The organism is Streptomyces mangrovi (assembly GCF_900114215.1).
GTDB classification, from domain to species: Bacteria; Actinomycetota; Actinomycetes; order Streptomycetales; family Streptomycetaceae; genus Streptomyces; species Streptomyces barkulensis.
Genome location: NZ_FOSG01000013.1, coordinates 1 through 57,671, shown reverse-complemented (window position 1 = coordinate 57,671; position 57,671 = coordinate 1). Strand labels below are relative to the sequence as shown.

The 57,671-nt window shown below is 72.8% G+C and carries 53 protein-coding genes (1 of these 53 running past the window's edge); 47 read left to right on the top strand and 6 right to left on the bottom strand.

Features of this window, described 5'->3' with window-relative positions:
• Both BM237_RS18495 and BM237_RS18490 read right to left on the bottom strand, forming a co-directional pair.
• Positions 1 to 1,204, bottom strand: partial view of an AbeC-like domain-containing protein gene (locus tag BM237_RS18495; RefSeq protein ID WP_093850813.1) — the 5' portion only. It extends 464 nt beyond the left edge of the window; the window shows 1,204 of its 1,668 coding nt (coding positions 1-1,204); its start codon is at positions 1,202 to 1,204; its stop codon lies off the left edge, out of view.
• A 137-nt stretch (positions 1,205 to 1,341) separates the two neighbouring features.
• Positions 1,342 to 3,564, bottom strand: a complete 2,223-nt coding sequence (locus tag BM237_RS18490; protein WP_093850812.1) for an elongation factor G-like protein EF-G2 — start codon at positions 3,562 to 3,564, stop codon at positions 1,342 to 1,344.
• A gap of 316 nt (positions 3,565 to 3,880) precedes the next feature.
• On the opposite strand from BM237_RS18490, the gene pgsA reads away from it, so the two are divergent.
• The 15 genes from pgsA (at position 3,881) to BM237_RS18415 (ending at position 19,806) form a co-directional block, all read left to right on the top strand.
• Entirely contained in the window at positions 3,881 to 4,612 is a 732-nt protein-coding gene (gene pgsA, locus BM237_RS18485) for a phosphatidylinositol phosphate synthase (RefSeq protein WP_093850811.1), read from the top strand.
• Positions 4,609 to 5,577: a phosphatidylinositol mannoside acyltransferase gene (locus BM237_RS18480; RefSeq protein ID WP_093850810.1), complete on the top strand. Its 969-nt coding sequence runs from the start codon at positions 4,609 to 4,611 to the stop codon at positions 5,575 to 5,577. The genes pgsA and BM237_RS18480 overlap by 4 nt, the downstream gene beginning before the upstream one ends.
• Entirely contained in the window at positions 5,574 to 6,746 is a 1,173-nt protein-coding gene (locus BM237_RS18475; RefSeq protein WP_093850901.1) for a glycosyltransferase family 4 protein, read from the top strand. Before BM237_RS18480 ends, BM237_RS18475 begins: the two co-directional genes overlap by 4 nt.
• A 21-nt stretch (positions 6,747 to 6,767) precedes the next feature.
• Positions 6,768 to 7,328 (top strand): LemA family protein, encoded by a 561-nt coding sequence (locus BM237_RS18470; protein ID WP_093850809.1) that lies wholly within the window; start codon positions 6,768 to 6,770, stop codon positions 7,326 to 7,328.
• 276 nt (positions 7,329 to 7,604) lie between these two features.
• Positions 7,605 to 8,534 (top strand): pyridoxal 5'-phosphate synthase lyase subunit PdxS, encoded by a 930-nt coding sequence (gene pdxS, locus BM237_RS18465; protein WP_093850808.1) that lies wholly within the window; start codon positions 7,605 to 7,607, stop codon positions 8,532 to 8,534.
• 143 nt (positions 8,535 to 8,677) lie between these two features.
• Positions 8,678 to 9,271 carry a pyridoxal 5'-phosphate synthase glutaminase subunit PdxT gene (pdxT, locus tag BM237_RS18460; protein WP_093850807.1) on the top strand — a complete coding sequence of 198 codons (594 nt, stop codon included), beginning with the start codon at positions 8,678 to 8,680 and terminating at the stop codon, positions 9,269 to 9,271.
• 69 nt (positions 9,272 to 9,340) lie between these two features.
• Positions 9,341 to 10,093 carry a YebC/PmpR family DNA-binding transcriptional regulator gene (locus tag BM237_RS18455; RefSeq protein WP_093850806.1) on the top strand — a complete coding sequence of 251 codons (753 nt, stop codon included), beginning with the start codon at positions 9,341 to 9,343 and terminating at the stop codon, positions 10,091 to 10,093.
• A gap of 149 nt (positions 10,094 to 10,242) precedes the next feature.
• Positions 10,243 to 10,857, top strand: coding sequence for a crossover junction endodeoxyribonuclease RuvC (gene ruvC / locus BM237_RS18450; RefSeq protein ID WP_093850805.1), 615 nt, complete (start codon positions 10,243 to 10,245; stop codon positions 10,855 to 10,857).
• On the top strand, positions 10,854 to 11,489 hold the full coding sequence (gene ruvA, locus BM237_RS18445; RefSeq protein WP_093850804.1) for a Holliday junction branch migration protein RuvA: 636 nt from the start codon (positions 10,854 to 10,856) through the stop codon (positions 11,487 to 11,489). Before ruvC ends, ruvA begins: the two co-directional genes overlap by 4 nt.
• A 202-nt stretch (positions 11,490 to 11,691) precedes the next feature.
• A complete protein-coding gene (gene ruvB, locus BM237_RS18440) occupies positions 11,692 to 12,780 on the top strand; it encodes a Holliday junction branch migration DNA helicase RuvB (protein ID WP_093850803.1) in 1,089 nt (362 codons plus the stop codon).
• Between the two features lie 163 nt (positions 12,781 to 12,943).
• Positions 12,944 to 13,381, top strand: coding sequence for a preprotein translocase subunit YajC (gene yajC / locus BM237_RS18435; RefSeq protein ID WP_093850802.1), 438 nt, complete (start codon positions 12,944 to 12,946; stop codon positions 13,379 to 13,381).
• A gap of 115 nt (positions 13,382 to 13,496) precedes the next feature.
• Complete coding sequence (secD, locus tag BM237_RS18430; protein ID WP_093850801.1) at positions 13,497 to 15,326, top strand: protein translocase subunit SecD; 1,830 nt, start codon at positions 13,497 to 13,499, stop codon at positions 15,324 to 15,326.
• A gap of 1 nt (position 15,327) precedes the next feature.
• Positions 15,328 to 16,449: a protein translocase subunit SecF gene (secF, locus tag BM237_RS18425; protein ID WP_093850800.1), complete on the top strand. Its 1,122-nt coding sequence runs from the start codon at positions 15,328 to 15,330 to the stop codon at positions 16,447 to 16,449.
• Between the two features lie 4 nt (positions 16,450 to 16,453).
• Complete coding sequence (locus BM237_RS18420; protein ID WP_093850799.1) at positions 16,454 to 17,014, top strand: adenine phosphoribosyltransferase; 561 nt, start codon at positions 16,454 to 16,456, stop codon at positions 17,012 to 17,014.
• A 287-nt stretch (positions 17,015 to 17,301) separates the two neighbouring features.
• Positions 17,302 to 19,806, top strand: coding sequence for a RelA/SpoT family protein (locus BM237_RS18415; protein ID WP_093850900.1), 2,505 nt, complete (start codon positions 17,302 to 17,304; stop codon positions 19,804 to 19,806).
• Positions 19,807 to 19,883: 77 nt separating this feature from the next.
• Here BM237_RS18415 and BM237_RS18410 read toward each other — a convergent pair whose 3' ends face one another.
• Together BM237_RS18410 and BM237_RS18405 are read right to left on the bottom strand one after the other, a co-directional pair.
• The gene (locus BM237_RS18410) at positions 19,884 to 21,113 is read right to left on the bottom strand and encodes a DUF349 domain-containing protein (protein WP_093850798.1); all 1,230 of its coding nucleotides are present in this window, start codon (positions 21,111 to 21,113) and stop codon (positions 19,884 to 19,886) included.
• A 263-nt stretch (positions 21,114 to 21,376) separates the two neighbouring features.
• On the bottom strand, positions 21,377 to 22,240 hold the full coding sequence (locus BM237_RS18405; RefSeq protein WP_093850797.1) for a peptidylprolyl isomerase: 864 nt from the start codon (positions 22,238 to 22,240) through the stop codon (positions 21,377 to 21,379).
• Positions 22,241 to 22,434: 194 nt separating this feature from the next.
• On the opposite strand from BM237_RS18405, the gene BM237_RS18400 reads away from it, so the two are divergent.
• The 4 genes from BM237_RS18400 to BM237_RS18385 all read left to right on the top strand — a co-directional run bounded on the left by BM237_RS18400 (position 22,435) and on the right by BM237_RS18385 (position 26,661).
• A complete protein-coding gene (locus BM237_RS18400) occupies positions 22,435 to 23,157 on the top strand; it encodes an MBL fold metallo-hydrolase (protein WP_093850796.1) in 723 nt (240 codons plus the stop codon).
• A gap of 13 nt (positions 23,158 to 23,170) precedes the next feature.
• Entirely contained in the window at positions 23,171 to 24,430 is a 1,260-nt protein-coding gene (hisS, locus tag BM237_RS18395) for a histidine--tRNA ligase (RefSeq protein ID WP_093850795.1), read from the top strand.
• Between the two features lie 58 nt (positions 24,431 to 24,488).
• Positions 24,489 to 25,151: a vitamin K epoxide reductase family protein gene (locus tag BM237_RS18390; RefSeq protein ID WP_093850794.1), complete on the top strand. Its 663-nt coding sequence runs from the start codon at positions 24,489 to 24,491 to the stop codon at positions 25,149 to 25,151.
• A gap of 127 nt (positions 25,152 to 25,278) precedes the next feature.
• A complete protein-coding gene (locus tag BM237_RS18385) occupies positions 25,279 to 26,661 on the top strand; it encodes a replication-associated recombination protein A (protein ID WP_093850793.1) in 1,383 nt (460 codons plus the stop codon).
• Between the two features lie 41 nt (positions 26,662 to 26,702).
• Here BM237_RS18385 and BM237_RS18380 read toward each other — a convergent pair whose 3' ends face one another.
• On the bottom strand, positions 26,703 to 27,440 hold the full coding sequence (locus tag BM237_RS18380) for a DUF2470 domain-containing protein (RefSeq protein ID WP_245793734.1): 738 nt from the start codon (positions 27,438 to 27,440) through the stop codon (positions 26,703 to 26,705).
• Between the two features lie 214 nt (positions 27,441 to 27,654).
• Here BM237_RS18380 and rpsD point away from each other — a divergent pair, with 214 nt between their 5' ends.
• From rpsD to nusB, 15 genes are all read left to right on the top strand, one after another.
• Entirely contained in the window at positions 27,655 to 28,266 is a 612-nt protein-coding gene (gene rpsD, locus BM237_RS18375; protein WP_245793732.1) for a 30S ribosomal protein S4, read from the top strand.
• Between the two features lie 279 nt (positions 28,267 to 28,545).
• Positions 28,546 to 28,983, top strand: coding sequence for a DUF948 domain-containing protein (locus BM237_RS18370; protein ID WP_093850790.1), 438 nt, complete (start codon positions 28,546 to 28,548; stop codon positions 28,981 to 28,983).
• A gap of 7 nt (positions 28,984 to 28,990) precedes the next feature.
• Positions 28,991 to 29,332, top strand: coding sequence for a DUF6167 family protein (locus tag BM237_RS18365; protein ID WP_093850789.1), 342 nt, complete (start codon positions 28,991 to 28,993; stop codon positions 29,330 to 29,332).
• Positions 29,332 to 31,995: an alanine--tRNA ligase gene (gene alaS / locus BM237_RS18360; RefSeq protein ID WP_093850788.1), complete on the top strand. Its 2,664-nt coding sequence runs from the start codon at positions 29,332 to 29,334 to the stop codon at positions 31,993 to 31,995. The genes BM237_RS18365 and alaS overlap by 1 nt, the downstream gene beginning before the upstream one ends.
• Entirely contained in the window at positions 31,995 to 32,462 is a 468-nt protein-coding gene (gene ruvX / locus BM237_RS18355) for a Holliday junction resolvase RuvX (protein ID WP_093850787.1), read from the top strand. The genes alaS and ruvX overlap by 1 nt, the downstream gene beginning before the upstream one ends.
• A 127-nt stretch (positions 32,463 to 32,589) precedes the next feature.
• A complete protein-coding gene (gene mltG, locus BM237_RS18350) occupies positions 32,590 to 34,413 on the top strand; it encodes an endolytic transglycosylase MltG (protein WP_093850786.1) in 1,824 nt (607 codons plus the stop codon).
• Positions 34,410 to 35,255 (top strand): shikimate dehydrogenase, encoded by an 846-nt coding sequence (locus BM237_RS18345; protein WP_093850785.1) that lies wholly within the window; start codon positions 34,410 to 34,412, stop codon positions 35,253 to 35,255. Before mltG ends, BM237_RS18345 begins: the two co-directional genes overlap by 4 nt.
• A gap of 125 nt (positions 35,256 to 35,380) precedes the next feature.
• Entirely contained in the window at positions 35,381 to 36,565 is a 1,185-nt protein-coding gene (aroC, locus tag BM237_RS18340; RefSeq protein ID WP_093850784.1) for a chorismate synthase, read from the top strand.
• The gene (locus tag BM237_RS18335; RefSeq protein ID WP_093850783.1) at positions 36,562 to 37,104 is read left to right on the top strand and encodes a shikimate kinase; all 543 of its coding nucleotides are present in this window, start codon (positions 36,562 to 36,564) and stop codon (positions 37,102 to 37,104) included. Before aroC ends, BM237_RS18335 begins: the two co-directional genes overlap by 4 nt.
• Positions 37,101 to 38,195 (top strand): 3-dehydroquinate synthase, encoded by a 1,095-nt coding sequence (aroB, locus tag BM237_RS18330; protein WP_093850782.1) that lies wholly within the window; start codon positions 37,101 to 37,103, stop codon positions 38,193 to 38,195. Before BM237_RS18335 ends, aroB begins: the two co-directional genes overlap by 4 nt.
• Complete coding sequence (gene aroQ / locus BM237_RS18325; protein ID WP_093850781.1) at positions 38,192 to 38,647, top strand: type II 3-dehydroquinate dehydratase; 456 nt, start codon at positions 38,192 to 38,194, stop codon at positions 38,645 to 38,647. Before aroB ends, aroQ begins: the two co-directional genes overlap by 4 nt.
• A 168-nt stretch (positions 38,648 to 38,815) precedes the next feature.
• Complete coding sequence (locus BM237_RS18320; RefSeq protein ID WP_093850780.1) at positions 38,816 to 39,757, top strand: AAA family ATPase; 942 nt, start codon at positions 38,816 to 38,818, stop codon at positions 39,755 to 39,757.
• A gap of 104 nt (positions 39,758 to 39,861) precedes the next feature.
• Entirely contained in the window at positions 39,862 to 40,980 is a 1,119-nt protein-coding gene (locus tag BM237_RS18315) for a M24 family metallopeptidase (protein WP_093850779.1), read from the top strand.
• Between the two features lie 57 nt (positions 40,981 to 41,037).
• On the top strand, positions 41,038 to 41,604 hold the full coding sequence (efp, locus tag BM237_RS18310; RefSeq protein ID WP_093850778.1) for an elongation factor P: 567 nt from the start codon (positions 41,038 to 41,040) through the stop codon (positions 41,602 to 41,604).
• A 2-nt stretch (positions 41,605 to 41,606) separates the two neighbouring features.
• Positions 41,607 to 42,035: a transcription antitermination factor NusB gene (nusB, locus tag BM237_RS18305; protein ID WP_093850777.1), complete on the top strand. Its 429-nt coding sequence runs from the start codon at positions 41,607 to 41,609 to the stop codon at positions 42,033 to 42,035.
• 201 nt (positions 42,036 to 42,236) lie between these two features.
• Here nusB and bldD read toward each other — a convergent pair whose 3' ends face one another.
• On the bottom strand, positions 42,237 to 42,737 hold the full coding sequence (gene bldD, locus BM237_RS18300; RefSeq protein ID WP_093850776.1) for a transcriptional regulator BldD: 501 nt from the start codon (positions 42,735 to 42,737) through the stop codon (positions 42,237 to 42,239).
• Positions 42,738 to 43,024: 287 nt separating this feature from the next.
• On the opposite strand from bldD, the gene pyrR reads away from it, so the two are divergent.
• The 13 genes from pyrR to metK form a co-directional block, all read left to right on the top strand.
• Positions 43,025 to 43,618 (top strand): bifunctional pyr operon transcriptional regulator/uracil phosphoribosyltransferase PyrR, encoded by a 594-nt coding sequence (gene pyrR, locus BM237_RS18295; protein WP_093850775.1) that lies wholly within the window; start codon positions 43,025 to 43,027, stop codon positions 43,616 to 43,618.
• Positions 43,619 to 43,753: 135 nt separating this feature from the next.
• On the top strand, positions 43,754 to 44,812 hold the full coding sequence (locus tag BM237_RS18290; RefSeq protein ID WP_093850774.1) for an aspartate carbamoyltransferase catalytic subunit: 1,059 nt from the start codon (positions 43,754 to 43,756) through the stop codon (positions 44,810 to 44,812).
• A 5-nt stretch (positions 44,813 to 44,817) separates the two neighbouring features.
• Entirely contained in the window at positions 44,818 to 46,104 is a 1,287-nt protein-coding gene (locus BM237_RS18285; protein WP_093850773.1) for a dihydroorotase, read from the top strand.
• Positions 46,101 to 46,763, top strand: coding sequence for a PH-like domain-containing protein (locus BM237_RS18280; protein ID WP_093850772.1), 663 nt, complete (start codon positions 46,101 to 46,103; stop codon positions 46,761 to 46,763). The genes BM237_RS18285 and BM237_RS18280 overlap by 4 nt, the downstream gene beginning before the upstream one ends.
• Positions 46,760 to 47,902 (top strand): glutamine-hydrolyzing carbamoyl-phosphate synthase small subunit, encoded by a 1,143-nt coding sequence (gene carA / locus BM237_RS18275; protein WP_093850771.1) that lies wholly within the window; start codon positions 46,760 to 46,762, stop codon positions 47,900 to 47,902. Before BM237_RS18280 ends, carA begins: the two co-directional genes overlap by 4 nt.
• Entirely contained in the window at positions 47,895 to 51,215 is a 3,321-nt protein-coding gene (gene carB / locus BM237_RS18270) for a carbamoyl-phosphate synthase large subunit (protein WP_093850770.1), read from the top strand. The genes carA and carB overlap by 8 nt, the downstream gene beginning before the upstream one ends.
• Positions 51,216 to 51,346: 131 nt before the next feature.
• Positions 51,347 to 52,474 (top strand): quinone-dependent dihydroorotate dehydrogenase, encoded by a 1,128-nt coding sequence (locus BM237_RS18265; protein ID WP_093850769.1) that lies wholly within the window; start codon positions 51,347 to 51,349, stop codon positions 52,472 to 52,474.
• Positions 52,471 to 53,370 (top strand): orotidine-5'-phosphate decarboxylase, encoded by a 900-nt coding sequence (gene pyrF, locus BM237_RS18260; RefSeq protein WP_093850768.1) that lies wholly within the window; start codon positions 52,471 to 52,473, stop codon positions 53,368 to 53,370. Before BM237_RS18265 ends, pyrF begins: the two co-directional genes overlap by 4 nt.
• 303 nt (positions 53,371 to 53,673) lie before the next feature.
• Complete coding sequence (locus BM237_RS18255) at positions 53,674 to 53,997, top strand: integration host factor (protein WP_093656674.1); 324 nt, start codon at positions 53,674 to 53,676, stop codon at positions 53,995 to 53,997.
• A 38-nt stretch (positions 53,998 to 54,035) separates the two neighbouring features.
• Positions 54,036 to 54,593 carry a guanylate kinase gene (gene gmk, locus BM237_RS18250; RefSeq protein ID WP_093850767.1) on the top strand — a complete coding sequence of 186 codons (558 nt, stop codon included), beginning with the start codon at positions 54,036 to 54,038 and terminating at the stop codon, positions 54,591 to 54,593.
• A gap of 131 nt (positions 54,594 to 54,724) precedes the next feature.
• Positions 54,725 to 54,997: a DNA-directed RNA polymerase subunit omega gene (gene rpoZ, locus BM237_RS18245; protein WP_093850766.1), complete on the top strand. Its 273-nt coding sequence runs from the start codon at positions 54,725 to 54,727 to the stop codon at positions 54,995 to 54,997.
• 190 nt (positions 54,998 to 55,187) lie between these two features.
• Positions 55,188 to 56,411 (top strand): bifunctional phosphopantothenoylcysteine decarboxylase/phosphopantothenate--cysteine ligase CoaBC, encoded by a 1,224-nt coding sequence (coaBC, locus tag BM237_RS18240; RefSeq protein ID WP_093850765.1) that lies wholly within the window; start codon positions 55,188 to 55,190, stop codon positions 56,409 to 56,411.
• A gap of 237 nt (positions 56,412 to 56,648) precedes the next feature.
• The coding region (gene metK / locus BM237_RS18235) for a methionine adenosyltransferase (RefSeq protein ID WP_093850764.1) at positions 56,649 to 57,671 on the top strand (1,023 nt) is incomplete at its 3' end.

Sequence of the window (57,671 nt, the reverse complement as noted above, 5' to 3'; positions counted from 1 at the left end):
GGTGCAGCACGGTGACGCTGATCAGCAGGTTGAGCACGAGCTGGCCGTCCCACAGCACGAACTGGACGCCGAGGTAGTGGCGGTTTCCGCTGCCGAACTGCTGCTCGTTGCAGATCCGCTGGACCTCGAACTCCTTGACGCTGTACGCCTCGACGTTCTGGCCGTCGGGCCGGGAGACACCCGAGGCGCCCTCCCCGACCGGGACGACCACCCAGTGCCGTACGGAGGGCTTGGGGAAACCGCCGGTGTGCAGCGGGGTGCGCTCCAGCATCCGCAGCTGGTCGTGGATCGCGCGCGCCACGTCCCAGCTGCGGAAGGGGTTGATCTCGGTTCCGGGGGAGGCCGGCACCAGCTCCTCGGCCAGCTGCCAGCTGCCCCAGCGGGGGCCCATGCCGAGTATCCCCTTGGGACCGGCGTAGAAGACCACGTTGCTGCGCTGCTCGGCCGCCAGCTTGGCCAGATTCAGCCTTATGCTCTCCGCGCCCGCGTCGCCGGGGGCGTGCGGCACCGCCTCGGGGATCTTGGCGCCGATGCCGCCGCCCGACAGCAGGCCCTCCCAGCGGGAGCGCAGGTCCTTGGCGTAGCGCTCGCAGATCTGCTTGGCCAGCAGCCAGCCCACGACCGGGGCGACCAGCATCACGCGCAGGTAGATCGCCCAGAAACCGGTGAACGGCAGCCTCAGCACGAAGACCCCCACCAGCACGCCGAGCGCGACGAGTACGCCCATGCCCAGCGCACCGGCCCGGCGGTCCTGCGCGCCCGCCAGCGTCCGGCGCAGCTGGAAGCCCCCGAGCCAGAGCAGGACACCGGGCAGGAAGAGCACCCCGAAGAGCACCATCACCGCCGTCAGCCGGGCGTCGCGCTCCCGGCGGATGCGGTTGGCCGCCAGGCAGTGCTCGACCACGACCTGCGGCTCGCAGCCGAAGGACTGGATCATCGCCTTGCGCGCACCGCCGAGCATCCGCGACTGGACCGCGCGGGAGAAGGCCTCGCCCAGGTTCGGCTCGAACAGCGAGAAGCGGGGCGCGGAGACCTTGGCGGCGTCGTTCGCCGCGAGCAGGTCCGTCACCGGGCCGTCGCGGTAGGCGGCCGAGGCCAGCGCCTGGGTGGGGGCGGTCTGCCCGCCGCCCGCGCCGGTCAAGGGGACCTGCGCGCCGGGACTGAAGTCGTACGCGCCGCCCTCGACGTCATCGAAGCCCGCCAATGGTGCCCCCACTCCGCTCGCGCCGTCCGACGTCAGGCTCGTACCGACCGTTCCCAACCACGGCCCGCCGCACACCTGTTGGTGCCCGTCCGTGCCGCGCCCGACGCCGCGGCGTTCAGCGTACCGTCACCGGGGGGTCACGCCACGCGGCTTTCGGCCTCCCCGCGGATCCGCTCTGCCACCTGGCGCGGCACCGGTTCGTGCCGGAGGAAGGAGCGGGAGAAGCGGCCCGTGCCGTGCGAGAGGGAGCGCAGGTCCACCGCGTAGCGGCCGATCTCCGACTGGGGGACCTCCGCGCGCACCAGGGTGCTGCCGCCGGGGACCTGTTCGGTGCCCACCACCCGGCCGCGCCGCCCCGACAGATCGCTCATCACCGCGCCCACGTACTCGTCGGCGACCGTCACCCGCACCTCGTCGACCGGCTCCAGCAGATGGATCCGCGCGCCGGCGGCGGCCTCGCGCAGGGCCAGGGCGCCCGCCGTCTGGAAGGCGGCGTCGGAGGAGTCCACCGAGTGCGCCTTGCCGTCGACGAGGGTGACGCGTACGTCCACCAGCGGGTGACCGGTGGCCACCCCGCGCGCGGCCTGGGCCCGCACGCCCTTCTCCACCGAAGGGATGAACTGGCGCGGCACCGCGCCTCCCACCACCTCGTCGGCGAACTCGACGCCCGAGCCGGCCGGCAGCGGCTCCACGGTGATCTCGCAGACGGCGTACTGGCCGTGGCCGCCGGACTGCTTGACGTGCCGGCCGCGCGCGGCGGCCCGCTCGGCGAAGGTCTCGCGCAGGGCGACCCGGTGGGCCACGGCGTCGACCCGGACGCCGTAGCGGGTGCGCAGCCGCTCCAGCGCCACGTCCCGGTGGGCCTCGCCCATGCACCACAGCACCAGCTGACGGGTGTCGGGGTTCTGCTCCAGGCGCAGGGTGGGATCCTCGGCGGTCAGCCGGGCCAGCCCCTGGGAGAGCCTGTCCTCGTCGCTCCTGGCGTGCGCCTCGACGGCCACCGGCAGTAGCGGGTCGGGCATCACCCACGGCTCCATCACCAGCGGGTCGCCCCTGTCCGACAGGGTGTCGCCGGTCTCGGCGCGGGAGAGTTTGGCGACACAGGCCAGATCGCCCGCCACGGCCTTCGGCAGATGGCGCTGCTGTCCGCCGAAGGGGCTGGTCAGGGCGCCGACGCGTTCGTCCGCGTCATGGGGCTGCCCGGTGGGGGCGCCCTCGCGGTCGGTCAGGCCGTGGCCGCACACGTGCACGGGTACGTCCGGGCGCAGGGTGCCGGAGAAGACCCGCACCAGGGACATCCGCCCGACGTAGGGGTCGGAGGAGGTCCTGATCACCTCGGCGGCCAGCGGGCCGTCGGGGTCGCACTCCAGCGGGGGCCGGGGCCGGCCGTCGGGGGCGGTGACCGGGGGGACCTCGCGTTCCCCGGGGGTGGGGAAGCCGCGGGTGACCAGCTCCAGCAGCTCCACCGTGCCCAGGCCCTGCCGGGCTCCCTCCGCGGCGGGGGCCGCGGCCAGGACGGGGTGGAACACCCCGCGGGCGACGGCCTTCTCCAGGTCCCGCACCAGCGTCTCCACCTCGACGTCCGCTCCGCCGAGGTAGCGGTCCATCAGGGTCTCGTCCTCGCTCTCGGCGATGATGCCCTCGATCAGCCGGGCGCGGGCGCCGGCGATCAGCGGGAGGTGCTCGGGATCCGGGTCGCGCTCGGCGCGCTCGCCGACGGAGTAGTCGCAGATCCGCTGCGACAGCAGCCCGACCAGCCCGGCGACCGGCGCGTGCCCGTCGGGCCGCCCTTCCGGCGGATCCCCGTGCAGGGGCAGGTACAGCGGGAGCACGGCGTCGGGGTCGTCGCCGCCGAAGACTCGCCGGCAGACGTCGGTCATCTCCTCGAAGTCGGCGCGCGGGGCCTCCAGGTGGGTGACGACGATGGCGCGCGGCATCCCGACCCCGGCGCACTCCTCCCACACCAGCCGGGTCGCCCCGTCCACGCCGTCGGCGGCCGAGACGACGAAGAGGGCCGCGTCCGCCGCCCGCAGACCGGCCCGCAGCTCCCCGGTGAAGTCGGCGTAGCCGGGGGTGTCCAGGAGATTGACCTTGACGCCGTCCCACTCCACGGGGACCAGGGAGAGCTGGACCGAGCGCTGTTGCCGGTGCTCGATCCCGTCGTGGTCGGAGACGGTGGTGCCGTCCTCGACCCTGCCCGCCCGGAGCAGCGCGCCCGAGGTCTGGGCGAGCGCCTCGACCAGTGTCGTCTTCCCCGCGCCGCTGTGGCCGACCAGCACCACGTTCCGTATGGAGCCGGGCCGGTCGGCCACCGGCGCCCTTCCCGCGGCTCCGGTGTGCGTACTCGTCCTGTCGCCCATGTCCTCCGCCTCCCGGTCCGCGCGGCTGGGTCGGATGGTCGTGTGCCGGATCGCACCACAGGTGCTCCTTCGAGCTTTCCACCGCTACCGGAGTCCGTCCATACGTGGCATTCGCCGCCATCGGGAGTACTCGGGATAAACATGATCTCCACCGAAGAAACCTGACCATGGGGGCGGAAGCGGAGCCTTCGCCCACCCTCGCGCGGCCGCGGTCGCGGGCGCCGTGACGCACCGGCGGCGCTCCGGGGGCGGCTGGCTACGATGGGCGCGCCGACGGCCCCCCGGCCGCCGGCCCACCTCGACCTCCGGGAAGGCCATGCTGAACAAGTACGCGCGTGCGTTCTTCACGCGTGTTCTCACACCGTTCGCCGCTCTGCTCCTCCGGCTGGGGGTCAGCCCCGACACGGTCACGCTCATCGGCACCGGTGGAGTCATGGCGGGGGCGCTGGCCTTCTTCCCCCGCGGCGAGTTCTTCTGGGGCACCGTCGTCATCACCCTGTTCGTCTTCTCCGACCTGGTCGACGGCACCATGGCGCGGCAGTCGGGCCGCTCCAGCCGCTGGGGCGCCTTTCTCGACTCCACCCTCGACCGCGTCGCCGACGCGGCCGTCTTCGGCGGCATCGCGCTGTGGTACGCGGGCGGGGGCGGCGACCCGGTGCTGTGCGCGGTGGCCATCTTCTGTCTGGCCAGTGGCCAGGTCGTGTCGTACACCAAGGCACGCGGCGAGAGCATCGGCCTGCCGGTGAACGTCAACGGCCTGGTCGAGCGCGCCGAGCGGCTGGTGATCACCCTGGTGTGCGCCGGGCTCGCCGGCTTCGAGACCACTTTCGGCGTCCCCTACATCGGGATCCTGCTGCCCGTCGCCCTGTGGGTGGTGGCCGTGGGCAGCCTGGTGACGATCCTGCAGCGGATGGTGACGGTCCGGCGGGAGGCCGCCGAGGCCGACGCCGGCCGGGCCGGGGGAGGCGCCGCCTCCGCCGGGAGGAAGGCCGCGGGGCCGGGGCGCGACGGGGCCGCCGCGACCGAGCAGGGAGGCGGCGGCTCATGAGGGAACGGATGACCGACACCCTGTACGGGCTGGGCTGGGGCGCGGTCAAGCGCCTCCCCGAACCCGCGGCCGCGGCCCTGGGCCGCACCATCGCCGACGCCGCCTGGCGGCGCCGGGGCCAGGGGGTGCTGCGCCTGGAGGCCAACTACGCCCGGGTGGTCCCCGGTGCGGGCCCCGAGCGGCTGGCCGAGCTGTCCCGGGCGGGCATGCGCTCGTACCTGCGCTACTGGATGGAGTCCTTCCGGCTGCCGGTGTGGGACGCGGCGCGCATCCGCGGCGGGGTCGAGGTCACCGACCTGCACCGGCTCACCGACACGCTCGGCTCCGGCCGCGGCGTGATCCTGGCGCTGCCGCACATGGGCAACTGGGACCTGGCCGGCGCCTACCTCACCACCGGCCTGGGCATCCCGTTCACCACCGTCGCCGAGCGTCTCAGGCCCGAAACCCTGTACGACCGCTTCGTCGCCTACCGCGAGGGCCTGGGCATGGAGGTGCTGCCGCACACCGGCGGCGCGGCCTTCGGCACCCTGGCCCGGCGGCTGCGCGCGGGCGGGCTGGTGGCACTGGTGGCCGACCGGGACCTGTCCTCCTCCGGAGTCGAGGTCGACTTCTTCGGGGAGCCCGCCCGGATGCCCGCCGGCCCCGCCATGCTGGCGATGCAGACCGGGGCCGTACTGCTGCCGGCGTACCTGTGGTTCGACGAGACGCCCGTGATGAAGGGACGCGTCCTGCCGCCGGTCCAGGCGCCCGCCGAAGGCACCCGCAAGGAGAAGGCCGCCGCCATGACCCAGGCGGTGGCGGACGGCTTCGCGGCGGGCATCGCCGAGCACCCCGAGGACTGGCACATGCTGCAGAGACTGTGGTCGGCGGATCTCGCACCGCGGACCGGGACGGAGACCGGAGCCGGGACGGAACCGGGGCCCGCCGGCCCCGGTCCGGCCGGCGGGGAGGCGGGGAAGCGGTGAGGATCGGCATCGTCTGCCCCTACTCCTGGGACGTCCCCGGTGGCGTCCAGTTCCACATCCGGGACCTGGCCCAGCACCTCACCGGCCTCGGGCACGAGGTGTCCGTCCTCGCCCCGGCCGAGGAGGAGACCCCTCTGCCGCCGTACGTCGTGCCGGCCGGGCGGGCCGTCCCCGTCCCGTACAACGGCTCGGTCGCCCGGCTGAACTTCGGCTTCCTGTCGGCTGCGAGGGTGCGCCGCTGGGTGCACGAGGGCGCCTTCGACGTGCTGCACATCCACGAGCCCGCCACGCCCTCGCTCTCCCTGCTCGCCTGCTGGGCGGCGCAGGGGCCGATCGTGGCCACCTTCCACACCTCCAACCCGCGCTCACGGGCGATGATCGCCGCCTATCCGATCCTGCAGCCCGCGCTGGAGAAGATCAGCGCGCGGATCGCAGTCAGCGAGTACGCCCGCCGCACCCTGGTCGAGCACCTGGGCGGGGACGCGGTCGTCATCCCCAACGGCGTGGACGTGGGTTTCTTCGCGGACGCCGAGCCCAAGGCCGAGTGGCAGGGCCGCGACGGCGGGAACACCATCGGCTTCATCGGGCGCATCGACGAGCCCCGCAAGGGCCTGCCGGTGCTGATGAGAGCGCTGCCGCGCATCATCGCCGAGCGCCCCGGCACCCGCCTGCTGGTGGCCGGGCGCGGCGACGAGGAGGAGGCCGTCGCCGGCCTGCCGCGTGAGCTGCGCGACCGCGTGGAGTTCCTGGGCATGGTCAGCGACGAGGACAAGGCGCGGCTGCTGCGCAGTGTGGACCTGTACATCGCCCCCAACACCGGCGGCGAGTCCTTCGGCATCATCCTGGTGGAGGCGATGTCGGCCGGGGCCCCGGTGCTCGCCAGCGATCTGGACGCCTTCGCCCAGGTGCTGGACGGGGGAGAGGCCGGCGAGCTGTACGCCAACGAGGACGCCGGCGCGCTGGCCGCCACCGCGGTGCGCCTGCTGGGCGACCCGCGCCGCCGCGCGGCGCTGCGCGAGCGCGGCGGCCGCCATGTACGCCGCTTCGACTGGTCCACCGTCGGAGCGGACGTCCTGTCCGTCTACGAGACCGTCACCGACGGCGCCGCCTCGGTCGCGCCGGACGAGCGGGTGGGGCTGCGGGCCCGGCTGGGCCTGGCCCGCGACTGAACCGAGGGGAACCTTCCGACCGTGACCACCACGATCGTCTGGATCGCGGCGGCGCTGCTGCTCGTCGCCGTCTACCTGAGCTGGACCGCCGGACGCCTGGACCGGCTGCACGCCCGGATCGACGCGGCCCGCGCCGCCCTGGACGCGCAGTTGCTGCGGCGTGCCTCCGTCGCGCAGGAACTGGCCACCGCGGGGGTGCTGGACCCGGCCGCCTCCATCGTCCTGTACCAGGCCGCCCACGACGCCCGGCAGGCCGAGGAGGAGCAGCGGGAGGTCGCCGAGAGCGAGCTCAGCCAGGCCCTGCGCGCGGTGTTCGCCGATGGCGCGCAACTGGAGGCGGTACGGGCGGCGCCCGGGGGCGAGGCGACCGCCGAGGAGCTGGCCGCCGCGGTGCGCCGGGTGCCGATGGCGCGGCGTTTCCACAACGACGCGGTGCGGGCCGCCCGCGCGCTGCGCCGCCATCGCAAGGTGCGCTGGTTCCGGTTGGCCGGGCACGCCCCCTTTCCGCTGGCCTTCGAGATGGACGACGAGCCGCCGGCGGTTCTGGCGGACCGGACGGGCTCGCTGGGGGAAGGCCACTGACTTCCGATTGGCCCTTTCACGGGGGCCGGTTGTCCCGTTTCATCGGGTCCTGTAGCAGGGATCACCGTGAACTGGACCGGGCGGCGGGACCGCCGGGGAATCGAACTGGCCTACGATGGGTTCACCGTACGGCTGCCGCGCCCGTTCGCGCCGGCAGTCCGGGCCGTTCTACGGCCGGTGCCGTCCGCCGCCGTTCATCGTCCCGGCCGGTCCCGGCCCGTCCGGCCCGTCCGGCCCGTCCCAACCACTGTCACCGTCGCCGAGTGAGGTCACACCTTGTCCACCACGCCTTCCAGCACGCCCGAGACCGCCTCCGCACCGACCCCCGAGACCGGCACCGCGCGCGTCAAGCGCGGCATGGCCGAGCAGCTCAAGGGCGGGGTGATCATGGACGTGGTCACGCCGGAGCAGGCGAAGATCGCCGAGGACGCCGGCGCCGTCGCGGTCATGGCCCTGGAGAGGGTGCCCGCCGACATCCGCAAGGACGGCGGCGTGGCCCGCATGTCCGACCCGGACATGATCGAGGGGATCATCGACGCCGTCTCCATCCCGGTGATGGCCAAGTCCCGCATCGGCCACTTCGTCGAGGCCCAGGTGCTCCAGGCGCTCGGCGTGGACTACATCGACGAGTCCGAGGTCCTCACCCCGGCCGACGAGGTCAACCACAGCGACAAGTGGGCCTTCACCACGCCCTTCGTCTGCGGTGCCACCAACCTGGGCGAGGCCCTGCGCCGGATCGCCGAGGGCGCGGCCATGATCCGCTCCAAGGGCGAGGCCGGCACCGGCAACGTCGTCGAGGCCGTCCGCCACCTGCGCCAGATCAAGAACGAGATCGCCCGTCTGCGCGGCTACGACAACAACGAGCTGTACGCCGCCGCCAAGGAGCTGCGCGCCCCCTACGAGCTGGTCCGCGAGGTCGCCGAGCTGGGCAAGCTGCCGGTCGTGCTGTTCTCCGCCGGCGGTGTGGCCACCCCGGCCGACGCCGCGCTGATGCGCCAGCTCGGTGCCGAGGGCGTCTTCGTCGGCTCGGGCATCTTCAAGTCCGGCGACCCGGTCAAGCGCGCCGCCGCCATCGTGAAGGCCACCACCTTCTACGACGACCCCAAGGTCGTCGCGGACGCCTCCCGCGGTCTGGGAGAGGCCATGGTCGGCATCAACTGCGACACCCTGACCGAGGCCGAGAGGTTCGCCGGCCGCGGCTGGTGACCCGCGGGGCGCACCACGCCCCCTCAGCGCGCCCACCGCGCCGGGCGGCCCGCGGACCGCGGACCGCGGGCCGCCCCCGGCCGTCCCGCCCCGCCCGTCCGTGTCCCACGCCATTTCCGTACGTCCCCGAAGAGGTGCGCCCCGTGACCACCCCCGCCATCGGAGTCCTCGCCCTCCAGGGCGACGTCCGCGAACACCTCGCCGCGCTGGAGGCGGCCGGCGCCGCGGCCCGTACCGTCCGCCGCCCTCAGGAGCTGGCCGGGGTCGACGGCCTGGTGATCCCCGGCGGCGAGTCCACCACCATCTCCAAGCTGGCCACCGCCTTCGGTCTGATGGAGCCGCTGCGCGAGCGGGTCCGCTCGGGCATGCCGGCCTACGGGTCCTGTGCGGGCATGATCATGCTCGCCGACAAGATCCTCGACCCCCGGTCCGGCCAGGAGACGGTCGGCGGGATCGACATGATCGTGCGCCGCAACGCCTTCGGGCGGCAGAACGAGTCATTCGAGGCGTCCGTCGACGTCGCAGGGGTCGAGGGCGGACCGGTGGAGGGCGTCTTCATCCGCGCGCCCTGGGTGGAGTCCACCGGCGCGGACGTGGAGGTGCTGGCGGTCTTCGACGGCCACCCCGTCGCCGTGCGGCAGGGCTCCCTGCTGGCCACCGCCTTCCACCCCGAACTCACCGGGGACCACCGCGTGCACCGGTTCTTCACCGCGATGGTGCGCTCGGCAGCACGGTGATCCGCCGGTGTCACCGGCTGTAGTATCGGCCCGTTGATTCCCCTGTTGGCGACATGAAGGAGCGAGGCTGTGTCCGGCCACTCCAAGTGGGCAACCACCAAGCACAAGAAGGCCGTGATCGATGCCAAGCGCGGCAAGCTCTTCGCCAAGCTGATCAAGAACATCGAGGTCGCGGCCCGGATGGGCGGCGCCGACCCCGACGGCAACCCCACCCTCTACGACGCCATCCAGAAGGCGAAGAAGAGCTCCGTCCCCAACAACAACATCGACCGTGCGGTCAAGCGGGGCGCGGGCCTGGAGGCGGGCGGCGCCGACTACCAGACGATCATGTACGAGGGCTACGGCCCCAACGGCGTCGCGGTCCTGATCGAGTGCCTCACCGACAACCGCAACCGCGCGGCCTCCGACGTGCGCGTCGCCATGACCCGCAATGGCGGCTCCATGGCCGACCCCGGATCGGTGTCGTACCTGTTCAACCGCAAGGGCGTCGTGATCGTCCCCAAGGGCGACCTGACCGAGGACGACGTGCTGGCCGCCGTTCTGGAGGCGGGCGCCGAGGAGGTCAACGACCTCGGCGAGTCCTTCGAGGTCATCAGCGAGGCGAGTGATCTGGTCGAGGTGCGCACCGCGCTGCAGAAGGCGGGCATCGACTACGACTCGGCGGACGCGAACTTCGTCCCCACCATGCAGGTGGAGCTGGACGAGGAGGGCGCCCGCAAGATCTTCAAGCTGATCGACGCGCTGGAGGACAGCGACGACGTGCAGAACGTCTTCGCCAACTTCGACGTGTCCGACGACGTCATGGCCAAGGTCGAGGCCTGACCTCCCGGGTGCCCGGTCCGGGGCCGGACCGAGTCCGGCGCGGGGCCCGGCGTCGGCCCTCTTCCGTGTCGCCCTCCGGCGTTGTCGGTGGCAGCCGATAGCCTGCGGGAACAGGTGATCGAACGACCAGTGGACGGAAGGGGGCCGCAGTGCGCGTGCTCGGCGTGGACCCGGGGCTGACCCGCTGCGGCATCGGCGTGGTGGAGGGGACGGCCGGCCGGCCGCTGCGGATGGGCGGGGTCGGCGTCGTGCGGACCCCCGCCGACGCGGAGGTGCCCGACCGGCTGGTGCTCGTCGAGCGCGGCATAGAGGAGTGGCTGGAGGAGCACCGTCCCGACGTCGTCGCCGTGGAGCGCGTGTTCAGCCAGCACAACGTCCGCACCGTGATGGGCACCGCGCAGGCCAGCGCGGTCGCCATGCTCTGCGCGGCCCGGCGCGGCCTCCCGGTCGCCCTGCACACCCCCAGCGAGGTCAAGGCCGCCGTCACCGGCACCGGCCGGGCGGACAAGGCTCAGGTCGGCGCGATGGTCACCAGACTGCTGCGGCTGGACGCCCCGCCCAGGCCCGCCGACGCCGCCGACGCACTGGCACTGGCCATCTGCCACATCTGGCGCGCGCCCGCCCAGGACCGGCTCCAGCAGGCCAGACTTCAGCAGGCCCGGCACCAGCAGGCCGGGCACCAGCAGATCCACCGCCGGCAGGCCCGCGCCGCCCGGGCCGCGTCCGCCCGGCCGACCCAGCGCACTCCGGAGGACAGCCGATGATCGCCTTCGTGTCCGGACCGGTCGCCGCCCTCTCCCCGGACATCGCCGTGATCGAGGTCGGCGGGGTGGGCATGGCCCTCCACTGCACCCCCGCCACCCTCGCCGACCTGCGAGTCGGCGAGCACACCAGGCTGGCCACCTCGCTGGTGGTCCGTGAGGACTCCCTGACGCTCTACGGCTTCGCCGACGACGACGAGCGGCAGGTCTTCGAACTGCTCCAGACCGCCAGCGGCGTCGGCCCGCGGCTGGCCCAGGCCATGCTCGCCGTCCACAGCCCCGACGCGCTGCGGCTGGCGGTCTCCACCGGGGACGAGAAGGCACTCACCGCCGTGCCGGGCATCGGGAAGAAGGGTGCGCAGAAGCTGCTGCTGGAGCTGAAGGACAGGCTCGGCGAGCCGCTGGGCTCCGGGGCCGCCGCGGCCGGGCGGGGCCCCGGTCCCGCCGCGGGCGAGCCCGGCTGGCGGGAGCAGCTGCACGCCGCCCTGGTGGGCCTGGGCTACGCCCCCCGCGAGGCCGAGGACGCGGTCACCGCCGTCACCCCGCAGGCCGAGGCGGTGCTGGCCGAGGGCGGCCGGCCGCCGGTGCCCCAGCTCCTCCGCGCCGCCCTGCAGACCCTCAACCGCGCACGCTGAGACGCCGGGTCCGTACCGCCGCGGCGGTACGGACCCGGCGACGGACCGACGAGAGACCGACGATGACGCCGCACTCCCCGCCCCGCCCCCGTAGCACGGACCGGATCCCCGCTTCGTCCGCCGCCGCGAACACCACCTCGGCCACCACCCCTGCCACCACCCTGACCACCGCCTGGGCAGCCGGCAGCCAGGGGAGGCCGTCATGACCCGGGACGACCACCCCGGCCACGCCGACGAAAGCGCCGAGCGCCTGGTCGGAGCCACCGCCGACGGCGAGGACACCGCCGTCGAGGCCGCACTGCGCCCCAAGGACCTGGCGGAGTTCGTCGGGCAGTCCAAGGTGCGCGAGCAGCTCGACCTGGTGCTGCGCGCCGCCCGCGCCCGCGGCGGCACCGCCGACCACGTGCTGCTCTCCGGCGCCCCCGGCCTGGGCAAGACCACCCTGTCCATGATCATCGCGGCGGAGATGGGCGCTCCCATCCGCATCACCTCCGGCCCGGCCATCCAGCACGCCGGGGACCTGGCCGCGATCCTGTCCTCCCTCACGGAAGGAGAGGTCCTCTTCCTCGACGAGATCCACCGCATGTCGCGGCCCGCCGAGGAGATGCTCTACATGGCGATGGAGGACTTCCGCGTCGACGTCATCGTCGGCAAGGGCCCCGGCGCCACCGCCATCCCCCTGGAACTGCCGCCCTTCACCCTGGTCGGCGCCACCACACGGGCCGGTCTGCTGCCGCCGCCGCTGCGCGACCGCTTCGGCTTCACCGCCCACATGGAGTTCTACGAGCCGGCCGAGCTGGAGCAGGTCATCCACCGCTCCGCCCGGCTGCTGGACGTGGAGATAGACGCCGAGGGCGCCGCCGAGATCGCCGGCCGCTCCCGGGGCACCCCCCGTATCGCCAACCGGCTGCTGCGCCGGGTGCGCGACTACGCCCAGGTCAGGGCCGACGGCCTGATCACCAGGGAGATCGCCGGCCAGGCCCTGGCGGTCTACGAGGTGGACGACCGCGGCCTGGACCGACTGGACCGGGGGGTGCTGGACGCCCTGCTCAGGCTGTTCGGCGGCGGCCCGGTCGGTCTGTCCACGCTGGCCGTCGCGGTGGGGGAGGAGCGCGAGACGGTGGAGGAGGTCGCCGAGCCGTTCCTCGTCCGGGAGGGGCTGCTGGCCCGCACCCCCCGGGGCCGGATCGCCACTCCCGCCGCGTGGGAGCACATGGGGCTCACCCCGCCCCGGCAGCCGCCGGCGTCAGCTCCGGGAGGGCCCGGCCAACCCGGTCTCTTCGGATCGTGACGGCGTGCGAACTCGCCCTTCGCGGAACCTCAGTGCGATGCTTGACGTTGTTCCCCAGGCGCGGGCTCGCTTAGACTCCGCCGATGCCCTCCGTCCCGGAGGGCACGACCACCCCCGAATACCAGGCCGCTTCCCAGCGGTCGTGTGAAGGAAACCTTCCGCCGTGGATATTGGACTTCTCCTCCCCTTCATCATCCTCATCGGGGCCATGCTCCTGATGACGCGCTCGGCCAAGAAGAAGCAGCAGCAGGCCGCACAGATGCGCGACCGGATGGAGCCAGGCACCGGCATCCGTACGATCGGTGGCATGTACGCGTTGGTGAAGGAGGTCCACTCCGACACGGTCCTCCTGGAGGTCGCGCCGGGCGTGCACGCGGTCTACGCCAAGAACGCCGTCGGCGCCGTGCTGGAGGCCGACGAGTACGAGCGCATCGTCAACGGCGAGGACCACGACGCGGACGCCCCCGTCGTCCCGGACGACGCCTCCTCGCTGGTCTCCGACGGCGGCGTGGACAAGACCGACCTGAGCAAGACGGACTCCTCCGCCGACGACGCGGAGACCGGGGACGCCAAGCGGAAGGGCGACACCGACTCCAAGTGAGTCGCCCCGCCGCGGGCCCCGACGGGCCCGGCGGCACCGCATGTCCTTACGACCACTTCGCGCGCCGCGCGGCGACCATTCGAGCGCGGGCGGTTGGACAGGGAGACACGAGAAGGTGGCAGCACCGAAGAAAGGTCGCAGATCACCGGGCAACCAGGGACGGCCGTGGCGTTCCCTGGCGCTCATCCTGGTGGCGATGGTGGCGCTCACCGGAGGCATGTTCCTCTCCGGGCACACCACGCCCCGCCTGGGCATCGACCTCGCCGGCGGCACGAGCATCACGCTCACGGCCAAGGCCCAGCCCGGCAAGGAGGAGGCGATCAACGAGACCAACATGAACACCGCCGTCTCCATCATCGAGCGGCGGGTCAACGGTCTGGGCGTCGCCGAGGCCGAGGTGCGGACGCAGGGTGCCGAGAACATCGTCATCAACATCCCGCGCGGCACCGACGAGAAGCAGGCCCGCGAGCAGGTCGGCACCACCGCCCAGCTCGCGTTCCGCCCAGTCCTGACCGTCGCGTCCGGGGCCCCGCCCCAGCCGGACCCCTCGGCGAGCCCGTCCGGAGCCGCCGGTGACAAGGACGAGAAGGCGGAAGACACCGAGAAGGGCGAGAAGGCCGAGGAGGCGACGGACGGCGAGAAGTCCGGCGACTCCTCCGCGACCCCCTCGCCCGAGGCCTCCACCCAGGGCCGGGCCGTCACCGAGGACCTGCTGGCCGACGGTTCCCAGTCGCCCACCCCCTCGGCCTCCGCGCCCGGGGAGGAGAAGGCCGACGAGTCCGCCGCCCCCGAGCCCTCGCAGCCGGCCCCGGCACCCGACGCCGGCATCCCGGCCGACCTGCAGAAGAAGCTCGACGCGCTGGACTGCGCCACCGACGAGGGCCGCTCCGAGGCCAGCCGGGCCGCCGCCCAGGCGGAGAACTCCGAGTCCGTCGCCTCCTGCGACGAGAGCGGGCTGTACAAGTACGGGCTCGGCCCCGTCGCCGTCCCCGGCACCGACGTCACCGACGCCGCCGCCCTCTTCGACGACCAGCGCGCCCAGGGCTGGATCGTCACCATGGAGTTCGACTCCGACGGCGCCGAGAAGTTCGCCGACATCACCGAGGAGCTCTCCACCCAGGCCGAGCCGCGCAACCAGTTCGCGATCGTGCTGGACGGCGAGGTCGTCTCCGCCCCCCGCGTCTCCGAGCGGCTCGGCGGCGGCAGCGCCGAGATCTCCGGCAGCTTCAACCAGCAGTCCGCCGAGGAACTGGCCAACATCCTCTCCTACGGCGCCCTGCCGCTCTCCTTCGAGGAGAGCAACGTGACCACCATCTCGCCCACGCTCGGCTCCGAGCAGCTCAAGGCGGGCCTGATCGCCGGAGCCATCGGCCTGGCGCTGGTCGTCGTCTACCTGGTCTTCTACTACCGGGTGCTGGCGCTGGTGGCGATCTCCAGCCTGGTGGCCGCGGCCATCCTCACCTACGTCGTCATGACCCTGCTCGGCCCGGCCATCGGCTTCGCGCTGAGCCTGCCGGCGATCTGCGGCGCCATCGTGGCCATCGGCATCACCACGGACTCCTTCATCGTCTACTTCGAGAGGGTCCGCGACGAGATCCGCGAGGGCCGGTCCGTCCGGGCCGCCTTCGAGCGGGCCTGGCCCAGCGCCCGCCGGACCATCCTGGTCTCCGACGTGGTCTCGATCATCGCCGCGATCGTGCTGTTCATCGTCTCGATCGGCTCCGTCCAGGGCTTCGCCTTCGTGCTCGGCCTGACGACGGCGCTGGACCTGGCCATCGTCTTCCTGCTCACCAAGCCGATGATGACGATCATGGCCGGCCGGAAGTTCTTCACCAGCGGCCACCCGTGGTCCGGGCTCGACCCGAAGCGGCTCGGAGTCACCCCGCCGCTGTACCGGGGCCGCCGCGCCGCGGTCGCCGCCCCCGCCGAACCGAAGGAGGCCTGAGATGTCGCGATTCGGTAATCTCGGCGGCAAGCTGTACCGCGGCGAGGCCAGCTACGACTTCGTCGGACGGCGGAAGCTCTGGTACGGCGTCACGCTGCTGCTGATGCTGATCTCCCTGGTGGGCCTGGGGGCCCGCGGCCTGTACATGGGCATCGAGTTCCAGGGCGGCGCCGTCTTCACCACCCCGCCCACCCAGATGTCGATCGAGGACGCACGCGAGACCGCCCAGGAGGTCTCCGGGACCGAGCCCCGCATTCAGGAGCTGGGCAGCGGCGCGCTGCGCATCCAGGTCACCGGGCTGGACAACGAGCAGTCGGAGAAGACTCGCGCGGCCCTCGCCGAGGAGCTCGGTCTCGAGACCCAGGAGCTGGACACCGAGCTGGTCGGCCCCAGCTGGGGCGACCAGATGAGCAGCAAGGCGATCCAGGGCCTGATCGTCTTCCTGATCCTGGTCAGCGTCTACCTGGCCATCGCCTTCGAGTGGCGGATGGCGGTGGGCGCCATGGGCGCCCTGCTGCACGACCTGGTCGTCACCATCGGCGTCTACGCCATCGTCGGCTTCGAGGTGACCCCGGGCACGGTGGTCGGCGTCCTGACGATCCTCAGCTACTCGCTGTACGACACGGTGGTGGTCTTCGACAAGGTCAAGGAGAAGACCCGGGGCCTGCTCAAGCAGAACCGCCACACCTTCGGCGAGCTGGCCAACCTCGGCATCAACGCCACCGTGGTCCGCTCCGTCAACACCTCGGTGGTCGCCCTGCTGCCGGTGGCCGGACTGCTGTTCATCGGCACCGGCCTGCTCGGCGGCGGCATGCTCAAGGACATCTCGCTGTCGCTGTTCATCGGCCTCACCGCCGGTACGTTCTCCTCCATCTTCATCGCCACCCCGATCGTGGTGGACCTCAAGCTCCGCTCGCCGGAGATCAAGGCCCACGACCGGCGGACGCTGGCCAAGCGGGCCAAGGGCGGCGACGGGGCCGAGGACGCCGAGGAGACGGGCGAGAGCGCGGGGACCGGCGCGCGTCCGTCCGCGGAGCCCACCGCCGCGGCGGCCGGATCCGTCGGCGGGCCCCGCTCGCCGGAGGCCGGCAGCCGCGGGCGTCCCTCCGGAAGGCGGCGGTGACCCGATGATCCCCGTCACGGCCGACTTCGAGGGGCTGCGCGGCCTGCTGCTCAGCAGGATCCGCGACGTGCCCGACTACCCCAAGCCAGGAGTCCTGTTCAAGGACATCACCCCGCTCCTGGCCGATCCCGAGGCCTTCACCGCCCTCACCGACGCGCTGGCCGGCCTCGCCCGGGAGCGCGGCGCCACCAAGGTGGTGGGCCTGGAGGCGCGGGGCTTCATCCTGGCCGCCCCGGCGGCGGTACGGGCGGGCCTCGGCTTCATCCCCGTGCGCAAGGCGGGCAAGCTGCCCGGCGCCACCCTGTCGCAGGCGTACGAGCTGGAGTACGGCAGCGCCGAGATCGAGATCCACGCCGAGGACCTCAGCCCCGAGGACCGGGTGCTGGTGATCGACGACGTGCTGGCCACCGGCGGCACCGCCGAGGCGTCGCTGCGCCTGATCCGCCGCTCCGGGGCGCGGGTCGCCGGGGTCGCGGTCCTGATGGAGCTGGGCTTCCTGCCCGGCCGGACCAGGTTGGAGGCCGCGCTGGAGGGCGCTCCACTGGATGTGGTGATCACCGTCTGAGAGCAGCCGGTGCCTCCGCGGCACCGACTTCGCGGAGGGGACGGCCCGGAGCGCTCCGGGCCGTCCCCTCCGTCGCGTCCGGCCCTCCGTCTGTGACACCCTCGAAGACACCTGACACCTGACACCTGACACCTGACACCTGACACCTGACACCCGACGCCGCCCCGCACCGGCGCCCGGCTCGTTCCGGGGCCGGGGTGGATACCATGGCAGTCCGGCCTGTTCCCGGCCGGAACCGCCCTCCGCACGCCGTGGCCGGCGAGGAGGGGCCCACCGAGGAGTTGCCCTTGCCAGACGAGGCCAAGCCGCTCACCGCAGCGCAGCAGCAGGACGCCGGCAGGCCGGCGAAGCCCTCCGCTGCGGGCGCCACCGCGGCCGGGAAGCGCGGCGGCACTCCGAAACCGTCGCAGGCCACCGCTTCGCCGGTGGGCGGGAAGCGCGACGACGCGGCCTCCCGGGACAAGGTCTCGGCCACCCGCGCCGTCTCCGGCGTCTCCGGCCGCTCGGGCTCCTCCAACCGCGTCCGCGCCCGCCTGGCCCGCCTGGGCGTCCAGCGTTCCAGCCCCTACAACCCCGTGCTGGAGCCGCTGCTGCGGATCGTCCGGGGCAACGACCCCAAGGCCGACACCGCCACGCTGCGGCAGATCGAGCGCGCCTACCAGGTCGCCGAGCGGTGGCACCGCGGGCAGAAGCGCAAGAGCGGCGACCCGTACATCACCCACCCGCTGGCCGTCACCACCATCCTCGCCGAGCTGGGCATGGACCCGGCCACCCTGATGGCGGGGCTGCTGCACGACACGGTCGAGGACACCGAGTACGGTCTGGACACCCTGCGCCGCGACTTCGGCGACCAGGTGGCCCTGCTGGTGGACGGCGTCACCAAGCTGGACAAGGTCAAGTTCGGTGAGGCGGCCCAGGCCGAGACGGTCCGCAAGATGGTCGTCGCCATGGCCAAGGACCCGCGGGTGCTGGTCATCAAGCTCGCCGACCGCCTGCACAACATGCGCACCATGCGCTACCTCAAGCGGGAGAAGCAGGAACAGAAGGCCCGCGAGACGCTGGAGATCTACGCCCCGCTCGCTCACCGCCTGGGCATGAACACCATCAAGTGGGAGCTGGAGGACCTCGCCTTCGCGATCCTCTACCCCAAGATGTACGACGAGATCGTCCGCCTGGTCGCCGAGCGCGCCCCCAAACGCGACGAGTATCTGGCGACCGTCATCGACGAGGTCCAGGCCGACCTGCGCGGCGCCCGCATCAAGGCGACCGTCACCGGCCGCCCCAAGCACTACTACAGCGTCTACCAGAAGATGATCGTGCGGGGCCGCGACTTCGCCGAGATCTACGACCTGGTGGGCATCCGCGTCCTGGTCGACACCGTCCGCGACTGCTACGCGGCGCTGGGGACCGTCCACGCCCGGTGGAACCCGGTGCCGGGGCGATTCAAGGACTACATCGCGATGCCCAAGTTCAACATGTACCAGTCGCTGCACACGACGGTCATCGGGCCCGGCGGCAAGCCGGTCGAGCTGCAGATCCGCACCTACGACATGCACCGCCGCGCCGAGTACGGCATCGCCGCGCACTGGAAGTACAAGCAGGAGGCCGTCGCCGGCGCCTCCAAGGTCCGCACCGACGCGCCCGCGAAGAAGGGCGACGCCGTCAACGACATGGCGTGGCTGCGGCAGCTGCTGGACTGGCAGAAGGAGACCGAGGACCCGGGCGAGTTCCTGGAGTCGCTGCGCTTCGACCTCTCGCGCAACGAGGTCTTCGTCTTCACGCCCAAGGGCGACGTCATAGCGCTCCCGGCGGGCGCGACCCCCGTGGACTTCGCCTACGCCGTCCACACCGAGGTCGGCCACCGCACCATCGGCGCCCGTGTCAACGGCCGCCTGGTGCCGCTGGAGTCCACCCTGGACAACGGCGATCTGGTGGAGGTCTTCACCTCCAAGTCGCCCGGCGCCGGCCCCTCCCGCGACTGGCTGAGCTTCGTCAAGTCCCCCCGCGCCCGCAACAAGATCCGCGCCTGGTTCTCCAAGGAGCGCCGCGAGGAGGCCATCGAGCAGGGCAAGGACGCCATCGTGCGGGCCATGCGCAAGCAGAACCTGCCGATCCAGCGCATCCTCACCGGCGACTCCCTGGTCACCCAGGCCCATGAGATGCGCTACCCCGACATCTCGGCGCTCTACGCCGCCATCGGCGAGGGCCATGTCTCCGCGCAGAACGTCGTCCAGAAGCTGATCCAGGCCATCGGCGGCGAGGAGGCCGCCAACGAGGACATCGCCGAGACCGCCCCGCCCATGCGCCGGCGCACCAAGCGGCGCTCCAGCACGGACCCGGGCGTGATCGTCAAGGGCGTGGAGGACGTGTGGGTCAAGCTGGCCCGCTGCTGCACCCCCGTGCCCGGCGACCCGATCCTCGGGTTCGTCACCCGCGGCAACGGGGTCTCCGTCCACCGCGCCGACTGCGTCAACGTCGACTCGCTCTCACGCGAGCCGGAGCGGATGCTGGAGGTCGAGTGGGCGCCGACCCAGTCCTCGGTCTTCCTGGTCGCCATCCAGGTCGAGGCGCTGGACCGCTCCAGGCTGCTGTCGGACGTCACCCGCGTGCTGTCCGACCAGCACGTCAACATCCTCTCCGCGGCCGTCCAGACCTCCCGGGACCGGGTGGCCATCTCCCGCTTCACCTTCGAGATGGGCGACCCCAAGCACCTGGGACATGTGCTGAAGGCGGTACGCGGGGTGGAGGGCGTCTACGACGTCTACCGCGTCACCTCGGCCCGCCGGTCGTAGCCCGGCCCGCGCACGGGGCGGCCCCGGCACCTTCGGAAGTGAAGGTGCCGGGGCCGCCCCGTGCGCGGGCCGCTTCCTCAGCCGCTGAACTCCCGCAGTCCCTTGAGGGCCTGGTCCAGCAGGGCCTGACGGCCCTCGAGCTCCCGCTCCAGCTTCTGGGCCCTGGCGGTGTTGCCGGCCGCGTGGGCCTTGTCGATCTGCGCGCGGAGCTTGTCCACGGCGTCCTGGAGCTGGCCGGTCAGCCCCTCCGCCCGCGCCCGGGCCTCGGGGTTGGTGCGGCGCCACTCGGCCTCCTCGGCCTCCTGGATCGCCCGCTCCACCGCGTGCATCCGGCCCTCGATCCCGGCCCGGGAGTCCCGGGGAACATGGCCGATGGCGTCCCAGCGCTCGTTGATGGCGCGGAAGGCCACCCGGGCCGCCTTCAGGTCGGTGACCGGGAGCAGCTTCTCCGCCTCGGCGGCCAGCTCCTCCTTGCGGGCCAGATTCTCCCGCTGCTCGGCGTCCCGCTCGGCGAAGACCTCGCCGCGGGCGGCGAAGAAGACGTCCTGGGCGCCGCGGAAGCGCTGCCACAGCTTGTCCTCGTGCTCGCGCTGGGCCCGGCCCGCGGCCTTCCAGTCCTGCATCAGCTCGCGGTAGCGGGCGGCCGTCGGACCCCAGTCGGTCGAGCCGGACAGGGCCTCGGCCTCGGCGACCAGCTTCTCCTTGCGCCGCCGGGCCTCCTCGCGCTGCGCGTCCAGCGACGCGAAGTGGGCCTTGCGCCGCTTGGAGAAGGCCGAGCGGGCGTGCGAGAAGCGGTGCCACAGCTCGTCGTCGGACTTGCGGTCCAGCCGGGGCAGGCCCTTCCAGGTGTCGACCAGGGCGCGCAGCCGTTCCCCGGCGGCCCGCCACTGGTCACTGGCGGCGAGTTCCTCGGCCTCGGCGACCAGCGCCTCCTTGGCCTTGCGCGCCTCCTCGGCCTGCCGTGCCCGGGCCGCCCTGCGCTCCTCCCGGCGGGTCTCGATCAGCTCGGTGAGCTGGTCCAGCCGCCTGCCAAGGGCCTCCAGATCACCCACCGCGTGCGCCTGGTCGACCTGCTGCCGCAGGTGCCCGACGGCGGCCAGGGCGTCCTTGGCCGACAGGTCGGTGGTCTTCACCCGGCGCTCAAGGAGGTCGATCTCCACGACCAGGCCGTCGTACTTGCGCTCGAAGTAGGCCAGGGCCTCCTCGGGGGCTCCGGCCTGCCACGAGCCGACGACCTTCTCGCCGTCGGCGGTACGCACGTAAACGGTCCCCGTCTCATCGACGCGGCCCCACGGGTCGCTGCTCACAGCGCCTCCTCCACATGATGCCGACGGGAGGCGTGCGCTCCCCGGCATCGTCCACAGTTGTCATACGGCCGGCGGCCGGATGTGACCGGCCCGGCCGAAGGGTCTGCCCGACCGTCGGCGCAGGCACCCCGTACAACGCCCAACATAGGCGACCGGTGCCCGCCCTGTCCGCATCCCGGGCGACCGAAATCCGGGCTCGGGACCGCCCGGAGCGGCCGCCCGGAGCGGCCGCCGGGCACGGACGCGGCACCGGCCGCCGGGGGTCAGCTCTTGCGCACCGTCGCCTTGTCGATCACCACGGTCGCGTTCGGCTTGGTGTTGCCCGTCTGCGGGTCCGGCGTCATACCGGCGTCGGCGATCTTCTTCAGCACGTCCATGCCCTCGGTGACGGTGCCGAAGGGGGTGTAGTCCGGGGGGAGCTGGCTGTCCTCGTAGACCAGGAAGAACTGGCTGCCGCCGCTGTCCCGGTTCTCCTTGGTCTGGGCGTTGTACCGGTTGGCCATGGCGACCGTGCCCGCCGGATAGGTGCCCTTCTTCACCTTCGGGTCGTCGAGGTTCTCGTCCGGGATGGTGTAACCGGGCTGCTGGATCTTGCCGTCCTTCGACATGCCGGTGCCGGTGCCGGTCGGGTCGCCGCACTGCAGCACGTAGATGCCCTGGTTGACCAGGCGGTGGCACGGGGAGTGGTCGAGATAGCCCTCATCGGCCAGGAACTCGAAGGAGTTCACGGTGCGAGGCGTCTTGGCGGCGTCCATCTCGATCTCGATGTCGCCGCAGGTGGTCTCCAGCTTCATCGTGTAGGTGGCCGAGGTGTCGATCGACATCTTCGGCTCCTTCTTCCAGTGCTTCTCGCTCGGCTCGCCCTTCGCCGGCTTCTCGCACGGGTCCGGGGCCTTGCTGGTGGGCGGGGTGGAGGGTTCGGAGGCGGCCTTGTCGGTCTTCTCGTCGTCCGCCGCCAGGCCGCCCGCGGCGGCGTAGGCGCCGCCGGCCGCCAGGACCAGGGCCAGGCCGCCCGCGATGGAGGCGTTGCGGATCCGCCCCTTGCGCCGTGCCTCGGCCCGCCTCTGCTGCTGACGCAGGTACTTCTCGCGGGCGAGCTGCTTGCGCCGCTGCTCACTGCTGACCACGGATCGTCTCCTTCGAATCCTTCGGGGCGTCTGTACGAGGCGTGCGTACGCACACGTGTGCCACAGCTTGGGCCGTACGGTATACGGGATACGGGTTCGCGGGCTCCGTCCCGTCGCCGGTAGGCTCTGTAACCGCTGCCGGCGGCCGGTTTTGACGGCCGCGGCATCCCCTGCCGGACGACCGAAGGACGATCGTGCTCATTGCCGGGTTCCCCGCCGGGGCCTGGGGGACCAACTGTTATCTGGTCGCCCCCGCCGCGGGCGAGGAGTGCGTGATCATCGACCCGGGCCACCAGGCCGCCGAAGGCGTCGAGGAGGCCATGGCCAAACACCGCCTCAAGCCGGTCGCCGTCGTCCTCACCCACGGCCACATCGACCACGTGGCCTCCGTGGTCCCGGTGTGCGGCGCGCACGACGTGCCCGCCTGGATCCACCCGGAGGACCGGGAGATGATGAGCGACCCCGAGAAGTGGCTGGGCCGCTCCATCGGGCAGCCGCTGATGGGCGAGCTCTCCGTGGGGGAGCCGGACGACGTGGAGGAGCTGACCGACGGCGCCGTGCTGTCCCTGGCCGGGCTGGAGCTGACCGTCTCGCACGCGCCGGGCCATACCAGGGGGTCGGTGACCTTCCGGATGCCCGAGCAGGCCGACGTCCCGCCGGTGCTGTTCTCGGGCGACCTGCTGTTCGCCGGCTCCATCGGACGCACCGACCTGCCCGGCGGTGACCACGCCGAGATCCTGCGGTCGCTGGCACGTGTGTGCCTGCCCCTGGACGACTCGACCGTGGTGCTGTCCGGCCACGGCCCCCAGACCACCATCGGCCGCGAACGCGCCACCAACCCGTTCCTGCGGGAGGTGGCCGCCGGCGGCCCGTTCGGAACGGGAGGCGGCACCGCCGCCCCGCGACGAGGAATGTGACGACGAAGAAGACGTGAGCACCTTCTCCGCCCCCAGGGGCACCTACGACCTGATCCCCCCGGAGTCGGCCGACTACCTGGCGGTGCGCGAGGCGATCTCCGCGCCGCTGCGGCGCGCCGGCTACGGCTACATCGAGACGCCCGGCTTCGAGAACGTCGAGCTGTTCGCCCGCGGTGTCGGCGAGTCCACCGACATCGTGACCAAGGAGATGTACACCCTCACCACCAAGGGCGGAAGCCGCCTGGCGCTGCGCCCCGAGGGCACCGCGCCGGTCGTCCGCGCCGTGCTGGAGCACAACCTGCACCGCGGCGCGCTGCCGGTGAAGGTCTGGTACTCCGGTTCGCAGTACCGCTACGAGCGCCCCCAGGCCGGCCGCTACCGGCACTTCTCCCAGGTCGGCGCCGAGGCCCTGGGCGCCGAGGACCCGGCCCTGGACGCCGAGCTGATCATCCTGGCCGTGGAGGCGTACCGCTCGCTGGGGCTGAGGAACTTCCGGCTGCTGCTGAACTCCCTGGGCGACCGCGAGTGCCGCCCGGTCTACCGCGCGGCACTCCAGGACTTCCTGCGCGGACTCGACCTGGACGAGGACACCCGCGCCCGCGTCGAGATCAACCCGCTGCGCGTGCTGGACGACAAGCGCGAGGCCGTGCAGAAGCAGCTCACCGGCGCGCCGATGATGCCCGACCACCTGTGCGAGGCGTGCAAGGAGTACCACGAGCAGGTGCGCGGGCTGCTGACGGCGGCCGGGGTGGAGTTCGAGGACGACCAGAAGCTGGTGCGCGGCCTGGACTACTACACCCGCACCACCTTCGAGTTCGTCCACGACGGGCTCGGCTCGCAGTCCGCCGTCGGCGGCGGCGGCCGTTACGACGGCCTGTCGGAGATGCTCGGCGGCCCGCCGCTGCCCTCGGTGGGCTGGGCGCTGGGCGTGGACCGCACGGTCCTGGCGCTGCGGGCCGAAGGGGTGGAGCTCCCGGCTCCCTCGCGCACCCAGGTCTTCGCCGTACCGCTGGGGGAGGAGGCGCGGCGCGCGCTGTTCGGCGTGGTCACCGAACTGCGCAGGCAGGGGATCGCCACGGACTTCGCGTACGGCGGCCGCGGTCTGAAGAACGGCATGAAGTCGGCCAACCGCTCGGGGGCGGCGTACGCCGTCGTGGCCGGGGAGCGGGACCTGGCCGAGGGGGTCGTCCAGGTGAAGGACCTCGACAGCGGCGAGCAGGTCCCGGTGCCGCTGGACGGTGTGGTGGCGGAACTGCGACGGAAGCTCGCCTGACTCGTTGTGCGTTGTGCACAATGAAGAACCCCACCTGAGACGACGGGATGACTCGACCATGACGACGACCACGGCGCCACGAGACGAAGTGACCCGCACCGGCGGCGACGGCGACGGGCCGCCCGCGCGGGGCCCCGTGGGCGCGGGCCGCGCCTACGCCCTGCTGCTGGTGATCACCGGCCTGGCCGGGGTGCTCGCCGCGTGGGTGATCACGGTCGACAAGTACCGGATGCTGGAGGCCGAGATCGCCGGAGAGGCGTTCGACACGGCGTGCAACCTGAATCCGGTGGTCTCCTGCGCCGATGTGATGGACAGCGCGCAGGCCGAGGTGTTCGGCTTCCCCAACCCGGTGCTCGGCCTGGTCACCTACGGCATGATCGTCGCCGTCGGCATGGGCCTGCTGGCCGGGGCGCGCTTCCCCCGCTGGTACTGGCTGACCATGAACGCCGGCATGCTCTTCGGCGTCGGCTTCTGCACCTGGCTGATGTACCAGTCGCTGTACAACATCAACGCGCTGTGCCTGTGGTGCAACCTGGCCTGGGTCGCCACCCTGCTGATGTTCTGGTACACGACCTTCCGCAACATCCACAACGGCTTCCTGCCCGCCCCGGCCTGGCTGCGCGAGGGCGTGCGGGAGTTCCACTGGGTGATCCCGGCGGTCCACATCGGCATCATCGGCATGCTGATCCTGACCCGCTGGTGGAACTTCTGGACGAGCTGAACCGTGAGACGGGCCGGAGGGCCGCCGCACACCGGCACCGGTGTGCGGCGGCCCTCCGGCCGTCCCGCCCCGGGGGCGGGACGGTCGTCGGCACGGCTGTCGGCGGTGTGACTTAGGGTTGCGTTCCGTGGAACCGGATCTGTTCACCGCCGCAGCCGAGGAGCGCCAGGAGAAGGACCCGTCAGCCTCCCCCCTGGCGGTCCGGATGCGCCCGCGCACCCTCGACGAGGTCGTCGGCCAGCAGCACCTGCTGCGCCCCGGCTCCCCGCTGCGCCGTCTGGTCGGCGAGGGCGGGAAGGGGCCCGCGGGGCCGTCGTCGGTGATCCTGTGGGGGCCGCCGGGCACCGGCAAGACGACTCTGGCCTACGTCGTCAGCAAGGCCACCGACAAGCGCTTCACGGAGCTGTCGGCCATCACCGCCGGGGTCAAGGAGGTCCGGGCCGTCATCGACGGCGCGCGGCGCTCGTCGGGCGCCTACGGCAGGGACACCGTGCTGTTCCTGGACGAGATCCACCGCTTCAGCAAGGCGCAGCAGGACTCGCTGCTGCCGGCGGTGGAGAACCGCTGGGTCACCCTCATCGCCGCGACGACGGAGAACCCGTACTTCTCGGTGATCTCCCCGCTGCTGTCCCGCTCGCTGCTGCTCACCCTGGAGCCGCTGACCGACGACGACCTGCGCGGGCTGCTGCGCCGCGCGGTCGCCGACGAGCGCGGGCTGGGCGGGTCGGTGGAGCTGCCGGAGGACGCCGAGGCGCATCTGCTGCGGATAGCCGGCGGCGACGCGCGCCGTGCGCTCACCGCGCTGGAGGCGGGAGCGGGCGCGGCCCTGGACAAGGGCGGGCGGGAGATCACCCTGGCGACGCTGGAGGAGGCCGTCGACCGGGCGGCGGTGAAGTACGACCGCGACGGCGACCAGCACTACGACGTGGCCAGCGCCCTGATCAAGTCCATCCGCGGCTCGGACGTGGACGCGGCCCTGCACTATCTGGCCCGGATGATCGAGGCGGGGGAGGACCCGCGGTTCATCGCCCGGCGGCTGATGATCTCCGCCAGCGAGGACATCGGCCTGGCCGATCCCACCGCCCTGCAGACCGCCGTGGCCGCGGCCCAGGCGGTGGCGATGATCGGTTTCCCCGAGGCGCGGATCACCCTGGCCCAGGCGACCGTGGCCCTGGCCCTCGCCCCGAAGTCCAACGCCGCCTATCTGGCGATCGACGCGGCCCTGGCGGACGTAAGGGCGGGCCTGGCCGGTCCCGTGCCGCGGCATCTGCGCGACGGCCACTACCAGGGCGCGAGGAAGATGGGCCACGGCGAGGGGTACCGGTACCCGCACGACATGCCCGGCGGCATCGCCGCGCAGCAGTACGCCCCGGACGGCGTCCACGGCAGGCGCTACTACGAGCCGACGCGGTACGGGGCGGAGGCCCGGTACGCCGAGGTGGCGGAGCGGGTGCGGGCCCGGCTGCGGGAGGAGCCGCAGGAGGAGGGGGCGCCGCCGGACAGGCCCTGAGGCCCCGCCGGTCCGCGGTTCCCACGCCGGCCCCGGCCCGGTCAGGGCGCGGAGCCCGCCTCGAACAGGGCCCGGATCGCGTGGCGCAGCCCGGAGGCGTTCCGCACCGGCCGGGGGAAGTCGAAGAGGGCGTCGAAGCTCTGCCCGTCCGCGCGGAACCGCACCCGCAGTCCGAAACGGTCCAGGGCCACGGGCACCACCGCCTCCCAGGCGCCGCAGGCCCGCTGCCGCTCGCCCAGCAGCGAGCACAGTCCGCGCAGCAGGTCGTCGTGGGCGGCGGCGAGGTGCTGCAGGAGCCCGGCCTCGTGGCGCGCCAGGGGGTCGGGCGAGGCGGCGGCGAACTCGTCCGGTTCGACGTGCCCCTCGCCCCGCAGGTCGCCGATCCACCCCTCGCCGACCTCCAGCCGCAGCGGTGTCCACGCGGCGCCCGGGAAGGGGCCCGAGGGGTGCCGCTCGGCCAGCAGCCGGTCGCAGGCCGTCCGCTCGCCGCCGGACACGGGGGTGAGCCAGCCCGCCACCTCGGCCCGGCCGCGGATGCGGTGGGGCACCGCGACGGGCGCCACGTCCGTGATCTCCATCACGGCGGCCAGATCGCCGTCCCGGGCGTGGGCCGCGGCCCGGGCGGCCGGGGAGCCGGCCGGGACCAGCAGGAGCACGTCCCCCTCGCCGGTGACGGCACGGGCCTCGCAGCAGCCCTGGCCCGGCCACTGCGGATCGCCCAGGTCCGTACCGGGAATGACCAGTGAGGCGGAGGCGTTCGACTCGACGAGGGTACGCATCCGCTCGGCGGCTCCCGGCCGCCGTGTGTCAGGCTCAGCCTCGGGACGCGGCTGACCCCTCCTCACACTCTCCGCTCCGGCGGCCGTGCCGGCGTCGGCGTCGGCACCGCCGCCGTGTGCGGAACCGGTGCGGGGCAGGGGGCTCCCAGGTCGAAACATGCGTTCTCCTCCGCTAAGGTTAGGCTCACCTAAATTACACGGAGGTCCGTTCAACGTGAACCAGTCGCGTCCCAAGGTCAAGAAGTCGCGTGCGCTCGGCATCGCGCTGACCCCGAAGGCCGTGAAGTACTTCGAGCAGCGCCCGTACCCGCCGGGCGAGCACGGCCGGGGCCGCAAGCAGAACAGCGACTACAAGGTCCGGCTGCTGGAGAAGCAGCGGCTGCGCGCCCAGTACGACATCAGCGAGCGCCAGATGGTCCGAGCCTACGACCGCGCCCGCAAGGCCGAGGGCAAGACGGGCGAGGCCCTGGTCGTCGAGCTGGAGCGCCGCCTGGACGCGCTCGTCCTGCGCTCGGGGATCGCCCGCACCGTCTACCAGGCCCGCCAGATGGTCGTGCACGGCCACATCGAGGTCAACGGCCGCAAGGTCGACAAGCCCTCCTTCCGCGTCCGCCCGGACGACGTGGTGTCCGTCCGCGAGCGCAGCCGCGCCAAGCACCCCTTCCTGGTGGCGCGCGAGGGCGGCTACGCGCCCGACGGCGAGACCCCGCGCTACCTCCAGGTCAACCTCCAGGCGCTGGCCTTCCGCCTGGACCGCGACCCGAACCGCAAGGAGATCCCGGTCGTCTGCGACGAGCAGCTCGTCGTCGAGTACTACGCCCGCTGATCCCTGCCGGCCACCTGCCGTGCCCGTACCGCCCGGCTCCGGCGGCGCGGACACTCCGGACCTCCCGGTCCCGGCCCTCCTGACGCACCCCGCGGCGGGAGGGCCGCGGTGTACCGCCCCCGGCCCGGCGGGCCGGAGGGAATTGCGGTACGGGCGACGGCCCGCGGCGCGATAAGGTCGGTATCCGCCGTCGCACCCGTGAGATCGGTGGGCAGGTACCCCCACGAACCGCAGGACGCGGCGGCCGACCCCCATACGATCCGAGGGAAGCGGTGCAGCGTGTCCGGTGGAGAGGTGGCCGGCCTCCTGGTGGCCGTCTTCTGGGCGATCCTGGTGTCGTTCCTCGCCGTGGTGCTGGTGAGGCTCGCGCAGACGCTCAAGGCGGCGACCAGACTGGTGACGGACGTGACCGAGCGTGCGGTCCCCCTGCTCACCGAGGCGTCCGAGACCGTCCGCTCGGCACAGAGCCAGCTCAGCCGGGTGGACGCCATCGCCTCCGACGTCCAGGAGGTCACCGCCAACGCCTCGGCGCTCTCCTCCACCGTCTCCACGGCCTTCGGCGGCCCGCTGGTGAAGGTCGCCGCGTTCGGCTACGGAGTGCGCCGCGCCCTCGGCCGCAGGAGCGACCCGCCGCGGCCGAAGCGTTCCGTCGTCGTGGGCCGGTCCGTGCCGGCCGCGCGCCGGGGGACCGGCCGGCGACGCGACGGAAAGGACTGATCCCACCGTGTTCCGCCGTGCCTTCTGGTTCGGTGCCGGCGCCGCCACCGGCGTCTGGGCCACCACCAAGGTCAACCGCAAGCTGCGCAGCCTCGCGCCCGACAGCCTCGCCGTACGAGCGGCGGACCAGGCCGTGGCGGCCGGGCACCGGCTGAAGGACTTCGCGCTCGACGTCCGCGCCGGAATGGCACAGCGGGAGATCGAGTTGAACGACGCACTGGGACTGACGGCCCCCGCCGACCCCGGGGCCGCCGGCCAGGCGGAAGAACGCCGGGGGATCGCCGGACGGGCCCCGCACCGTCCCGCCCTCGGAGCCACCCACCCGTACGACCGGAATGAGGACCACTGATGGAGTCGGCTGAAATCCGCCGCCGCTGGCTGCGCTTCTTCGAGGAGCGGGGGCACACCGTCGTGCCGTCGGCGTCGCTGATCGCGGACGACCCGACGCTGCTGCTGGTCCCCGCCGGAATGGTGCCCTTCAAGCCGTACTTCCTGGGCGAGGCCACCCCGCCGTACGAGCGCGCCGTCAGTGTGCAGAAGTGCGTGCGCACGCCGGACATCGAGGAGGTCGGCAAGACCACCCGGCACGGCACCTTCTTCCAGATGTGCGGCAACTTCTCCTTCGGTGACTACTTCAAGGAGGGCGCCGCGAAGCTCGCCTGGGAGCTGCTCACCACGCCGCAGGACAAGGGCGGCTACGGCCTGGATCCGGAGAAGCTGTGGATCACCGTCTACGAGGAGGACGACGAGGCCGAGCGCATCTGGCGCGACGTCGTCGGCGTCCCCGCCGAGCGGATCCAGCGCCTGGGCAAGGAGGAGAACTACTGGGACATGGGCGTGCCCGGCCCCTGCGGTCCCTGCTCCGAGATCAACTACGACCGCGGCCCGGAGTTCGGTCCCGAGGGCGGCCCGGCCGTCAACGACGAGCGCTACGTGGAGATCTGGAACCTGGTCTTCATGCAGTACGAGCGCGGACCGGGCCAGGGCAAGGACTACCCGATCCTCGGCGAGCTGCCCAGCAAGAACATCGACACCGGGCTCGGCCTGGAGCGCCTGGCGATGATCCTGCAGGGCGTGCGCAACATGTACGAGACCGACACCCTGCGGGCGGTCATCGACACGGCCGGCGAGCTGACCGGCGTGCGCTACGGCGCCGCCGAGGCCTCCGACGTCTCCCTGCGCGTGGTCGCCGACCACATGCGCACCTCCGTGATGCTCATCGGCGACGGCGTCACCCCCGGCAACGAGGGCCGCGGCTACGTGCTGCGCCGCATCATGCGCCGCGCCGTCCGCAACATGCGTCTGCTGGGGGCCGACCGGCCGGTCGTCGGCGAACTGGTCGGCACCGTGCTGCGCACCATGGGCGAGCAGTACCCGGAGCTGCTCACCGACCGGCAGCGCATCGAGACCGTCGCGCTCGCCGAGGAGGCCGCCTTCCTCAAGACCCTCAAGGCCGGCACCAACATCCTCGACACCGCCGTCACCGAGACCAAGGCCGCCGGCGGGGGCGTCCTGCCCGGCGAGAAGGCCTTCCTGCTCCACGACACCTGGGGCTTCCCCATCGACCTCACCCTGGAGATGGCCGCCGAGCAGGGCCTGTCCGTGGACGAGGAGGGCTTCCGCCGCCTGATGAAGGAGCAGCGGGAGCGCGCCAAGGCCGACGCCAGGGCCAAGAAGACCGGCCACGCCGACCTCAGCTCCTACCGCGAGGTCGCCGACACCGCCGGCACCACCGTCTTCACCGGCTACACCGACACCGAGGGCGAGACCTCCGTCGTCGGCCTGCTGGTGAACGGCCTGCCCTCGCCGGCCGCCTCCGAGGGCGACGACGTGGAGGTCGTGCTCGACCGCACCCCGTTCTACGCCGAGGGCGGCGGGCAGCAGCCCGACACCGGCCGCATCCGCCTGGACTCCGGCGCCGTCATCGAGGTCCGCGACGTCCAGCAGCCGGTTCCCGGCGTCACTGTGCACAAGGGCACCGTCCAGGTCGGCGAGGTCACCGTCGGAGCCTCGGCGTACGCCGCCATCGACGTCACGCGCCGCCGGGCCATCGCCCGCGCCCACAGCGCCACCCACCTCACCCACCAGGCGCTGCGCGACGCGCTCGGCCCGACGGCCGCCCAGGCCGGCTCCGAGAACGCCCCGGGCCGCTTCCGCTTCGACTTCGGTTCGCCGACCGCCGTGCCCGGCGCCGTCCTCACCGACGTCGAGCAGCGGATCAACGAGGTCCTCGCCCGGGAGCTCGACGTCATGGCCGAGGTGATGAGCATGGAGGAGGCCAGGAAGCAGGGCGCCATCGCCGAGTTCGGCGAGAAGTACGGCGACCGGGTCCGCGTGGTGACCATCGGTGACTTCTCCAAGGAGCTGTGCGGCGGCACCCATGTGCACAACACCGCCCAGCTCGGTCTGGTGAAGCTGCTGGGGGAGTCCTCCATCGGCTCCGGCGTGCGCCGTGTGGAGGCCCTGGTCGGCGTGGACGCCTACAACTTCCTCGCCCGCGAGCACACGGTGGTCTCCCAGCTCACCGACCTGCTCAAGGGCCGTCCCGAGGAGCTGCCGGAGAAGATCTCCGGGATGCTCGCCAAGCTGAGGGACGCTGAGAAGGAGATCGAGCGCTTCCGCGCCGAGAAGGTCCTGGCCGCCGCCGCGGGCCTGGCCTCCTCCGCCCGCGACGTCAACGGGACCGCCTTCGTCGGCGCCCGGGTCCCCGACGGCACGACCGCCGACGACCTGCGCAAGCTCGTCCTCGACGTGCGCGGCCGCATCCAGGGCGGACGCCCGGCCGTGGTGGCCCTGTTCTCGGTGGCCAACGGCCGTCCGCTGACCGTCATCGCCGCCAACGACGCCGCCCGCGACCGCGGCCTGAAGGCCGGCGACCTCGTCCGCGCCGCCGCCAAGGCCCTCGGCGGCGGGGGCGGCGGCAAGCCGGACGTCGCCCAGGGCGGCGGCCAGAACCCCGAGGCCGTCGACGAGGCCGTCGCCGCCGTCGAGCGCCTGGTGGCGGCCGCCTGATGCGGCGAGGCAGGCGGCTGGCCGTCGACGTCGGGGACGCCCGGATCGGGGTCGCCTCCTGCGACCCCGGCGGGCTCCTGGCCACACCGGTGGAGACCGTGCCGGGGCGCGACGTCCCGGCCGCCCGCCGCCGGCTGGCCGAACTCGTCGCGGAGTACGAGCCGCTGGAGGTCGTGGTCGGGCTCCCCCGCTCCCTCAACGGGCGCGAGGGCCCGGCCGCGGCCCGGGTACGGGCCTTCGCCCAGGGGCTGGCCGAGGCCGTCGCCCCGGTGGCGGTACGCCTGGTGGACGAGCGGATGAGCACCGTCACCGCGGCTCAGTCCATGCGCGCCTCGGGCGTCTCGTCGAAGAAGGGACGCAGCCGGATCGACCAGGCCGCGGCCGTGGTCATCCTGCAGAGCGCGCTGGAGACCGAGAGGGTGTCCGGCCAGGCTCCGGGGGAGTGCGTCGGGGCGGGCGGCCGATAGCGGTACGGTAACGTTCCGCTTCGGACGGCGCCGTTCGAACACCGAGCCGTACGCCGGAGACGGCAGTTCGGACAGCGGCGTCCGTGAGTACCGCAACCGGCTGCCGTCCGACGGCTCTAGGGGATCGATGACTGAGTATGGCCGGGGCACCGGCTCCGAACCGTGGCACCCCGACGACCCCCTCTACGGGGACCAGGGGTGGAACGACGGAGCCCACCACGGACCCCAGCAGGGGGCCCAGCACGGCGACTGGGACACCTACGGCGGACAGCAGCAGTACCACCCCCACCAGCACCAGGGCCACCAGCAGCCCGGCTACGGGCAGCAGGACTGGGACACCCAGGGCGGCGGACAGCAGTACGGTCACCAGCATCAGCAGTACGGCGATCCGTACGGCCAGCAGCACCAGCAGCAGCACCAACAGCACGGCGATCCCTACGGACAGCACCAGGGACAGCAGGGTGACCCGTACGGCCAGCAGCATCAGCAGCAGTACGGCGATCCGTACGGTCAGTACCAGCAGCACCAGCAGCAGGGCGATCCCTACGGTCAGCACCGGGAGCAGCACCAGGGCGATCCGTACGGCGGCGGACAGTACGCGGACCACACCGGTCACCCCGGAAACCAGGACGCCCCCCCGCAGTACCCCGACCAGCACGGGCAGCACGAGGAGTACGGGCAGCGGCCCCCGCGATCCGGGCAGGAACGGCGCCGCGACGAGCCGGACCCCGGTCCCGGGCCCGACGAGGAGACCGGCTGGGACTCGGGGCCGGACCAGGGCGAGCACGCCTTCTTCTCGGACGACGGCGACGACGGCGACGACGAGTACGACGACGAGGCCGGCGGCCGGTCCGGACGCAGAGGCAAGGGCAAGGGCGGCAGGAAGGGCCGCAACGGCGTCGCCTGTCTGACCGTCGCCCTCGTCCTGGTCGGCGGTGTCGGCACGGCCGGCTACTTCGCCTACGACTTCTACCAGAGCCACTTCGCCGCCGCGCCCGACTTCTCGGGCGAGGGCAAGGGCGACACCCAGGTGGAGATCCCCGAGGGCAGCAGCCTGGCGCAGATGGGCGCCATCCTGGAGAAGGCCGGCGTGGTCAAGAGCCGGCAGGGCTTCATCGAGGCGTCCAACGCCAACGCCAAGGCCAAGAACATCCAGCCGGGCGTCTACATGCTCCGCAAGGAGATGTCCTCGACGGCGGCCATCGAGATGATGCTCGACCCCTCCAGCCAGAACGCCCTGATCATCGCCGAGGGCAAGCGGGCCTCGGAGATCTACGCCCTGATCGACGAGAAGCTCGGCCTGGCGGAGGGCAGCACGAAGAAGGCCGCCGAGAAGGCCGACCTGGGCCTGCCCGAGTGGGCCGAGGGCAACCCCGAGGGCTTCCTCTTCCCGTCCAAGTACACGGTCGGCGACAAGACCGAGCCCGAGGACCTGCTCAGGAAGATGGTGAAGCGGGCCGACCGGGAGTTCGAGAAGGCGGACCTGGAAGGCCATGTGGAGCGGCTCGGCCTGGAGTCGCCGCTCCAGGTGCTCACCGTCGCCAGCCTGGTGCAGGCGGAGGGCAAGTACAAGCACGACTTCGTGAAGGTCTCCCGCGTGGTCTACAACCGGCTGAAGCCGGGCAACACCGAGACCAACGGCTATCTGCAGTTCGACTCCACCTACAACTTCGCCAAGAACCAGTACACCCTGGACGTGCCCTCGCCCAGCACCATGGCCAAGTTCGACCACCCCTACAACACCTACGCCAAGAAGGGCCTGCCGCCCGGCCCGATCAACAGCCCGGGCGCCGAGGCGCTGCACGCGGCGGTGGAGCCGGCCGAGGGGGGCTGGTACTACTTCGTGTCGATCACCGAGGACAACACGGTGTTCTCCGACACCTACGAGGAGCACAGCCGGCACGTGGAGAAGTACAACGCGGAGCAGGAGAAGAACGGGGAGGGCCAGTGAGCCCGGCCGGAAGGCGGGCGGCGGTCCTGGGGTCGCCCATCGCCCACTCCCTCTCCCCGGTGCTCCACCGGGCCGCCTACCGGGAGATGGGCCTGACCGGCTGGTCGTACGACCGCTTCGAGGTGGACGAGGACGGCATCGCGCCGTTTTTGGAGAAGCTCGCCGCGAGCGGTGGGGAGTGGGCCGGGCTGTCGCTGACCATGCCGCTCAAGCGGGCCGTCATCCCCCTGCTGGACAAGGTCGGCGACACCGCGGCCTCGGTCGGGGCCGTCAACACCGTGGTCTTCGCCCCGGACGGCCGCCGCCTCGGCGAGAACACCGACATCCCCGGCATGATCGCCGCGCTGCGTGAACGCGGCGTGGACGGCGTTCCGCACGCCGCGGTGCTGGGCGCCGGGGCCACGGCCTCCTCCGCGCTCGCCGCGCTCGCCAGGATCTGCACCGGAGAGGTCACCGCGTACGTCCGCAGCCGGGAGCGGGCCGAGGAGATGCGCGGCTGGGGCGAGCGGCTGGGCGTGGCGGTGACGGCCGCCGACTGGGCGGACGCGCCGCGGGCGCTGACCGCGCCGCTGGTGGTCGCCACCACGCCCGCGGGGGCCGCCGACTCCCTGGCGGCGGCGGTACCCGAGCGGCCCGGCACCCTCTTCGACGTCCTCTACGAGCCCTGGCCGACCCCGCTGGCCGCCGCCTGGTCCGCGCGCGGCGGGCGGGTCCTGGGCGGCCTGGACCTCCTGGTCCACCAGGCGGTCCTCCAGGTCGAGATGATGACCGGCCGCTGCCCGGCCCCGCTGGCCGCGATGCGCGCGGCGGGCGAGGCCGCGCTGGCGGCGCGTACGGCCTGACACACCGGAGCGGGGGCCCGGCAGCCGAGACGGGCGTCCCGTCTGCTGGACGGGCGGCCGGTCCCGCGGTGCGATCGTGAAAGGATCGGGACCGAGCACGTACGGTCCTGGACTGAGGAGCACCGTTGAGCAGGTTGCGCTGGCTGACCGCGGGGGAGTCGCACGGCCCCGCACTGGTGGCGACGCTGGAGGGACTGCCCTACGGCGTGCCGGTCACCACGGGGATGGTGGCGGACGAGCTGGCGCGGCGGCGGCTGGGCTACGGTCGCGGCGCGCGGATGAAGTTCGAGCGGGACGAGGTCACCTTCCTGGGCGGGGTGCGGCACGGACTCACCCTGGGCTCCCCGGTCGCGATCATGATCGGCAACACCGAGTGGCCCAAGTGGGAGAAGGTCATGGCGGCCGACCCGGTGGACGAGGCCGAGCTGGCCGAGCTGGCCCGCAACGCGCCGCTGACCCGGCCCCGCCCCGGCCACGCCGACCTGGCCGGGATGCAGAAGTACGGCGTGGGCGACGCCCGGCCGATCCTGGAGCGGGCCTCGGCACGGGAGACGGCCGCCCGCGTGGCACTGGGCACGGTCGCCCGGTCGTACCTGAGGGAGACGGCCGGCATCGAGATCGTCTCCCACGTCGTCGCGCTGGGCGGCGCCGAGGCCCCGGCGGGCACGCTGCCGCGGCCCGGTGACGTGGAGCGGCTGGACGCCGATCCGGTGCGCTGCCTGGATCCGGAGGCGAGCCGGGCGATGGTCGAGGTGATCGACGCCGCCCACAAGGACGGCGACACCCTCGGCGGCGTCGTCGAGGTCGTCGCCCACGGGGTGCCGGTCGGGCTGGGCAGCCATGTGCACTGGGACCGCCGGCTGGACGCCCGGCTGGCCGGGGCGCTGATGGGCATCCAGGCCATCAAGGGCGTGGAGGTCGGCGACGGTTTCGAGCTGGCCCGGGTGCCCGGCTCCAAGGCGCACGACGAGATCGTGCCCACCGAGAACGGGGTGCGCCGCTCCTCGGGGCGGTCGGGCGGCACCGAGGGCGGGCTGTCCACCGGCGAGGTGCTGCGGGTACGGGCGGCGATGAAGCCGATCGCCACCGTGCCGCGGGCGCTGGCCACCGTGGACGTGACCACCGGCGAGGCCACCCGCGCCCACCACCAGCGCTCGGACGTGTGCGCGGTCCCGGCCGCGGGGATCGTCGCCGAGGCGATGGTCGCGCTGGTGCTGGCCGACGCGGTCGCCGAGAAGTTCGGCGGCGACTCGGTCGCCGAGACCCGCCGCAACGTGACCGGCTTCCTCGACAACCTGGAGATCCGGTGAGCGCCGGGCGGCCGCGGGAGGCAGGCGCCGGCCCGGCCGTGGTCCTGGTGGGCCCGCCCGGCGCGGGCAAGACCACCGTGGGCGCCGTACTGGCCCGCAGGCTGGGGGTGGCGCTGCGCGACACCGACGCGGACATCGAGGCGGCGGCGGGCAGGGCCATCGCCGAGATCTTCGTCGACGACGGGGAGCCGCACTTCCGCGAGCTGGAGCGGGAGGCGGTACGCGCGGCCCTGGCCGGGCACGACGGAGTGGTCTCGCTCGGCGGCGGCGCCGTCATGGACCCCGGCACCCGCGAGCTGCTCGCCGGGCTCCCCGTGGTCTTCCTGGACGTGGCCCTGGCCGACGCCGTCAAACGCGTCGGACTGGACGCCCCGCGCCCCCTGCTGGCGGTCAACCCCCGCAAACAGTGGCGCACCCTGATGGAGCAGCGCCGCCCGCTGTACACCGAGGTGGCCCGCGCGGTCGTCGACACCGCCGGCCGCGACCCGGAGGAGACCGCCCAGGCGGTCCTGGACGCACTCGAGCTGAAGGACACATGACCACCACACCTCCCACCCGTATCGCCGTCGGCCCCGCCGCGGGTACCGCGCCCTACGACGTCCTCGTCGGACAGCGGCTCCTGGACGAACTGCCGCACCTGATCGGCCCCGACGCCCGCCGGGTGGCCGTGATCCACCCCGAGGCGCTGACCGAGACCGGCGAGGTGCTGCGCGAGGACCTGGCGGGCCAGGGGTACGAGGCCATCGCCATCCAGGTGCCCAATGCCGAGGAGGCCAAGACCGCCGAGGTCGCCGCGTACTGCTGGAAGGCGCTGGGGACCTCCGGCTTCACCCGCACCGATGTCGTCGTCGGCGTCGGCGGGGGAGCGACCACCGATCTGGCGGGCTTCGTCGCGGCGACCTGGCTGCGCGGGGTGCGCTGGATCGCGGTGCCCACCACGGTGCTGGGCATGGTGGACGCGGCCGTCGGCGGCAAGACCGGCATCAACACCGCCGAGGGCAAGAACCTGGTGGGCGCCTTCCACCCGCCGGCCGGGGTGCTGTGCGACCTGGCGGCGCTGGAGTCGCTGCCGGTGCACGACTACGTCAGCGGCCTGGCCGAGATCATCAAGGCGGGCTTCATCGCCGACCCGGTCATCCTGGACCTGATCGAGTCCGATCCCGAGGCCGCCCGCACCCCCGCGGGCCCGCACACCCGCGAGCTGATCGAGCGCTCCATCCGGGTCAAGGCCGAGGTGGTCTCCTCCGACCTGAAGGAGTCGGGCCTGCGGGAGATCCTCAACTACGGGCACACCCTGGCCCACGCCATCGAGAAGAACGAGCGCTACAACTGGCGGCACGGCGCGGCCGTCGCCGTCGGCATGGTCTTCGCCGCCGAGCTGGGCCGTATCGCCGGCCGGCTGGACGACGCCACCGCCGACCGGCACCGGGCGGTCCTCACCGCCGTCGGGCTGCCCGTCACCTACCGGGGCGACCAGTGGCCCAAGCTGCTGGAGACGATGAAGGTCGACAAGAAGACCCGCGGCGACCGGCTGCGCTTCATCGTCCTGGACGGCCTGGCCCGGCCCGCCGTCCTGGAGGGGCCGGACCCGGCGATGCTGCTCGCCGCCCACGCGGAGATCGCCGCGTGAGCGGCGCCGCGCCCCCAAGGGTCCTCGTCCTCAACGGCCCCAACCTCGGCCGTCTGGGCTCCCGCGAGCCGGACGTCTACGGCTCCACCTCCTATGCCGGGCTCGTCGAGCGGTGCACGGAGTTGGGCAGGGAACTGGGCCTGGAGGTCGAGGTCCGCGAGACCAACGACGAGGGCGAGATGATCCGCTGGCTCCACGAGGCCGCCGACGCGTCCCTCCCGGTCGTCCTCAACCCCGCCGCGTTCACCCACTACTCGTACGGGATGCGCGACGCCGCCGCCCAGCGCACCGCTCCGCTGATCGAGGTGCACATCTCCAATCCCCACGCCCGCGAGGAGTTCCGCCACACCTCGGTCGTGGCGGCCGTGGCCTCCGGCACCATCGCCGGTTTCGGCATCGGCTCCTACGAGCTGGCCCTGCGCGCCCTGGCGGGCGACCGGCCGCACAGCTGAGGGACCGGGACGGGCCGGGACGGGCCGCGGGCACCACTTCGAACCACCGACCGTTCACACGGCACCGGCCGGGGGAAGGTACCGTTCGGTGCCGGACGGACGAGGTGACGTCCGGCCGGGCCCACCGAGCCCGGCCGGCACACCGGACGGAAACGGAGTTGGGACCGGATGCAGCAGTACGGGACGCAGCGGCCCGTCCCGCCCTCGGGCTCCCCCCAGGGCTCCCCGCAAGGACACCCACAGGGACACCAGCAGGGACACCCGCCACACCCCCACGCGCACCCGCAGCCCGCCGTCCACCCCGGCTGGAACGCCCCCCACCGGGTCCCCCCGCCCCCGCCTCCCTCGCGCCCGGTCCCGCCCGCCGCACCGCCGGCGGCCCCGCCCGCGGCGCCTCCCGCCGGGCCGCCCCCGGCCTCCGCGCCCACCCCCGCACCCCCGCCTCAGGCCCCGGACGCCACCGGCCACCTCCGACTGCCGCCCGGCGCACCGGTGCAGATATCGGACCCGGCCGACCCGGCCGCCGGCCCCGTCACGGTGGAGGCCGTGCACACCGCCGCCGTCGCCGTCCTGCTGATCGGCCCGGCCGGCGCCGGCAAGACCACCGTCGCCCGGTACTGGGCGGACACCCGCCGTGTGCCCACCGCGCACATCAGCCTGGACGACGTCCGCGAATGGGTGCGCTCCGGTTTCGCCGACCCCCAGTCCGGCTGGAACGAGCACTCCGAGGCGCAGTACCGTCTCGCCCGCCGCACCTGCGGCTTCGCCGCCCGGAACTTCCTGGCCAACGGCATCTCCTGCATCCTGGACGACGCCGTCTTCCCCGATCGGCCCGTCGTCGGCCTCGGCGGCTGGAAGCGGCACGTCGGCCCCGGCCTGATCCCGGTGGTGCTGCTGCCGGGCCTGGAGGTCGTCCTGGAGCGCAACGCCGAGCGCACCGGCAACCGCCGGCTGTCGGACGAGGAGGTCGCCCGCATCCACGGCCGGATGGCCGGCTGGTACGGTTCCGGGCTGCCGATCATCGACAACTCCCGGCAGGACGTGGCCACCACCGCACGGCTGCTGGACGAGGCTGTGGCCCGCGCGCTCACCAGCCCGCCGAGCTGGTAGCGCGTACGGCCGGGCCGGCGGCGGGTACGGAGGGGCGTCCGGACGGCGGGCGGTCCGGACGTGTCGGGACGCCACCGCGTGTCACGCTGCGTACGCTCAGGGGCATGTCCGAGGTGTACGTGGCCCGCCGCAGCCGACTGCGCGACCGCTGGACGGCGGCGGGCGGAGAGGCCGCCCTGGTCTCCCGGCCCGCCAACGTCCGCTACCTGACCGGCTGGTCCGTCCCCGGAGCGGTCCTGCTGCTCGGGGCGGACGGCCGCGACACCCTGCTGAGCCCGGCCGCGCCCGTCACCGACGGACGCACCGGGCCGCCGTGCACCACGGGCGACCTGCGCTGCACCGTCCTGCCCGGGGACGTGTCCGACCCGGCCGTCGCCGCCGCCGAACTCGCGGCGGCCGGGCCCGCAACGGCCCTGCTGGCGGTGGAGGAGCACGACCTCACCGTGGTCCGGCACCGGGCCCTGGCCGCGGCCGCGCCCCGGCTGCGCCTGACCGGCCTGGGCCGCGCCGTGGAGCAGCAGCGCCTGGTCAAGGACGAGCAGGAGCTGGCGGCGCTGCGCGTCGCCGCGGAGATCACCGACCACGCGCTCGGCGAGCTGCTGGAGTCCATCCTGGTGGGCCGCACCGAACGCCATCTGGCGCTGGAGCTGGAGAGGCGCCTGATGGACCACGGTGCCGACGGCCCCGCCTTCCCCACCTGCGTCGGCACCGGCCGCAACTCCGGCCTGCCCGGCCACCGGCCCGGGGACCGGCGGGTGGAGGAGGGCGACTTCCTGAGCGTGCGGCTGGGCGCACGCTACCGCGGCTACCGCTGCCAGATCGGCCGCACCTTCGTCATCGGCCCGGCCCCCGCCGACTGGCAGATCGAGCTGTACGAGCTGGTCTTCGCGGCCCAGCGCGCCGGGCGGGAGGCGCTGCTGCCGGGGACGGAGTACCGTGAGGTCGACCGGGCCGCCCGCCATCCGCTGGAGGCGGCCGGGTACGGTGACGTCCTGGAACCGGGCACCGGGCACGGCGTGGGGCTGGAAATCGGCGAGGACCCTCGGTTGTCGCCCGCGGCCATGGGTAAACTGGACGCTTGTGTGCCGGTCACCGTCGAACCGGGGGTCCACCTCCCGGGACGGGGCGGCGTCCGGATCGACGACACGCTCGTCGTCCGCCCGCAGGCAGACGGCGGACCGGAGCTACTCACCATCACGACCAAGGAACTGCTCGCCCTGTGACACGGGGGCGTGGTCCTTCGGTCTTCCGCAGCAGCAGTCTCAGGAGATTCCGCGACCGTGGCCACCACGAACGACCTCAAGAACGGCATGGTGCTCAAGCTCGACGGGGGCCAGCTCTGGTCCGTAGTCGAGTTCCAGCACGTCAAGCCCGGCAAGGGCGGCGCCTTCGTCCGCACCAAGCTCAAGAACGTGCTCTCCGGCAAGGTGGTCGACAAGACCTTCAACGCCGGCACCAAGGTCGAGACGGCCACCGTGGACAGGCGCGGCATGCAGTTCTCCTACAAGGACGGCGCCGACTTCGTCTTCATGGACACCCAGACCTACGACCAGATGCCCATCACCCCCGAGGTCGTCGGCGACGCCGCCAACTACCTGCTGGAGGGCCAGGAGTGTACGGTCGCCGTGTACGAGGGCAACCCGCTGTTCATCGAACTGCCCGCCGCCGTCGAGCTGGTCATCGAGTACACCGAGCCGGGCGTCCAGGGCGACCGTTCCACCGGCGGCAGCAAGCCCGCCCGGCTGGAGACCGGCTACGAGATCGGCGTTCCGCTCTTCATCACCACCGGTGAGAAGATCAAGGTCGACACCCGCTCCGGCGAGTACCTCGGACGGGTGAACAGCTAACCGTGGCAGCCCGCAGCAAGGCACGTAAACGGGCCTTCCAGATCCTGTTCGAGGCCGACCAGCGCGACAGCGCCGTGACGGCCGTGCTGGCGGACTGGATCCGGCACGCGCGGACCGACGAGCGGCAGCCGCCGGTCGGTGAGTACACGATGCAGCTCGTAGAGGGGTACGCGGAGCACGCGGACCGGATCGACGAGCTGATCGCCACCTACGCCGTCGGCTGGACGCTGGACCGGATGCCGTCGGTGGACCGCAACCTCCTGCGGCTCGGCGCGTACGAGCTGATCTGGGAGGACGACGTACCCGACGCGGTGGTGATCGACGAGGCGGTGCAACTCGCCAAGGAGTTCTCCACCGACGACTCCCCGACCTTCGTCAACGGCCTGCTGGGCCGGCTGAAGGAGCTCAAGCCGACGCTGAAGCGCGTCTGAGCGGTTCGGGCCGGGGGCGGCCGTACCTCAGGACTTCAAGGTCCTCGGAAGCGGCGAGGGGCCCGGGACACCCGTCGGGTGTCCCGGGCCCCTCGCCGTCCGGCATCCCCGGGGCAACGGCGCGGAACGCGGCCGCCACCGGGAGCGGAACCCTCGCACGGAGGTCCCGCCCGGTGGCGGTGGCGGCCGCGGGGGAGTGCCTCAGGCCTCCTCGTGCTGGACCGCGCGACGGGCGTCGGCGTCCAGCACACCCCAGCCGATGAGCTGCTCGGTCAGCACCGAGGGCGACTGGTCGTAGATGACGGCGAGGGTGCGCAGGTCGTCCTGGCGGATCGACAGCACCTTGCCGTTGTAGTCACCGCGCTGGCTCTGGATCGTCGCGGCGTACCGCTGCAGCGGGCCCGCCTTCTCGGAAGGCACGTGGGCCAGCCGCTCCAGGTCCAGAACGAGCTTCGGCGGCGGCTCGGCGGCTCCGCCCGGCGTGCTGCCCGGCAGCAGCTCCTGCACCGGGACGCCGTAGAAGTCCGCCAGCTCGGCCAGCCGCTGCACGGTCACGGCACGGTCGCCGCGCTCGTACGAGCCGACCACGACCGCCTTCCAGCGGCCCTGGGACTTCTCCTCGACACCGTGGAGGGAGAGCCCCTGCTGGGTGCGGATGGCGCGGAGCTTGGCCCCGAGCTGTTTGGCGTATTCGCTGGACATATGGCTCCCCGGAGGACGTCTTCGTAACTCACTGTGATGTTACGCAGCGTAATGTACGGCGTCAAGCCGAGCCGGTCCATACCGGGGGGTGCGCGGGAGGCACGGGCCCGCGCACCCGGGTGCGCGGCGGCCCGGCGGGCGCCCGGAGCGAACGCCCGGACGGCCTTCCGGGCAGCCCGTCCGGACGGCCCCGGACAGGCTGGTACCGTTGACGGCGCACCATCCGACGTCCTTTAAGGCCCGTCCCGTGAGGCGGGGAAGGAGGTCCGTTTACCGTGGACACATCCATGGGAGAACTGGACGGCAACGGTTCCGGCCCGGTCCGCCCCGTACTGGAGGCACCGGACATCGCGCGGGTCCTCACCCGCATCGCCCACGAGATCGTCGAGCGCGCCAAGGGCGCCGACGACGTGGTCCTCCTGGGCATCCCCACCCGCGGCGCGCACCTGGCCAGGCGGCTGGGGGCCAAGCTGGAGGAGATCACCGGCCGCCCGCTGCCGGTCGGCTCGCTCGACATCACCATGTACCGCGACGATCTGCGGATGCGCCCCGCCCGTGCCCTGGCCCGCACCGAGATCCCGGCCGAGGGCGTCGACGGACGCCTGGTCGTCCTGGTCGACGACGTGCTCTTCTCCGGCCGCACCATCCGGGCCGCGCTCGACGCGCTCGGCGACATCGGCCGGCCCCGCGCCGTGCAGCTCGCTGTCCTGGTCGACCGCGGCCACCGCGAACTGCCGATCCGCGCCGACTACGTCGGCAAGAACCTGCCCACGTCGCTGCGGGAGACGGTCAAGGTCCGGCTCGCCGAGGAGGACGGCCGCGACGGCGTGCTCCTGGGCGAGCGTCGCGAGGCGGGGGCCTCCCCGTCCGGCGAGCGGTAGCGCTCCCCTCCGCTCCCTTCCCGCGCCTGCCTCCGCACCCCCTGCGCCGCTCCCGTTCTCCCGGGCCCGGCGGCCCCGCGGCCGCGACCGCGCGCCCGCACGCCTCAGAACCTCCACACACCGGAGCACATCCAGATGCCGCTCTTCCCCGGGGGCAACCCCCGGACTTCCGGTCACCTGATCTCGGCCGCCGACCTCACCCGCGACGACGCCGTGCGCATCCTCGACACCGCCGAGGAGATGGCGCGCCTGGCCGACCGCCCGATCAAGAAGCTGCCCGCGCTGCGCGGCCGCACGATCGTCAACCTCTTCTTCGAGGACTCCACCCGCACCCGCATCTCGTTCGAGGCGGCCGAGAAGCGGTTGTCCGCCGACGTCATCAACTTCGCGGCCAAGGGATCCTCGGTCTCCAAGGGCGAGTCCCTCAAGGACACCGCCCAGACCCTGGAGGCGATGGGCGTGGACGCCGTCGTCATCCGGCACGGGGCCTCCGGAGCCCCCTACCGCCTGGCCACCTCCGGCTGGATCGACGCCGCCGTCGTCAACGCCGGCGACGGCACCCACCAGCACCCCACCCAGGCGCTGCTCGACGCGTTCACCATGCGCCGCCGCCTGATCGGCCCGGACGCCGGACTCGGCCGGGACCTGGCCGGCCGGCGGATCACGATCGTCGGCGACATCCTGCACAGCCGGGTCGCGCGCTCCAACGTCGACCTGCTGAACACCCTGGGCGCCCAGGTCACCCTGGTGGCCCCGCCCACCCTGCTGCCGGTCGGCGTCGAGGGCTGGCCCTGCGAGGTCTCCTACGACCTGGACGCCGTGCTGCCGAAGTCCGACGCCGTGATGATGCTGCGCGTCCAGCGCGAGCGGATGAACGCCGCCTTCTTCCCCACCGAGCGCGAGTACTCCCGACGCTACGGCCTCGACGTACAGCGCATGGAGCGGATGCCCGAGCACGCCGTCGTGATGCACCCCGGGCCGATGGTCCGGGGCATGGAGATCACCGCCGAGGTGGCCGACTCCGGCCGCTGCACCGTCACCGAACAGGTCGCCAACGGCGTCTCGATCCGCATGGCCGTCCTGTACCTGCTGCTCGGCGGCTCCGAGCACGCGGGCGGCAGCGGCAACACCGCCACCGGCACCGCCGAAACCGCCGCCACCACCGGAACCGCCGCCCGTACCGAGGAGAAGTGACACCCATGAGCAAGACCCTGATCCGCGGCGCGAAGGTGCTGGGCGACCGGGCACTGGACGTCCTGATCGACGGCGAGACCGTCGCGGCCGTCGGCACCGGCCTGGACGCCGACGGCGCCCGTGTGGTCGAGGCGGACGGGCAGATCCTGCTGCCGGGCCTGGTGGACCTGCACACGCATCTGCGCGAGCCGGGCCGCGAGGACTCCGAGACCGTGCTGACCGGCACCCGGGCCGCGGCGTCCGGCGGCTACACCGCCGTGCACGCCATGGCCAACACCTTCCCCGTCGCCGACACCGCCGGCGTCGTCGAGCAGGTCTGGCGGCTGGGGCGGGAGTCCGGCCACTGCGACGTGCAGCCGGTCGGCGCCGTCACCGTCGGCCTGGAGGGCAAGCAGCTCGCCGAGCTGGGCGCGATGCACGAGTCGGCCGCCTCGGTGCGCGTCTTCTCCGACGACGGCAAGTGCGTGGACGACGCGGTGATCATGCGCCGGGCGCTGGAGTACGTCAAAGCCTTCGACGGCGTCATCGCCCAGCACGCCCAGGAACCCCGCCTGACCGAGGGCGCCCAGATGAACGAGGGGACGGTCTCCGCCGAGCTGGGCCTGGGCGGCTGGCCGGCCGTCGCCGAGGAGTCGATCATCGCCCGTGACGTGCTGCTGGCCGCGCACGTCGGCTCCCGGCTGCACGTCTGCCACCTGTCCACCGCCGGATCGGTGGAGATCGTGCGCTGGGCCAAGTCCAAGGGCTGGAACGTCACCGCCGAGGTCACCCCGCACCACCTGCTGCTCACCGACGAGCTGGTGCGCTCCTACGACCCGGTCTACAAGGTCAACCCGCCGCTGCGCACCGAGGCCGACGTGAGGGCCCTGCGCGAGGCGCTGGCCGACGGCACCATCGACTGCGTCGCCACCGACCACGCCCCCCACCCCCACGAGGACAAGGACTGCGAGTGGGGCGCGGCCGCCATGGGCATGGTCGGCCTGGAGACCGCGCTGTCCGTCGTCCAGCACACGATGGTGGAGACCGGACTGCTGGACTGGGCGGGCGTCGCGGACCGCATGTCCTTCCGTCCCGCGGCCATCGGGCGCCTGGCCGGCCAGGGACGGCCCGTCTCGGCTGGTGAGCCCGCCAACCTCACCCTGGTCGATCCGGCCTACCGTGGAACGGTGGATTCCGCAGGTTTCGCCTCCCGCAGCCGCAACACCCCCTACCAGGGACGCGAGCTGCCGGGCCGGGTCACACACACGTTCCTGCGGGGCAGGGCGACAGTCATGGACGGAAAGCTCGTATGAACCTCTCACCGGTACCGACCGCCATCCGCTTCGCCGCGGCGCCCGAGTCGCAGCAGGTCACCGACTGGGCGCCCCGGATCGCCTGGGTGATCGGCCTGTTGCTGGTCGTCGCCCTGGTGTACTGGCTGATGAGGGAGGGCTGGAAGTGGCGCTCGGTGCTCCAGTCCGACCTCCCCGAACTGCCCCAGGCGCCCGCCGGCCCCGGTGAGCCGAGGCTGACCATGACCGGCCGCTACCACGGCTCCACCACGGCCGGGCAGTGGCTGGAGCGGATCGTCGCCCACGGCCTGGGCGCCCGCAGCCGCGCCGAGCTCACCCTCACCGAGCAGGGTGTGCACGTGGTGCGGCCCGGGGCGAACGACTTCTTCATCCCGGCCGGCAGGCTGCGCGGCGCCCGGCTCGACAAGGGCATCGCCGGCAAGGTCCTCACCGAGGACGGTCTGCTGGTGATCACCTGGGAGCACGGCGACCGCCTGCTGGACTCCGGCTTCCGCTCCGACCGCGCCGCCGAGCACGCCGCCTGGCTGGAGGAGCTGCGCGCCATGTCCGGCGGCGGCTTCGGCACGGCCGGCGCACCCGGCGCCACCGGCGCCGCGGACGACCCCCACGGCACCACCGACGCTGCCGCCACCACGCACCACGAGGAAGGCGCACGATGACGACCTCCGCCCGCAAAGCCTCCAGGGTGCCCGCCGTACTCGTCCTGGAGGACGGCCGCACCTTCCGCGGCCGCGCCTACGGGGCCGTGGGCGAGACCCTCGGCGAGGCCGTGTTCTCCACCGGCATGACCGGCTACCAGGAGACCCTGACCGACCCCTCCTACCACCGGCAGGTGGTCGTCATGACCGCCCCGCACATCGGCAACACCGGCGTCAACGACGAGGACCCGGAGTCGAAGCGGATCTGGGTGGCCGGCTACGTGGTGCGCGACCCCGCCCGCGTGCCCTCCAACTGGCGCTCGGTGCGCACCCTGGACGAGGAGCTGACCGCCCAGGGCGTCGTCGGCATCAGCGGTGTCGACACCCGGGCGCTCACCCGCCACCTGCGCGAGCGCGGCGCGATGCGGGTCGGCATCTTCTCCGGCGACGCGGTCGCCGACGAGGCCGCGATGCTGGCCAGGGTGAAGGCCGCCCCCGAGATGACCGGAGCCGACCTGGCCGCCGAGGTGGCCACCACCGAGGCGTACACCGTCCCGGCGATCGGTACCAGGCGCTTCACCGTCGCGGCCGTCGATCTGGGGATCAAGGGCATGACCCCGCACCGGATGGCCGAGCGCGGCATCGAGGTCCACGTGCTGCCCGCCACGGCCACGATCGAGGACGTCTACGCGGTGGACCCGGACGGGGTGTTCTTCTCCAACGGCCCCGGCGACCCCGCCACCGCAGACCATCCGGTGGCCCTCATGCGAGGGGTGCTGGAGCGCTCCACCCCGCTGTTCGGCATCTGCTTCGGCAACCAGATCCTCGGCCGCGCCCTGGGCTTCGGCACCTACAAGCTCAAGTACGGCCACCGCGGCATCAACCAGCCCGTGCAGGACCGTACGACCGGCAAGGTCGAGGTCACCGCGCACAACCACGGCTTCGCCGTGGACGCCCCCCTCGACGCGCCCGGCGACACCCCCTACGGGCGCGCCGAGGTCTCCCACGTCTGCCTCAACGACGGCGTGGTCGAGGGCCTGCGCCTGCTGGACCGGCCCGCGTTCAGCGTCCAGTACCACCCCGAGGCGGCGGCCGGGCCGCACGACGCCGCGTACCTGTTCGACCGCTTCGTCTCCCTGATGGAGGGCCAGCGTGCCTAAGCGCACCGATATCCGTTGCGTCCTGGTCATCGGCTCGGGCCCGATCGTCATCGGGCAGGCCGCCGAGTTCGACTACTCCGGCACCCAGGCGTGCCGGGTCCTCAAGGCCGAGGGCCTGAGGGTGGTCCTGGTCAACTCCAACCCGGCCACGATCATGACCGACCCGGAGATCGCCGACGCCACCTACGTCGAGCCGATCACCCCGGAGTTCGTCGAGAAGATCATCGCCAAGGAGCGCCCCGACGCCCTGCTGCCCACCCTGGGCGGTCAGACCGCGCTCAACACCGCCATCTCCCTGCACGAGGCGGGCACCCTGGACAAGTACGGGGTGGAGCTGATCGGCGCCAACGTCGAGGCCATCCGCAAGGGCGAGGACCGCGACCAGTTCAAGGAGGTCGTGGAGGCGGTGAGGGGGAAGATCGGGCACGGGGAGTCCGCCCGCTCGGTCATCTGCCACTCCATGGAGGAGGTCCTGGCCGGCGTCGAGGAGCTCGGCGGCTACCCGGTCGTGGTGCGGCCCTCCTTCACCATGGGCGGCGCCGGCTCCGGCTTCGCCCACGACGAGGACGAACTGCGCCGCATCGCCGGCCAGGGGCTGACGCTCTCCCCGACCACCGAGGTGCTCCTGGAGGAGTCCATCCTCGGCTGGAAGGAGTACGAGCTGGAGCTGATGCGCGACCGCAACGACAACGTCGTGGTCGTCTGCTCCATCGAGAACTTCGACCCGATGGGCGTGCACACCGGCGACTCCATCACCGTCGCCCCGGCGATGACGCTCACCGACCGCGAGTACCAGACCCTGCGCGACATCGGCATCGCCGTCATCCGCGAGGTCGGCGTCGACACCGGCGGCTGCAACATCCAGTTCGCCGTCAACCCCGCCGACGGCCGGGTCATCGTCATCGAGATGAACCCGCGCGTCTCGCGCTCCTCGGCGCTGGCTTCCAAGGCCACCGGCTTCCCGATCGCCAAGATCGCCGCCAAGCTGGCCGTGGGCTACACCCTCGACGAGATCCCCAACGACATCACCGAGCGGACCCCGGCCTCCTTCGAGCCCACGCTCGACTACGTGGTGGTCAAGGTCCCGCGCTTCGCCTTCGAGAAGTTCCCGGCCGCCGACTCCACCCTCACCACCACCATGAAGTCGGTGGGCGAGGCGATGGCCATCGGCCGCAACTTCCCCGAGGCGCTGAACAAGGCGCTGCGCTCGCTGGAGAAGAAGGGCAGCCAGTTCGACTTCGCCACCCCGGTGGCCGGTCTCGGGGACAAGGACGAGCTGCTGGCCGCCGCCCGGCGGCCCACCGACGGCCGGATCAACACCGTCATGGCCGCCATCCGGGCCGGCGCGAGCCCGCAGGAGGTCTTCGAGGCCACGAGGATCGACCCCTGGTTCACCGACCAGCTCTTCCTGGTCAAGGAGATCGCCGACGAGCTGGCCGAGGCCGGCCGCCTCGACCCCGAACTGCTGGCCGAGGCCAAGCGGTACGGCTTCTCCGACGCCCAGATCGCCGCGATCCGGGGCCTGCACGAGGACGTCGTCCGCGAGGTGCGCCACACCCTGGGGGTGCGCCCGGTCTACAAGACGGTCGACACCTGCGCCGCCGAGTTCGCCGCGAGGACCCCGTACTTCTACTCCTCCTACGACGAGGAGAGCGAGGTCGCCCCGCGCACCAGGCCCGCGGTGATCATCCTCGGCTCGGGCCCCAACCGCATCGGCCAGGGCATCGAGTTCGACTACTCCTGCGTCCACGCCTCCTTCGCGCTGCGCGACGCGGGCTTCGAGACCGTGATGGTCAACTGCAACCCCGAGACCGTCTCCACCGACTACGACACCTCCGACCGGCTGTACTTCGAGCCGCTCACCCTGGAGGACGTCCTGGAGATCGTCCACGCCGAGCGGCAGGCCGGCCCGGTGGCGGGCGTCATCGTCCAGCTCGGCGGCCAGACCCCGCTCGGGCTGGCCCAGGCGCTCAAGGACAACGGCGTCCCCGTCGTGGGCACCTCCCCGGAGGCCATCCACCTCGCCGAGGACCGCGGCTCCTTCGGCCGGGTGCTGGTCGAGGCCGGACTGCCCGCGCCCAAGTACGGCACCGCCTTCTCCTTCGCCGAGGCCAAGGAGATCGCCGCCGGAATCGGCTACCCGGTCATGGTCCGCCCCTCCTACGTGCTGGGCGGACGCGGCATGGAGATCGTCTACGACGAGGCCTCGCTGGGGGACTACCTCACCCGCCACGCCGGCCTGATCTCCGAGCACCCGGTGCTGATCGACCGCTTCCTCGACGACGCCATCGAGATCGACGTCGACGCGCTCTACGACGGCACCGAGCTCTACCTCGGCGGCGTGATGGAGCACATCGAGGAGGCCGGCATCCACTCCGGCGACTCCGCCTGCGCCCTGCCGCCGATCACCCTGGGCGGCCACGACATCAAGCGGCTGCGGGCCTCCACCGAGGCCATCGCGCGCGGCGTCGGGGTGCGCGGGCTGATCAACATCCAGTTCGCGCTGGCCGGGGACATCCTCTACGTGCTGGAGGCCAACCCGCGCGCCTCGCGCACCGTCCCCTTCACCTCCAAGGCCACCGCCGTGCCCCTGGCCAAGGCCGCCGCCCGGATCTCACTGGGCGCGACCATCGCCGAACTGCGGGCCGAGGGCCTGCTGCCGGCGAGCGGCGACGGCGGCACCCTGCCGCTGGACGCGCCGATCTCGGTGAAGGAGGCCGTGCTGCCCTGGAGCCGCTTCCGCGACGTCCAGGGCCGCGGCGTGGACACCGTGCTCGGCCCGGAGATGCGCTCCACCGGCGAGGTCATGGGCATCGACTCGGTCTTCGGCACCGCCTACGCCAAGTCGCAGGCGGGCGCGTACGGCGCGCTGCCCACCAAGGGCCGGGCCTTCGTCTCGGTGGCCAACCGCGACAAGCGCTCGATGATCTTCCCGGCCCGTGAGCTGGTCGCGATGGGCTTCGAGCTGCTGGCCACCTCCGGCACCGCCGAGGTGCTGCGCCGCAACGGCATCGACGCCACCGTGGTGCGCAAGCAGAGCGAGGGCGAGGGGCCGAACGGCGAGCGGACCATCGTCCAGCTCATCCACGACGGCGAGGTCGACCTCATCGTCAACACCCCCTACGGCACCGGGAGCCGCCTGGACGGCTACGACATCCGCACCGCCGCGGTCGCCCGCGCCGTGCCCTGTCTGACCACGGTCCAGGCGCTGGCCGCCGCCGTACAGGGCATCGAGGCCACCTCGCGCGGGGAGGTCGGGGTCCGCTCCCTGCAGGAGCACGCGGAACACCTGACAGCCGCCCGCGGGAAGTGACCGGGGGTGAGGGGGACGCCGGCAGCGGCGTCCCCCTCACCGCGAGAGCACCCCGCCACCGGACCGACATCAGACCCCGCCGCCGGACCCCGACACCGGATCCCGTACCGCCCGCCGCACGGAAGACCCGCATGTATCCCCTGCTGTTCCACCTGATCCTCAGGCGCCTGGACCCCGAGCGGGCGCACCACCTGGCGTTCGCCCTGATTCGGCTGGCCGCCCGCGTCCCCGGCCTGCGCGCCCTCGTCGCGGCCGTCGCGGCCCCGGGCCGGGCACAGCGGCGCGCCCTGGCCACCGAGGCCTTCGGCCTGCGGATGCGCGGCCCCTTCGGGCTGGCCGCCGGGTTCGACAAGAACGCGGTCGGCGTCGACGGGCTCACCATGCTCGGCTTCGACCACGTCGAGATCGGCACCGTCACCGCCCACCCCCAGCCCGGCAACCCGGGGCCCCGGCTGTTCCGCCTGGTCGCCGACCGGGCCCTGGTCAACCGCATGGGCTTCAACAACGACGGCTCCGCCGCCGTGGCCGCCCGCCTGGCGGGGCGCCGGGCCGTCTTCCCCACCACCGTCGGCGTCAACATCGGCAAGACCAAGGTCACTCCCGAGAGCGAGGCCGCCGGCGACTACGCGCTCTCCGCCTCCCGGCTGGCCCCGTACGCCGACTACCTCGTCGTCAACGTCTCCTCGCCCAACACCCCCGGTCTGCGGAACCTCCAGGCGACCGAGCACCTGCGCCCGCTGCTGGCGGCGGTGCGCTCCGCCGCCGACGAGGCGGTGCCCGGCCGCCGCGTCCCCCTGCTGGTCAAGATCGCCCCGGACCTGGCGGACGAGGACGTCGACGCGGTCGCCGACCTCGCCGTGGAGTTGGGCCTGGACGGCATCATCGCCACCAACACCACCGTCGCCCGCGACGGCCTGGGCCTGGCCGCCGACCGCGCCGAGATCGAGGCCATCGGTGCCGGCGGGCTGTCCGGCGCGCCGCTGAAGGACCGCTCCCTGGCCGTGCTGCGCCGTCTGTACGCCCGCGTCGGCGACCGCGTCACGCTCGTCGGCGTCGGCGGGGTGCGGACCGCCGACGACGTCTGGGAGCGCGTCCTGGCCGGGGCCACCCTCGTCCAGGGCTACAGCGCCCTCGTCTACGAGGGCCCGCTGTGGTGCCGCCGAATCCACCGGGGCCTGGCCGCGCGCCTGGCCGCGAGTCCGTACGCCACCCTCGCCGAGGCCGTCGGCGCCGACACCCGGAAGGTGACCTCCCGATGACCGTTCCCGGAGCTCCGCAGTCATCCGGAGCCGCGCAGCCATCCGAAGCCCCGCGGGCCCCCGGCGCCCCGGAGCCGTTCGGCGCCCGGCTGCGCCGCGCCCTGGACGACCGCGGTCCGCTGTGCGTCGGCATCGACCCGCACGCCGCGCTGCTGACCGCCTGGGGCCTGGACGACGACGTGGCGGGGCTGGAGCGGTTCACCCGCACGGTGGTGGAGGCCCTCGCCGACCGGGTCGCCGTCCTCAAACCGCAGTCCGCCTTCTTCGAGCGCTTCGGCTCGCGCGGGATCGCCGTCCTGGAGAGGGCGATCGCCGACGCACGCTCGGCCGGCGCCCTGGTGCTCACCGACGCCAAGCGCGGCGACATCGGCTCCACGATGGCCGCCTACGCCGCCGCCTACCTGGATCCGGGCAGTCCGCTGTTCTCCGACGCCGTCACCGTCAGCCCCTACCTGGGCTTCGGCTCGCTGCGCCCCGCCCTGGACGCGGCGCGGGCGGCGGGTTCGGGCGTCTTCGTCCTCGCCCTGACCTCCAACCCGGAGGGCGCCGAGGTGCAGCGCGCCACCGCCGGGGGCGGTGCGTCGGTCGCCCAGACGGTGCTGGACCACATCGCACGGGAGAACGCCGGGGCCGATCCGCTCGGCCCGGTCGGCGCGGTGGTCGGGGCGACGCTGGGGGAGGCCGGCGCGGACCTGGCGGTCAACGGCCCGCTGCTGGCGCCGGGGCTGGGGGCACAGGGCGCCACCGCGGCCGACCTGCCGAGGGTCTTCGGCGGTGCGGTGCGCAACGTGGTGCCGAGCATCAGCCGGGGGGTCCTGGGCCGAGGCCCTTCGCCGCGGGCCCTGCGGGAGGCCGCAGCCGGGGAGGCCGACGCGCTGCGGGAGGTCCTGGGCTGATCAGCCGGGGCAGAACCGGAGGGTCCGGAAAAACCGGGGCACCCCGCGGAATCAACCCTTCAACCGCGCCCATTTGTCCGGGAATGTCCAGGTCGGCTCAAGTCTGACCAGGACTTTTCCCCCGTTCTCGCTGACTCAGGCGCGATGGGCCGCTAGTCTCCGACGAGAGCACCGCGAATTCCGGGGTCCTCGCAGGTCCGGGGGGCGCCGGGGGACGTGTTGCTCGTTGCTCCGCAGGTGCGGGGCCACTAGGTTCCTCACCGACCAATATCCGACCAGTTCGACATCCGAGGTGACGTAGGCGTGGCTCTTCCGCCCCTTACCCCTGAACAGCGCGCAGCCGCGCTCGAGAAGGCCGCCGCGGCTCGCCGGGAGCGCGCCGAGGTCAAGAACCGACTGAAGCACTCCGGCGCCTCGCTCCACGAGGTCATCAAGCAGGGCCAGGAGAACGACGTCATCGGCAAGATGAAGGTCTCCGCCCTCCTGGAGTCCCTGCCCGGCGTCGGCAAGGTCCGGGCCCGCCAGATCATGGAGCGGCTCGGCATCTCCGAGAGCCGCCGGGTGCGCGGCCTGGGATCCAACCAGATCGCCTCCCTGGAGCGTGAGTTCGGCGGCGGTTCCGCCTGACGTTTCCAGGCCTGCCTGGGAACCGGGATAATCGCTGTATGAGTGAACGTCCGCGACTGACCGTGCTCTCCGGCCCCTCCGGGGTCGGCAAGAGCACGGTCGTCGCTCATCTGCGCAAGGTCCATCCGGAGATCTGGCTCTCGGTGTCCGCCACCACCCGCAGGCCGCGCCCCGGCGAGCGGCACGGTGTCCAGTACTTCTTCGTGGACGACGAGGAGTTCGACAAGCTGGTCGCCAACGGCGAGCTGCTGGAGTGGGCCGAGTTCGCGGGAAACCGCTACGGTACGCCGCGGCGGGCCGTGCTGGAGCGGCTGGAGGCGGGAGAACCGGTGCTTTTGGAGATCGACCTCCAGGGCGCGCGGCTGGTCCGCGAGTCGATGCCCGAGGCACAGCTGGTCTTCCTGGCCCCGCCCGGCTGGGAGGAGCTGGTCCGCCGCCTCACCGGCCGCGGCACCGAGTCCCCCGAGGTCATCGAGCGGCGGCTGGCCGCGGCCAGGGTCGAACTGGCCGCCGAGTCGGAGTTCGACGTGACCCTGGTCAACACCTCCGTCGAGGACGTCAGCCACGAGCTGCTAGCCTTGATGAAGGTTTCGTGATCGTCACCGGATTCGTCACCGGAGGGCCGGGCAGGACAGCCGCCGGAATCCGGGACACCGGCAGGAGGCATCCCGTACCGGGGCCCGGCCGGATCACTGCCCGTCTTATCCACCGCAGCGGAAGGTAGAGCGTGTCCTCTCCCATCAACACGCCCGAGGGCATCATCAACCCGCCGATCGATGAGCTGCTCGAAGCCACCGACTCGAAGTACAGCCTGGTGATCTACGCCGCCAAGCGCGCGCGCCAGATCAACGCCTACTACTCGCAGCTCGGCGAGGGCCTGCTGGAGTACGTCGGCCCGCTGGTGGACACCCACGTCCACGAGAAGCCGCTGTCGATCGCGCTCCGCGAGATCAACGCGGGTCTGCTGACCTCCGAGGCCGTCGACAACCCGACGCAGTGAGGCCCCGGCCGCCCATGGCGGCCGGCCGCACGACGGCACCATCACCACCGCCACGGGCCCGGCAGCGCGGCTGCCGGGCCCGTGGTGTGTCATGGGTACCGGCGGAAGCGTCCCCGACGTGCCCGCCGCCGACGCGCGACAGTGAGCGAGTGAGCGGCCGACGGGCCGCCGAGCCGGGGAGAGGCGAGGGATGGACAGGTCCGACAAGCCCAGGGTGGTCCTGGGGGTCAGCGGCGGCATCGCCGCCTACAAGGCGTGCGAGCTGCTGCGGAGGCTGACGGAGTCCGGCCACGACGTACGGGTGGTGCCGACCGGTTCGGCGCTGAAGTTCGTCGGCGAGCCCACCTGGGCGGCGCTGTCGGGCAACCCCGTGACCACGGGGGTGTGGGAGGACGTCCACGAGGTCCCGCACGTGCGCATCGGGCAGGAGGCCGATCTGGTCGTCGTCGCGCCCGCCACCGCCGACACCCTCGCCCGGGCCGCCCACGGCCTCGCCGACGACCTGCTGACCAACACCCTGCTCACCGCCCGCTGCCCGGTGGTCTTCGCACCCGCCATGCACACCGAGATGTGGGAGCACCCCGCCACCGCCGAGAACGTGGCCACCCTGCGCCGCCGCGGCGCGGTCGTCATCGAGCCCGCGGTCGGACGGCTGACCGGCAAGGACACCGGCAAGGGACGCCTGCCCGACCCCGGCGAGATCTTCGAGGTCTGCCGCCGGCTCCTGGCCCGCGGCGCCGCGCCCGGGCGCGACCTGGCCGGACGGCACGTCGTGGTCAGCGCGGGCGGCACCCGCGAACCACTGGACCCGGTCCGCTTCCTGGGCAACCGCTCCTCGGGCCGGCAGGGGTACGCCCTGGCCCGCACCGCGGTGGCACGCGGCGCGCGGGTGACCCTGGTGGCCGCCAACACATCCCTGCCCGACCCCGCGGGCGCGGACGTGGTGCCGGTGGGTACCGCCGTGCAACTGCGGGAGGCCGTGCTGAAGGCCGCCGAGGACGCGGACGCGGTGGTCATGGCCGCGGCGGTGGCCGACTTCCGGCCCGCCCGGTACGCCCAGGGGAAGATCAAGAAGCGGGACGGGCAGGAACCGGAACCGGTCGCCCTGGTCCGCAACCCCGACGTCCTCGCCGAGCTCGCCGGACTTTCCGCCGCCCGCCCCGGGCAGGTGGTCGTCGGCTTCGCGGCCGAGACCGACGACGTCCTGGCCAACGGCCGGGCCAAGCTCGCCCGCAAGGGATGCGACCTGCTGGTCGTCAACGAGGTGGGGGAGGACAGGACCTTCGGCGCGGAGGAGAACGAGGCGGTCGTCCTGGGCGCCGACGGCAGCGAGACACCCGTGCCGCACGGCCCCAAGGAGGCCCTCGCCGACACGGTGTGGGACAAGGTCGTCCACATGCTGAACGCCGGGTGAGACCGGAGGCGGGAAGTCCGCATGGCCGTGCCACCAGGGCCGCGGGCCCCCGCCGGGCACGGCCTCTCCCCTTCGCGGGAGTCGTGTGGCACGTTGGTCGTGTGTCGGAGTGCGAGACGTCCTGGCGGATCCGCGACGAGCTGCGGATAAACTGACGGCGGACCGCGCTCGGGCCAGCCCGACGACCGGATCCGCACACCAAGTCAGCCAGCAGCCGCTGCAAACCCAGGGAGCGATGTGTCCCGCCGCCTGTTCACCTCGGAGTCCGTGACCGAGGGTCACCCCGACAAGATCGCCGACCAGATCAGCGACACCATCCTCGACGCCCTGCTGGAGCAGGACCCCGCCTCCCGGGTGGCGGTGGAGACGCTGATCACCACCGGTCTGGTGCATGTGGCCGGGGAGGTCACCACCGCCGCGTACGCCGACATCCCCACCCTGGTGCGCAACAAGATCCTCGCCATCGGCTACGACTCCTCCAAGAAGGGCTTCGACGGCGCCTCGTGCGGGGTGTCGGTGTCCATCGGGGCGCAGTCCCCCGACATCGCCCAGGGGGTGGACACCGCCTACGAGACCCGGGTGGAGGGTGGCGCCCCGGAGGGACAGGGAGACGAGCTGGACCGGCAGGGCGCCGGCGACCAGGGCCTGATGTTCGGCTACGCCTGCGACGAGACGCCCGAGCTGATGCCGCTGCCGATCCACCTGGCCCACCGGCTCTCGCGCCGGCTGTCGGAGGTCCGCAAGAACGGCACCATCCCCTACCTGCGCCCGGACGGCAAGACGCAGGTGACCGTCGAGTACGACGGGGACAAGGCGGTGCGGCTGGACACCGTGGTGGTCTCCTCCCAGCACGCCTCCGACATCGATCTGGACTCGCTGCTGGCCCCCGACATCCGCGAGTTCGTCGTCGAGCCGGTGCTGGCTGCTCTGGTGGGGGGCGGCGTCAAGCTGGACACCGGCGGGTACCGGCTGCTGGTCAACCCCACGGGCCGGTTCGAGATCGGCGGCCCGATGGGGGACGCGGGCCTGACCGGCCGCAAGATCATCATCGACACCTACGGCGGCATGGCCCGCCACGGCGGCGGCGCCTTCTCCGGCAAGGACCCCTCCAAGGTGGACCGCTCGGCCGCCTACGCCATGCGGTGGGTCGCCAAGAACGTGGTGGCCGCGGGGCTGGCCGCCCGCTGCGAGGTGCAGGTGGCCTACGCGATCGGCAAGGCCGAGCCGGTGGGCCTGTTCGTGGAGACCTTCGGCACGGCC

Bases quoted from the DNA above. Each gene is read 5' to 3' on its own strand.
- BM237_RS18490 (WP_093850812.1), bottom strand. From the start codon at position 3,564: ATGGGCGACAGGACGAGTACGCACACCGGAGCCGCGGGAAGGGCGCCG.
- pgsA (WP_093850811.1), top strand. From the start codon at position 3,881: ATGCTGAACAAGTACGCGCGTGCGTTCTTCACGCGTGTTCTCACACCG.
- BM237_RS18480 (WP_093850810.1), top strand. From the start codon at position 4,609: ATGAGGGAACGGATGACCGACACCCTGTACGGGCTGGGCTGGGGCGCG.
- ruvA (WP_093850804.1), top strand. From the start codon at position 10,854: ATGATCGCCTTCGTGTCCGGACCGGTCGCCGCCCTCTCCCCGGACATC.
- ruvB (WP_093850803.1), top strand. From the start codon at position 11,692: ATGACCCGGGACGACCACCCCGGCCACGCCGACGAAAGCGCCGAGCGC.
- secF (WP_093850800.1), top strand. From the start codon at position 15,328: ATGTCGCGATTCGGTAATCTCGGCGGCAAGCTGTACCGCGGCGAGGCC.
- BM237_RS18420 (WP_093850799.1), top strand. From the start codon at position 16,454: ATGATCCCCGTCACGGCCGACTTCGAGGGGCTGCGCGGCCTGCTGCTC.
- BM237_RS18390 (WP_093850794.1), top strand. From the start codon at position 24,489: ATGACGACGACCACGGCGCCACGAGACGAAGTGACCCGCACCGGCGGC.
- BM237_RS18380 (WP_245793734.1), bottom strand. From the start codon at position 27,440: ATGCGTACCCTCGTCGAGTCGAACGCCTCCGCCTCACTGGTCATTCCC.
- alaS (WP_093850788.1), top strand. From the start codon at position 29,332: ATGGAGTCGGCTGAAATCCGCCGCCGCTGGCTGCGCTTCTTCGAGGAG.
- ruvX (WP_093850787.1), top strand. From the start codon at position 31,995: ATGCGGCGAGGCAGGCGGCTGGCCGTCGACGTCGGGGACGCCCGGATC.
- mltG (WP_093850786.1), top strand. From the start codon at position 32,590: ATGACTGAGTATGGCCGGGGCACCGGCTCCGAACCGTGGCACCCCGAC.
- aroB (WP_093850782.1), top strand. From the start codon at position 37,101: ATGACCACCACACCTCCCACCCGTATCGCCGTCGGCCCCGCCGCGGGT.
- BM237_RS18320 (WP_093850780.1), top strand. From the start codon at position 38,816: ATGCAGCAGTACGGGACGCAGCGGCCCGTCCCGCCCTCGGGCTCCCCC.
- BM237_RS18315 (WP_093850779.1), top strand. From the start codon at position 39,862: ATGTCCGAGGTGTACGTGGCCCGCCGCAGCCGACTGCGCGACCGCTGG.
- bldD (WP_093850776.1), bottom strand. From the start codon at position 42,737: ATGTCCAGCGAATACGCCAAACAGCTCGGGGCCAAGCTCCGCGCCATC.
- pyrR (WP_093850775.1), top strand. From the start codon at position 43,025: ATGGGAGAACTGGACGGCAACGGTTCCGGCCCGGTCCGCCCCGTACTG.
- BM237_RS18290 (WP_093850774.1), top strand. From the start codon at position 43,754: ATGCCGCTCTTCCCCGGGGGCAACCCCCGGACTTCCGGTCACCTGATC.
- BM237_RS18285 (WP_093850773.1), top strand. From the start codon at position 44,818: ATGAGCAAGACCCTGATCCGCGGCGCGAAGGTGCTGGGCGACCGGGCA.
- BM237_RS18280 (WP_093850772.1), top strand. From the start codon at position 46,101: ATGAACCTCTCACCGGTACCGACCGCCATCCGCTTCGCCGCGGCGCCC.
- carA (WP_093850771.1), top strand. From the start codon at position 46,760: ATGACGACCTCCGCCCGCAAAGCCTCCAGGGTGCCCGCCGTACTCGTC.
- BM237_RS18265 (WP_093850769.1), top strand. From the start codon at position 51,347: ATGTATCCCCTGCTGTTCCACCTGATCCTCAGGCGCCTGGACCCCGAG.
- pyrF (WP_093850768.1), top strand. From the start codon at position 52,471: ATGACCGTTCCCGGAGCTCCGCAGTCATCCGGAGCCGCGCAGCCATCC.
- gmk (WP_093850767.1), top strand. From the start codon at position 54,036: ATGAGTGAACGTCCGCGACTGACCGTGCTCTCCGGCCCCTCCGGGGTC.
- coaBC (WP_093850765.1), top strand. From the start codon at position 55,188: ATGGACAGGTCCGACAAGCCCAGGGTGGTCCTGGGGGTCAGCGGCGGC.